Source organism: Amycolatopsis sp. NPDC104587 (assembly GCF_055583645.1).
Window position 1 is genome coordinate 418732 of sequence record NZ_JBVJNO010000005.1, and the last position, 56313, is coordinate 475044.

Sequence of the window (56313 nt, forward strand, 5' to 3'; positions counted from 1 at the left end):
GAGGGTAAAACAACGGACCACCCCCCCCCCCCCCCCCCCCCCCCCCCCCCCCCCCCCCCCCCCCCCCCCCCCCCCCACCCGGGGTCAGCCCTGCGAGATGTAGGCCTCCAGCTGTTCCTGGCTCTTCTCCAGCTCCTCCATCCGGTTCTTCACCACGTCCCCGATGGAGATGATCCCGGCGAGGCGACCGTCCACCAGGACCGGCACGTGGCGGATGCGCCGCTCCGTCATCAGGACCGAGAGCTGGTCCACCGAGTCGTCCGGGCCGCAGCTAGCGACCAGCTTCGTCATGATCTCCGACACCGGTCCGTCGAGCAGGCCGGGGCCGTGCTCGTTGAGGCGGCGGACCACGTCGCGTTCGGAGACGATTCCGGCGATCGAACCGTCCGGTGCGACCACCACCATCGCGCCCACGTTGTTTTCGGCCAAGCCGGCCAGCAGCCTGGTCACCGTCGTCTCCGGGGTGACCGTTGCGACCGCCGACCCCTTCTTGCGCAGCAGATCCGCAATCCGCATGGCGATCCTTCCCGTCGGTGAGCTGGATCACCACAGGTTAAGGGCACCGGGACCTGGGCGAAAGTCCGGCAAACGGGGCGAATTCGTGGTATTGAAAACGATTCAGCCGAGCCGTTCGGCCAACCCGTCCAGTGCCAGGCGGATCCCGGCCGCGTAGTCGTCGTCGCAGAGGGCGTCCAGACGGCGTCGAGCCAGGTCGAGCTGCTCGCGGGCGGCCGGAAGATCACCCAGTTTGCGGTAGTCCTCGCCCAGGTTCAGGTGCAGGGACGGGTAGAACCCGCGCACGGCCAGTGACGAATGATATTCCTGCGCCCGCGAGTCGGTCAGCGAGTCCGCCGCCGCCAGCGCGCGGAGGTCCCACTCGAGCTCCTCCGCCGGGTCGTCGCAGACGTCGGCCATGTGGTGCGCGAGCGCGACGCGGTGCAGCGGGTCGCCGTCCCGTCCGATTGACGCCCACAACGCCGTGAAGGTCGCGTACGCACCCTCCCGGTCGCCGCCGATGTGCTGCCGCAGACCGGCGTCGATCGCCACCATCACCTCGTCGGTCATGCCGCTCCCTCGTCCGCCAGCGCCCGCAGCCGGGCCAGTCCCGGCCCGATCCGCTCGGCCGCGACCGCACCGTAACCGAACACGAGCCCGTGCCGCCGCTCGCCCACGCTGAAGTCGCCGAGTGAATACAGCCGGACGCCGTCGTGCCGGGCGCGGCGGACCAAGCCGGAGAGATCCGACGGCGAAGCGGCGCTCAGGTGCAGGCCCGCGGTCGACGGCAGCGGCGTCAGGAAGTCCGAGAACGACGCAGCGAGCAGTTCCGACAGCAGTTCGTGCCGCTCGCGGTAGACCTTCCGCATCCGCCGGACGTGCCGCGCGAACCCGCCTTCGGCCATGAACGCCGCCAGCGCCGCCTGTTCGACGTTCGGCGCGTGCCAGTCGGTCAGGTACCGGGCCTTCACCAACGCCGACACGAGCGACGGCGGCGCGACGAGGAAGCCGAGCCGCAGCGCCGGCGAGAGCACCTTCGAGAACGAGCCGACGTACACCACCCGGCCCCGGGAATCCAAGCTGTGCAACGGTTCCAGCGGCCGGCCGGTGTAGCGGAACTCGGTGTCGTAGTCGTCCTCGACGAGCACCGCGTCGTTCCGCTCGGCCCAGTCCAGCAGCTCCAGCCGCCGCTCCAGCGACATCGACAGGCCCAGCGGGTACTGGTGCGACGGCGTCACGTACACCAGCCGCGTCCCCGCCGGGATGGCACTGACGACGATCCCGGACGCGTCCACCGGCACCGGCGCGACCCGGATGCCGCGCGCGCTGAGCACCAGCCGCGGCGGCGGGTAACCGGGGTCCTCGACGGCGGCCACATCGCCGTGGCGCAGCAGCACCCGCGCGACCAGGTCGGTCGTCTGCTGAGCCCCGGCGGTGACGACGACCTGTGCCGCGTTCGCGCGCACGTCGCGCGACACCCCGACGTGCCGGGCGATCTCTTCCCGCAGGGACGCGTGCCCCTGCGGGTCGCCGTAGGTCATCAGGTCGGCCTGGCCGGCGCGCAGCCGCTGTGTCACGAGACGGCGCCAGATGTCGAACGGGAACCGCGTGAGGTCGGGGACGCCGGGCCGGAAGTCGAACGCGGGCGCCGGGGCGAACGGCGCGGGCGGCGACGGCACCGCGTCCCACTCCGGCAGCGGCCGCACGCCGGAGACGTGTGACGGCTCGGGCCGCGTCGCCGGCGACGCGGTGACGAACGTGCCCGCGCCGACGCGCCCGGCCAGGAACCCCTCGGCGGTGAGGCGGTCGTAGGCCGCGCTGACCGTCGTCCGGGAGACCGCCAGCCGCTGGGCGAGCTCGCGTGTCGGCGGCAACGCCTCGCCGGGGCGGATCCGGCCGTCGAGGATCGCCGCGCGGAGCTGCCGGTAGATCGCGTCGCGGTGCCCGCGCGTCCCGGCCAGGTCGATGTGCACGTCCACCGCTCCAGATTGGCACACCTGAGGTGGCGCGGATTTGGCACTGTTCGTGGACCGATCCCGCGCCTAGCGTGCGAACCATGGATCTCCGCGAACTCGACCGCCGCGCTCTGCTCGTCCTCGGCAAGATCGTCGCCACCACCACGCCCGCCGACCTCGCGCGGCCCACCCCGTGCGCCGGCTGGACGCTCGCCGACCTGCTCCGCCACCAGGTCAGCGAAAACCACGCCTTCGCGACGGCGGCCCGCGAGGGCTCGGCCCCGGACTGGGACGCCGGTGACCTCGGCGCCGACGCCGTCGCCGCGTACCAGGCGTCCGTCGACGACTTCCTCGACGCGATGACCGACGACGCCGTCCTGGACCGGCAGCTCACCATCAACCACTTCGGCACGTTCCCCGGCACGATCGCCGCGCACATGCACCTCGTCGACACCGTCGCGCACGGCTGGGACCTGGCCCGCACGCTCGGCCTGTCCTACGAGCCGGACGCCGACGCCGTCCACGCCGCTCTCCAACTGGCCGAGCGGATTCCGGACGAAGGCCGCGAAAAGAACAACTCGTTCGCCCACAGCGTCGACGTGCCCGCGGACGCGAGCGAGCTGGACCGGTTCCTCGCCCTGCTCGGCCGCGATCCCGGGTGGACGGTCAGCCGACCTCGGTGACCGGCGCGCTCCACGTGTCGCACGCCTTGGTCGCCTTGCCGTCGTAGCCCGCCTTGGCCCAGGACAGCTGGTGCTCGCGCGAGCCGTGCGTGTCGCTGTTGTTGGCGCGGCCGTAGTCGGCGACGGCGGCGTTCGCCAGCGAGCGGCTGATGGAGCCCGTGCCGGCGACGGCGGCCAGGAACAGCGCGCCGAAGCAGTTCGCCTGCAGCTCGATGCGGCGGACGACCTCTTTGTCGACCGCGCTGTCTTCGTTCGGTGACGTCATCTTGTCCGCCGCCGCGGACAGGATCCCGCTCTCGCGCTGCACGTGGTGGCCGTATTCGTGGGCGATCGTCGCGATGTGCCGGGCCTTGTTCAGGCCCGCGTCCGAGAGCATCCAGTCGGTCGGGGCGTAGATCGTGGTGTCGCCACCGCAGTAGTAGGCGACGGCTTCGTTCTCCGTCGGCGCCTCGCCGCACGCGCTGTGCTCGGGCAGCGTCACCGAAACCGTCGCGGTCAGCGTCGGCTCGTTCGCCTTCTGCAACGCGGGGCGCCACGACTGTTCGAGGCAGTCGGCCAGCGCTTGGTAGTAGGCCTTGAGCTGCTCGGGGGCGCGGCCGAGGTCGGGCAGCGTGCACGTCGCCGGTCCCGGCGTGATGCCCGCGGCGAGCAGCGGGTTGCGGGCCAGCTCCGGGACGGGCTTGGCGTTCGACGTCGAGCCGGTGCCGCCGTACGCCCGGCCGATGTCGGCGCCCTGGGCGGCGAACGCGCGGCCGTCCACGCGGCGCGGGATGGTGGCCGCGATCAGCGAGATGGCCAGCACCACGATCATGACCCCGACCACGGCGCCCCAGAGCCGGCTGCGCGGCGGGGCGATCGGAACGGGAGGCGCGGCGGCCCAGTTGGGCGCCCACGGGCTGGGATCCGGCGTCCAGGCGGGTTCCGGTGACCGGGCCGCCATCGGCGGCGGTGGTGGCGGCCCGGCCGGGCCGTCGGCGTTGTTCACGTTCTCCCCCTGCTCGCTGTGACCAGCATACGGACGACCAGGGAGGGCAGGATCACGAAACGAAAACGCCGCCCGGTGGCCACCAGGTGGGCGGGCGTACGAAACTGTGGTCATGAGTGTCGAGGATCCGTACCTGTGGCTGGAAGACGTGACCGGCGACGACGCGCTCGGCTGGGTGCGCGCCCGCAACGACGAGACGCTGGCGGAGCTGACCCGCGGCGCGCGGTTCGCCGAGCTGCGTGACGAGCTGCGCGAGGTGCTCGACGCCGACGACCGGATCCCGTACGTCCGCCGCCGCGGGGAGCTCCTCTACAACTTCTGGCAGGACGCGGCCCACCCGCGCGGCCTGTGGCGGCGCACGACGCTGGAGTCCTACCGGCAGGCGGAGCCCGAGTGGGAGCTGCTGCTCGACGTCGACGCGCTGGCCGAGGCCGAGGGCGAGAACTGGGTCTGGCAGGGCGCGACCGTGTTGCGGCCGGACTACCGGCGCGGCCTGGTCGAGCTGTCCCGCGGCGGCGCGGACGCGACGGTCGTGCGCGAGTTCGACCTCGACGCGCACGAGTTCGTCGAGGGCGGCTTCACCGTGCCCGAGGCGAAGACGCGGATCGGCTGGATCGACGAAGACCGCGTCTACGTCGGCACCGACTTCGGCCCCGGCACACTGACCAGCTCGGGCTACCCGCGGCTGTCGAAGGAGTGGCGGCGCGGCACGCCCTTGGAAGAGGCCGTCACGGTCTACGAGGGCAAGCCCGACGACGTCTCGATCGGCGCGTCCCACGACCCGACCGAAGGCTTCGAGCGTGACTTCGTCAGCCGCGCCGTCGACTTCTACCGCTCCGAGCTGTACCTGCGGACGCCGGACGCGCTGGTCAAGATCGACGTCCCCGACGACGCGAGCGCGTCCGTGCACCGCGAGTGGCTGCTGGTCCGGCCACGGACGGCGTGGACGGTCGGCGGCGCCGAGCACCCGGCGGGTTCGCTGATCGGCATCCGCTTCGACGACTTCATGGCCGGCGAGCGCGCGTTCACGACGCTCTTCACACCCGACGAGCACACCTCGCTCGACTACTGGGCCTGGACGCGCCACCACCTGCTGCTCGGCACGCTGCGCGACGTCCGCACCGAGCTGCGGACCCTCACGCCCGGTCCGGACGGCTGGGCCGAGGAGCCGCTGTCCGGCGGTCCCGAGTTCGGCAGCGCGGACATCTTCGACACCGATCCCGACGTCAGCGACGAGTACCTGCTCAACTCCAGCGGCTTCCTCCAGCCGTCGACGCTGAGCTACGGCCACGTCGGCGAAGCGGTCGAAGTGCTGAAGCAGGCTCCGGCGTTCTTCGACGCTTCGGGGATGGACGTCGCGCAGTACTTCGCGACGTCGGAGGACGGCACGAAGATCCCGTACTTCGTCGTCCGGCCGTCCGGCGCCGAAGGCGGCCCGACGCTGCTGACCGGCTACGGCGGCTTCGAGGTGTCGCTGACGCCGTCCTACAGCGGCATGATCGGGCGCGGCTGGCTCGCCCGCGGCGGCACGTACGTCGTCGCGAACATCCGCGGCGGTGGCGAGTACGGCCCGAGCTGGCACACGCAGGCGATCAAGGCCGAGCGTCACCGCGTGTACGAGGACTTCGGCGCGGTGGCCGCCGACCTGGCTTCGCGGGGCGTCACGACGCCGGAGAAGCTCGGCATCCAGGGCGGCAGCAACGGCGGCCTGCTGATGGGTGTGATGCTGACGCGCTACCCGGAGCGGTTCGGCGCGATCGTCAGCCAGGTGCCGCTGCTGGACATGCGGCGTTACCACCTGCTGCTGGCCGGCGCGTCGTGGATGGCCGAGTACGGCGACCCCGATGAGGCCGCGGAGTGGGAGTTCATCTCGAAGTACTCGCCGTACCAGAACGTCCACAGTGGACGCTCGTACCCGCCGTCGCTGTTCGTGACCTCGACGCGCGACGACCGGGTGCACCCCGCCCACGCGCGCAAGATGGTGGCGCGGATGCGCGAGCAGGGCCACGACGTCCGGTACCACGAGAACATCGAAGGCGGCCACGGCGCCGCCGCCGACAACGAGCAGCTGGCGTTCAAGTGGGCGCTGGTGTTCGAGTTCCTGTGGGAGCAGCTCACGAAGTGACGCGCGCGAGCAGCACACCGCCGACGATCAGGGCGAGCGCGGCGACCCGGCCGAGGCTCAGCGGGTCTTTGTTCACAACCACGCCGAGCACGATCGCGCCGACGGCGCCGATCCCGGTGAACACCGCGTAGGCGGTGCCCACCGGGACGGTGTCCATCGCCCGCGAAAGCAGGTAGACGGCGGCGGCGCCGAGGACGAAGCACAGCAGCGTCGGCCACGGCTTGGTGAAGCTTTCGGTCGGCTTGATGCTCTGCGACCAGGCGATCTCGACCAGGCCGGCGGCGACCAGCGTGAACCATCCCATCAGGTCCTCCTCCTAGGCGGACACGGCGTCCACTTCGCTCAACTGGACGCCGTGTCCGGTTATTCCTAGGCTGGGCGAATGCCCGAACGCGCCGACGCGGCCCGCAACCGCGCCAAGATCCTCACGGCGGCCGAAGAGCTGTTCAAAGTCCGCGGAGCGGCCGAGGTGACAATGGAGGACATAGCGCAGGCGGCGGGCGTCGGCCGCGGCACGCTGTACCGCCGTTACCCGGACCGCGCGTCGATCGCGGTGGCACTGCTGGACGAGCACGAGCGCCGGTTGCAGGAGTCCCTCTTGCGCGGGGATCCCCCGCTGGGCCCGGGCGCTCCCCCGGCGTCGCGCTTGGCGGCGTTTTACGAAGCGATGGTGGAGCTGCTGACCCGTCATGCGCCGCTGGTTTTGGGCGCCGAGGTGGGTCATTCCCGCTTCACGACGGGCGCATACGGCTTCTGGCGCGCCCATGTCCGCGCTCTGGCGGCGGGCACTCCGGACCCCGATGTGCTGGCGGACGTCCTGCTGGCTCCGCTGGCGCCGGAGCTGTTCCTGCACCAGACCGCGCGTGGCGTCTCCCCCGACCGCATCACCGCGGCTTTGCGGGAGCTGGCGCTTCGGTCGCTCTCTTGAGAAGACAAACACCGGGAGGAACCGATGCCCCATACCGACGGATCGCGCAAGACCATCCGCTCGGACCAGGTCACCGGACTGATCCTCGACTGCATCGAGGAACATGTGACCGATGCGAACGTCAAAGCGGCGGTCAGCGATCTTCGCGAACATCTGAACAGGTCCCGCAACCGAGGCGGCAGGAAGATGCTGGAGCTGGCCGAGTTCGCCCATCGCGAGGCGCTGTCGGCCGGCGACACGGCGACGGCCGAACGCCTGGACGACCTGCTCGGGCACGCAACCGGACGGGTTCTCACCGACGACGTGACCCGCCGCTACCAGCTCTACGACGCACGAGTGAGCAACCTCAATGCTGTCGAGCTCATGACCTCGAACGCACACGCGCTGGGCGCACACCGCGCCAGGGAGTACCTCACCGAGAACCCCGCTGCGACCGCCACCGAATTGGTGAATCACCTCGAAAAGCTCGGCGAGTTGTCGACCAGGGTGGTCGAAGACCGCGAGCGCGGCCACTACCGCGTCCTTCGCCTCCACACCGAGTCACAAGTCTGGCTGGCCGAGGTCCTCGCCCGGAGGACGCACTTCGAACTCGGCCACGGCCCCGAAGACGGTGTCTTGGACCTGTCGGACACCGCGCTGACGAACATGGTCGAGGCGGCACATCTGCAGCTTCGCCGGGAACGGCTCGCCCTGATCCGTGACGTCGTCGAGAACCCGAACAGCGCCGAAGGACACCTCCAAGAAGCACTCCGAGGCTCCTACTGGCTGTTCGGAGGAAGCTACATCGGTGAAGCCGATCGACGCCGCTTCACGACCGGAACCGAGGTCGACCTTCCCCTCCTGCGCCCGGACGGCTCGCTCCATGTGGTCGAGCTCAAACGAGCGAACGTGCCGCTGGTCCGGAGCTACCGCAGGTTCGGCCTGATCGTCCACCGGCACGTGCACGAAGCAACCAGCCAGGTCGCCAACTACCTGACCGCCTTCGACGAAGACCGCAACGAGATACGCCGCAGGCACGGCATCGACACCCGGCGGGCGACCGGCACCGTCGTGATCGGCCACCCGATGTTCCAGCAGGAGTTCAGTGAACAGGAGATCGCGACGACACTCCGGACCTACAACGCCGAGCACGCCCGGATCACCGTGATCACCTACAAGGAGCTCTTGGACAACGCCGAGCGCTCACTCACCATCGACGACGAAGAGAGCTAGACGAGTCCCCGCGGCCTCGTCCGCCTCGGGACGTGCCGCGGTTTCGGCTTCGGCGCTTCACCGCGGATCTGTGCGAGCGCGACCTCGAAGGCGGTGAGCACGTCGGCGACGAACACCAGCCGTCCGACGGCGAGCCGGCGCAGTGCGGGCCCGTGATCAACCGCGACCGTGATCACAACGCCGAGCAGCAGCACCCGCCAGCCCGCGAAAACCGCGGCGCGCAGCGGTTTCCCGAGCCCGCGGAAGCCGATTTCGAGCCGGTGGCAGTGAAAGGGCACGTGCCGCTCCTCGTCGGCGAGGATCCGGGCGGCGACCTGCGTGACGAGCGGATCGCCGGTCCCGTCCCGCAGCGCGCGGTAGTACCGCAGCGCGACGACCTCGGCGATGAGGAGAACCATCAGCTCCAGCCGCAGCCCGAGGGCCCGCCGCAACCACACGAAGACGGTGTCCGACCAGTGGCTCGCAATGGTCGGCACCCCGGCGGCGCGCAGCAGTTCGTCGAGCATCCGGGCATGGTTCTGCTCCTCAGCGACGAAGAGCTTGACGGCGGCGAGATAGCTGCCCCCACCGGCTTTCGCGATGAGGTTGGCACCGTCGCCGGCCTCACCGAGCTGGAACCGCTGGATGCTCCGCGCGACGTCGGGGTGCAACCGGGCTCCGCGCGACCACGGCGGATCTTCGCGCCGCCGCCTGCGTTCGGCCTCGGTTTCGAAGTCTCGGAGCCAGCGTTCGTCCGTCATCGCCTTGATGATGCCGGATCGGTGTGGCGGAACCGCGCCGCTTCCGTGGAGATCCGGTGAAGTGTCTTGTTCCGCTCGAGTAGGCAACGGGAAACACCTTGAGCCGCGCACCAGGACCGGACACGATCAACTGCATGGTGTTCATCAACTTCCGCCGCGGCGACGGTGCCGACAAGGCTGCTTGGCTGGATGCCGAACTGAGCGCCGTCTTCGGCAAGGACAAGATCTTCCGATCGAGCCGGTCGATCGACCTCGGCCACGACTACGAGCCGATCATGTGGGACGCGGTCGACAACTGCCCCGCGATGATCGCCGTGATCGGAGACGGTTGGCTGCCCGAGTTCGGTCCTCGGCTGTTCCAGCCCGACGACGTAGTCAGGCAGGAGATCGCTCGCGCGCTCGCAGCCGGCAAGCCGGTCATCCCGGTCCTCGGGCTCACTACTCCCATGCCCGCGGCCGATGACCTTCCCCCGGACCTCGCTGGGCTGGCCAACTGCCAGTACGTGCGGCTCACCTACCGCGACGCGCACGCCTTCCCCGGTCTGGTCGATCGGCTGATCGACGCCGCACCCGACCTCGGCATCGGTGTCCGGGAAGGGATCAAGGACCTGGCCACGTGGTCTCGGGAGCGCACCGAGCTGACCGGCTCCCGGCTACCTGCGGAGCTCGACCTGCTCGGCCGCGACGAGCAGGCGGCGCAGGTGCGGTCCTGGCTGTCCGGGCCGCCGGGGAACTTGATCATCCGCGGTCAGACCTCCGACGAGGTCGCGGTGTTCGCCGCCGCTGTCCTGGGCAGGCACGACCCGCACCACCGCGCGGTCAGGGTGACTTCGGCGGCGGGCTGGGAGCACGCGGCCAAGATTCCGCCGTCCCTTCCCGTGGTCGTGGTGAGCGACGACGTCCCCGTGGCCGAGGGCCAGACCAGCCGCCACGTCGTCATCGCCCGCGACGGGTTCGAGCAGCGCTCCGGAGTGCTGGTCCTGCCGCGCATCCCGAGGGACAAGGCACGCGACGCGTTCTTGGCGATGGGTGTGCCACTGCACCAGGCCGACGAGCTCGCCGGCCTCGCCCGGCGCAGCACGCAGGCCTTGATCCGGCGGCTGAGCCCGAACGCACCTCGTCCGCCGTGGGGCCGGCCGCCGGATTCGGCCATCGCCGCACCGCTGTCACTCGTCAGCAGGTGGTCTACGACCACCAAGGCCGACCACGAGGTCATCGCCGGGATCACCGGCGAGACGTACGCGCGGGTCGAGCGCTTCGCCACGGCCACCAAGGGTTCCCGGGACCCTTTCCTCCACCGCAGCGGTTCACGCTGGCAGCTCGCCGATCCCTCGGACGCTTGGTCCCAGTTGCTGACCCAGGTCAGCGACACGGACATCCGCCAGTTCAGCGCCGCGGCGATCGACGTCCTGAGTGAGAGCGACCCCGTGCTCTCCTTGCCTGACTCGGAGGTGCCGACCGCAAAGGTCAAGGGCGCGGTCCGGACCTGGTCGGACGACCTGCGGCAAGGAATCGCGCACGGCTTGGCCCGGCTCGGAGATTCCGGATCCGCCGGGATCGCCGGCAGCACCGCCGGTGACATCGCCGCGACGATCGTCCACCAGTTGCTGCGGCAGGCCAACGCCGACCGGACCGGACTGGCCTGGCGTTCGCTCCGTGACGTTCTCCCGCTGCTCGCCGAGGCTGCTCCACGCGTGTTCCTGGACGCCGTGAGTGCCGGGCTTCGAGGACAGGACCCACTGCTGCGGGTCATGTTCGAAGATGTGGAAGGCAGGACGCTCAACCGGCACTCCGCGCACACATGGCTGCTCTGGGCACTCGAAACGGTTGTTTGGGCACCGCAGCACGGTACGGAAGCCACGCTGCTGCTGGCGCGACTCGCCGGCATCGATCCCAGTGGCCGGCTGAGCAACCGGCCAGACCACTCTCTGCTCACGGTGATCGCACCTGCACCGGAAAGCCCGCTACCGCTCGAGCGCCGGACCGCGGTCATCGGCCAGGTTCGCACCAAGTACCCCGAGGTCGGGTGGCGGTTGCTGAGCGACCTCACCGACCGGGATCCCTTCCTGCTGCCCCTGGCTCGCCCCCGGGTCCGGCAGGACTGGCTCGGCCCCGCCACCACACCGTCAGATTCGCTCAAGATCTACTGGGATTCCGTCTTCGACGCCGTGCTGACCGACCTGGGCACCGTCCCGGACCGGTGGGCCACCTGGCTCCCCCGGCTGACCGGCCTCTCGGCCTCCCACCAGGAGTCGCTGCTCACGACCCTCGAAGCCACCGACTTCAGCCAAGCGGAGCCGGAAGCCGTGCGCGCGCTGTGGGACCAAGGCCGCAAACTCGTGAACTTCGAGCGGAAACGATCTTCCTTGCCACAGTTCCTTCCGATCGAAACCATCAACCGTCTGTCGTCCTTCCTCACCACAATCGAACCGACCGACGACCCGACCCGGCACGCATGGCTGTTCACCTGGCACCCGGACATCCCCGATGTTGAGCTGACCGACATCGAAGCCCATGACGCCGCGGTCGAAAGGCTTCGCATCGCAGTGGTGACAGAAGAACTGGGCAAACACGGGACCAGCGGCTTGGCCCGGCTGGCGGACGCGAGTGACCGGGGCCAGACCGTGGGATGGGCGCTCGCCCAGGTGGCCGGCGACACCGTCCGGGACGAAATGATCGCGAGGCTCACCGAACCGCTGGCGGAGGGCTGGATCTGGTACTGGGCCAAGACCGCGGGCGAAAGCTGGGCAACCGACCTGTTCAGCTCTCTTCCCGACGATCCGGCCCGTCGGACGGCGTTCCTGCTCGCTCTGCCGAGTGACTGGGCCGTCGGCCTGGTGGCTCACGAGGAGCCGGACGTCCGCGATCGTTTCTGGTCCTTGACGCCGGCTTTTCCCTTTCCTGCCGGGCAGCCGGAGGCTTACCTCGCCGAGATCCTCGGACAAGGCCGCGCCGTGGACGTCATCGACGCCTTGTCAGTGGCACTGCACGGCAACGACCAAACCTGGCGCCCGACCGCCGAGCTGGTCGAGGCAGCCTTCGACCGCCTGCTGAACACCTCCAGCCAAGTCTCTTCCCACACCGCGTACGCGGTTGGCCGCCTTCTGGACTACCTGCACGTCATCGGCCATAGCCTGCACGCCGTGGCGCACTGGGAAATAGCGTTCGCCGGACTGTTCCACGAGCGTGCACCGCGGGCACTACTGGAACTGATCGCCGCCGACCCGGCTGCTTTCGTCGAACTACACCGGTTTCGCTACCTCCCGACGGAGAAGATCAATCCCAAGGCCTTGCGCTTCTGGTGGACCGGGGAGCGCCTGAGGTGCCTACCCGGGCAGACCGGCGACGTCGTGGACCGATCCCGGCTGCTCGCGTGGGTGCGTCAAGCACGTGAACTCCTCGGTGCGATCGACATGCTCCACACCGGCGACCAGGCCATCGGCACGCTGCTGGCGACGGGCCCGTCAGGGGATGACGACGCCTGGCCCACCGAGGCCGTCCGGGACGTTCTCGAACTGGATGACAGTGGCGACCTCCGAGAAGGATTCGTGAGGGGAATCGGCAACAACATCGGCTTCACGACGCGTGGGTTGTACGACGGCGGCGATCAGGAGCGAACCTCCGCGGAGACCTATCTCGTCTGGGCCGACAAAGTCGAGGCCGGGTGGCCGCTCACAGCCGGAGCACTCCGCGACCATGCCGAATCCTTGCGCCGGCAGGCCAAGCACTGGGACACCGAGGCCGAGGACGACCACGACGAGTAGTCGTGCCGCCCAACGCCGCGCGCAGGCCGCTATGCCGTCGAGAACGCAGCTCAACCGAACTCGGCGACGATTTGTCTACATCGGACCTCGTCGGCACCCGGCTCACGTTGCCCACCGGCCACGGGACCTCAGGCGCGTGGCCGACCGATTCTTGACCCACCGAGCACGGCGGAGCAGGCCGGGTGACGAGACCCGGCCTGCTCCGCCTGAACCGTCAGCTACAACCCGACGTCGCGCCGCAGCCTTCGCAGGCGTAGCACGAGCCTGCCGGGCGCATCTTCGTTCCGCACGTCATGCACAGCGGGGCGTCCGCCGCCTTGCCGAGGCGGAGCTCCATCAGCTCCGTTGTCGTCTGGGCTTCGCGGTGGGGGTGCTCGGTTTCCGCCGTGTGCGGTTCCGGGGACGAGTCCACTGTGGAGCTCAGCATCTCGACGTCGACACCGCCGCCGTAGCCGGCCTCGACCTCTGCCGAGCGCTCGTCCGCCGACAGGATGCCCAGCTGCGAGCGCTTTTCGTGCGGCAGATAATCCAGGGCCAGGCGGCGGAACAGGTAGTCCATCACGCTCGTCGCGATGCGGATGTCCGGGTCGTCGGTCATGCCCGCCGGCTCGAAGCGCAGGTTCGAGAACTTCGAGACGTAGAACTCGAGCGGGATGCCGTGCTGCAGGCCCACCGAGATCGACATCGAGAACGCGTCCATCACGCCGGCCAGGGTCGACCCCTGCTTGCCCAGCTTGACGAAGATCTCGCCGAGGCCGTCGTCCGGGTACGAGCCCGCCGTCAGGTAGCCCTCCGCGCCGCCGACGGTGAACGACACCGTCTGGCTCGGGCGCTTCTTCGGCAGGCGCTTGCGCACCGGCCGGTACTCGACGACCTTTTCCGGCTCTGCGACAGCGGCGACCTTGTCCTTCTTGGCCGTGGACAGCGGCTGGCCGACCTTGCAGTTGTCGCGGTAGATCGCCAAAGCCTTCAGGCCGAGCTTCCAGCCCTGGAAGTAGATGTCCTCGACCTCTTCGACCGTCGCCGACTCCGGCATGTTGACCGTCTTCGAGATCGCGCCGGAGAGGAACGGCTGCACCGCGGCCATCATCCGGACGTGCCCGATCGGCGCGATCGAGCGCTCGCCGACCGCGCAGTCGAACACCTCGTAGTGCTCCGGGCGCAGCCCCGGCGCGTCGACGACGTGGCCGTTCTGCGCCACGAACTCGACGATTGCCTCGACCTGCTCGGTGGGGTAGCCCAGCGACTCCAGCGCGCGCGGCACCGTCTGGTTGACGATCTGCATCGAGCCGCCGCCGACGAGCTTCTTGAACTTCACCAAGGAGAAGTCCGGCTCGATCCCGGTGGTGTCGCAGTCCATCATGAAGCCGATGGTGTTGTGGCTGACGAACCCGTTGGCGACATAGGTGACGTTGTCCGGCACCGACAGGTCGTAAGTCGGCTGAACACCACCGTCAGCGTTGGCCTCGACGGGCTCGAACAGGTACCTGAGCACCCGGCCGAGACGCGGATCACCGGTCTCGGAGTAGATCCGGCGTGCCACCATCCGGGCCACACCGCCGACCTTCCGCAGAGACTGCACGACAGCGTCGCGAGATTCGTGACCGGAGGGCACGAGCTCATCCCACACTTCGCGAGGCAGGTGAACGCGATCTCCCTTGGCCGATCCGGCCGGCTCGAGGCAGACCAGCAGTCGCGCCTTGCGTTCGCCCATGAAGCCGACGACCTCGTCGAACATCATCGCGTGGTCGACGTTGCGCAGCCGGACCTGCAGCATCGGGCGGCCGAAACCACTGATCGTCCGCCGGGTCGTGGTCGCCATGCCGACCGCCAGCAGCAGCGTCCGAAGGTCTTCGGCGAAGAGTTCCGACGATGTGGAAACGCTCGGGACTCCTTCGAGTACCGTCCCGTCCGCCTCGAACACCCCACGCAGGAAGGCCGCGTAGATCTCCGGATCGTTGGTCTCCCGGATGGTCGCCGGGACGCGCGGCGTCCAGCCCTTGCCCGTGTGGTCGGCCCCTGGCAGGTCCTTCGCGAATCCGGCGGCCTGCCACCAGCGGGCCAGCCGGACCGACTGCAGGGTGATCTCTTGATAGCCCTCGCACTGCCGGACCACGGGTTCGAGCCCGAACAGTCCCTTGCTCAGGATCCGGAGGCGTTCGCCGACGTCGAGATCGGTGTCGGCGACGCAGAGCCGGATTCCCTTGGCGTGCAGGCTGCCATCGCCTTCGAAGTAGCCGACGAGCTCCGCGAGATCGGCATCAACCACGTCCGGCACCCGGATGTCGCGGTCACCGGCGTAGTAAGCCTGGTCGAGCACCGGCAACGGCACCCTGCGAGGGCCACCGACCAGGCCACCCAGCTGCATCGGCACCACGTCGCCGGGCCGGATGTCGGCGAGCCGTTTCCAGTCCCACGTCCCGGTATCCGGATCCACCACTTTGACCCGGTGGGCGAGGGTGCCCTGAATCCGGTACCCGCCTTGGGTTTCGATCCGGCGCGTCGGCTCTTCGCCGTTGACGAAGAACTTGGTCGCGGGGCGCGGACCTTCGTCGGTCGCGACCGTGAATTCGACGTCTTGCCAGCGATCGCCGTACAGCTCGCCGAGTTCGGACAGCCGAGCCAGGCCGCGATCGGTGGTGACCAAGGTATCCGCCGTCAGGCATCCGGTGGGCGCGAGGACGGACGCCTGCGCGTTGCGCCAGCCGTGCTTCGTGCCGATCTCGATGCCCTTCGACCACTCCTCCGTCGCGAGCGCGCGCGCCGCGGCGTCGTTCGAGTGGTAGGTGCGGACGAGCTCGTTCGCCGCCGCGTGCTTGCGCATGACGCGCTGGTGCGCCTCCGCGTTGCGCGCGTAACCCTCGTACGCGCCGACCGCCTGGGCCATCTCGGCCGAACGCCGGTACGAGACGCCGGTCATCAGCGACGTGATCGCCGCCGCGAGCGCGCGGCCGCCCTCGGAGTCGTACGCGTGGCCCAGCGCCATCAGCAGCGCGCCGAGGTTCGCGTAACCGATGCCGAGCTGGCGGAACTTCCGCGTGGTGTCGGCGATCGGCTCGGTCGGGAAGTCCGCGAAGCAGATCGAGATGTCCATCGCCGTGATCACGAGCTCGACGGCGCGCGCGAACAGCGGCGCGTCGAACGTGCCCTCGGGGGTGGCGAACTTGAGCAGGTTCAACGACGCGAGATTGCAGCTCGAGTTGTCGAGGTGCATGTACTCGCTGCACGGGTTGGACGCGGTGATCCGGCCCGACTCCGGGCAGGTGTGCCAGTCGTTGATCGTGCCGTCGTACTGGATGCCGGGGTCGGCGCACTCCCACGCCGCCTGGGCCAGGTCGCGGAACAGCGTCTTCGCGTCGGTCCGGTCGATCACCTCGCCGGTGAGCCGGGCGCGCAGGCCGAAGTCGGTGCCGTTCTCGACCGCCTGCATGAACTCGTCGGTCACGCGGACCGAGTTGTTCGCGTTCTGGTACTGCACCGAGGAGATGTCCGAACCGGACAGGTCCATGTCGAACCCGGCGTCGCGGAGGACCTTGATCTTCTCCTCTTCGCGCGCCTTGGTGCGGATGAACTCCCCGATGTCGGGGTGGTCGACGTCGAGCACGACCATCTTCGCCGCGCGCCGGGTGGCGCCGCCGGACTTGATGGTGCCCGCGGACGCGTCGGCGCCGCGCATGAACGAGACCGGGCCGGACGCGGTGCCGCCGGAGGTGAGGAGCTCCTTCGAGGAGCGGATGCGGGAGAGGTTCAGGCCGGCGCCGGAGCCGCCCTTGAAGATCAGGCCCTCCTCGCGGTACCAGTTGAGGATCGACTCCATCGTGTCGTCGACGGCGAGGATGAAGCACGCGCTGACCTGCTGCTTCGACGCCGTGCCGACGTTGAACCAGACCGGGGAGTTGAAGCTGAACACCTGGTGCAGCAGCATCCAGGTGAGCTCGTGCTCGAAGATCTCGAGGTCCTGCGGCGTCGCGAAGTAGCCGTGGTCGCCCGCGGCCTTGACGTAGGTCTTCACGACCCGGTCGATCAGCTGCTTGAGGCTGCGCTCGCGCTGCGGGCTGCCGACGGCGCCGCGGAAGTACTTGCTGGTGACGATGTTGGTGGCGTTCACCGACCAGGACGACGGGAACTCCACGCCGCGCTGCTCGAAGTTGACCGAGCCGTCGCGCCAGTTCGTCATCACGACGTCGCGCTGTTCCCAGGTCACCTGGTCGTACGGGTGCTTCCCCTCGGTGGTGAAGACGCGCTTCACGCTCAGCCCGCCGGCCGCCTTGCTCTTCTTGCCGGCGGCCGCGCCGGCCCCGGTTCCCACGGTTTCGGTCATCGGTCGAACCCTCACTCCCGCAGCGGCGCGGTCAATCGCCGTCGTCGCGCTGCTCGCTCTCCTCGGGCGCAGCAGCACCCGCCATGGCCTCACGGAGGTCCGCGATCTCCTTCTCGAAGTCTTCGACCGAGGAGAAAGAGCGGTAGACACTGGCGAACCGGAGGTAGGCGACCCCGTCGAGCTCACGCAGCGGGCCCAGGATGGCCAGGCCGACCTCGTGGCTCGGGATCTCCGCCAGCCCGGCGGAGCGGATCGACTCCTCCACGCGCTGCGCGAGCTGCTGCAGCGCGTCGTCGTCGACCGGCCTGCCCTGGCAGGCGCGGCGGACGCCGCTCACCACCTTGTCCCGGCTGAACTGTTCGGTGACGCCCGAACGCTTGACGACGGCGAGCACCATCGTCTCCGACGTCGTGAACCGGCGGCCGCACGACGCGCACGAGCGCCGCCTGCGGATCGCCTGGCCTTCATCCACCTCTCGGGAGTCGACGACCCGAGAGTCCGCATGCCGGCAGAACGGGCACCTCATCCGCCGATCACCTTCCCCTCCGCGCCGGCCGCCCCGGTCGACGTCCGCCGGCCACCACGCGTGGCCGTGCCTCGAGCACCGGCACCCCTGCACCTGGTGATCGAACTGTGGACATCCGGTGGGTGAGAGCCGACCAGCTGTGGACAACTGCTGTCCAGTCTACCCCAACCTGTGGACCAACTACAGCGGTGTAACTACTACATATAGCGGCGAAGAGTAGAACTCGAGCGGTGCGCGCGCAAGCGGCGCGGCCGGGCGGATCCCCGCCCGGGTGAGACCGGTTGACGCCCGGCGTGGATCAGGGAGCGGGGACGGCGGCCGGGTCGGCGACCGGGACCGTGAGCGGCAGCCCGGGGACCAAAACGGCCTGGTCCAGGCGGTTCAGCTCTTTGATCCGGGCGACAACCGCGCCAGGCTCGCTCGCTGGCGCGAATCGCGCGGCCAGCGAGGAGAGCGTGTCGCCCTGCCCGACCGACACCGTCGCGGTCGACTCCGGCACCGGGGCGCCGGAAACTCCGCTGTTCAGAAGACCCAAACCGGTGATCACGAGGCAGCTCGCGACGGCGAGCGCGGCGAGCCACGGCCAGCGCACCGGCACCCGGCGCGGTGTCGCGCACGGCTGACCCGCCGGACGGCGCCCCGCCACGACCCGGGCGCGTGTCGGCGGGCGTTGCACCTCGCCGCGCCGCCCGCGCAAGACGCGCACCGGGCGGGGTTGCGCCGGAACCGGGGCCGCCGGGCGAGCCGGACCGCGTTCGGCCAGAATGGACATCCGAACCTCCTCGAAACCCTGGTGTCCGCCCGGATCCCGAACCGGTCGCGGCTCGTGGATCAAGGTCGAACAAGCGTTCTATCGAACGCCCGTGCGAAGGTCTACCACCTACCACCGACAAAATCGAGCGGACACGGCGTGTCGATCGAACAGATGTTTGAAATCGTCGTGCCCGGGGGCTAACGTCGGTGACCAGGGCATCTGCCGGGCAGATGCCGCCGGCGAGGCTGCCCGCACCCGCGGGCGGCGGCCGGCGCGCAGATACGTGCAGCGAACGTCTGGGAGGCGACGCAGTGGCGAAGGAGAACAAGGCCGGCAGGACCAGTGGGTCCCCTGGTGGCTCGGGCAAGGTGCACGCCATGCCCGAGGTGTACGACGTGGACGACGCTCTCACCGTCCGCCAGCAGCAGGTCCTCGACGTCATCCGCTCCTGGGTGAGCCGGTTCGGCTACCCGCCGAGCGTCCGGGAGATCGGCGAAGCGGTCGGCCTGACGTCGACGTCGTCGGTGTCGCACCAGCTGCGTGCGTTGCAGCGCAAGGGGTACCTGCGCCGGGACGCGAACCGCCCGCGCGCGGTCGGCGTGCTGTCGGCGACCGACGACAACCCCATGGGCATCGAGATGGACCAGCAGCCGGTCATGCCGAAGGCGGCGTACGTGCCGCTGGTCGGCCGGATCGCCGCCGGTGGCCCGGTGCTGGCCGAGCAGGCGATCGAGGACGTCTTCCCGCTGCCGCGAGAGATCGTCGGCGAGGGTGAGCTGTTCCTGCTCAAGGTCACCGGCGACTCGATGGTCGACGCGGCCATCACCGACGGCGACTGGGTCGTGGTCCGGCAGCAGCCGGACGCGGACAACGGCGAGATCGTCGCGGCGATGATCGACGGCGAAGCGACGGTCAAGACGTTCAAGCGCAAGGACGGCCACATCTGGCTGATGCCGCACAACGAGGCGTACGAGCCGATCCCCGGCGACGACGCGACGGTGCTCGGCAAGGTGGTGGCGGTCCTGCGACGCCTTTGAGGAGTGCCTTCCGGGCTATCGCACGGCCCGGGAGGTTCACCGGATCGGATGATCTTCGGCCGTGGGGAGCCGAACCTGGTCGCGGTGTGGGGAGTGGACGGGATGCCCGGCCCGTCCGCCTCGCGCCGATCGAGGTTTCCTTCGCGCAGTGCGCAGGATTGCGCGGCCTGAGCCGCCGCGCCCCGCACCGCGCGAAGGACGATCCCGCTCAGCCCCGGCGCCGGCGCAGCCTGCTGAACCCGAACCAGCCGAGCCCCACCACCGCCACCGCGATCCCCGCCGCCGGGAGGAACGGCACGCCGTCACTCCCGGACGAGCCGGCGCCGCTCGCGCTCGAAGCGGGTTTTCCGTCCGTTGACGCCGAAGCCGAAGCGGCCGCCAAGGCCGCCGCGCCCTTCACCGTGCGGAGCGGCTGGCCCACGCCTTCGCTGCCCGACACCAGCGTGCCGTCGGGGTCGAACGCGATCGCCTCGCCCTGCTTCTCCCCCGGCAACGGGATCCGGACCGGCGTGCGCTGCAACGCGGCGAGGACATCGCCGTCCGGGGCCGGGTACACATAGGCGTCGGTGTAGGTCCGCAGCGCCACCACGGTTCCGTCGGCCGAAGACGCGCCGCCGGTCACCAGGACCGAGCCGAACGACCCCACCGGGCCGCCCGGGGTGTCGGTCTCCTTGATCTTCACCGTGCCGACCTTCTCCAGGTTGGTCGGCCCCGGGCTCGCGAGCGGCCCCGACGGCCGGTACACCTTGGCCTCGCCGAGGATGTCCTTGGTGATCAGGTACGGCGTGCCCGCCTTGTCCATGATCAGCGCTTCGGTGTCGTGCTGGCCGTCCGGGTAGGTGAGCCGGTGCAGCGTGACCTTGCCCTGCGGGTCCATCTCCAGGAGCGCGACCGTGAGCCGGCCCTTTTTGTTGTCACCGGTGTCGGACAGCCACAGCCGCCCGTCCGCGGTACGGGCCAGGTCCTCGACGTCGAACGGGTCCGTCTTGTCGGTCAGGACCTTCTGCACCTTGCAGTCCCGGCCGAGGACGAACACCTGGACCTTGGTGCCGCCGTCGTTGATCGCGTAGAACTTCGAGCCGTCGGACACCAGGCCGGACAGCTCGCCGATGCGCGAGTCCTTCATCGTGCACAGCGGCTCCGGAGCGGCCGGAGCCGCCGAAGCCGGAACAGGCCCGCCGAGCACGCCCAAGAAAACCGCCGCACCTGCGACCACCCAGCGCACCCAGCCACCTCCGAAAACATTCCAGTGTGCGATCACGCCGATCGCACACTGGAATGTAGACGTGTCAGGCCCTGGTCGAGTTGGTCTCGAACTCGCGCAAAGCCGCCGCGAGGTCCGGGCGGACCCGCACCAGCAGGCGCGTGCCCTCCTCGGCGTGCTCCTCTTCGAGGACCTCGCCGTCCGCGTGCGCCCGCGCGACCAGCTCGCCGCGCGAGTAGGGCACGAGGACCTCGATGGTGACCTCCGGCCGCGGCAGGCGGTCGGTGATCACCTCGACGAGCTCCGCGATGCCCGCGCCGGTGCGGGCCGAGACCTGCACCGAACCGGACAGCGCGTGCCGCAGCCGGGCGAGGCTGACCTCGTCGGACGCGTCGATCTTGTTGATCACCAGCAGCTCCGGCGGGAGCGGCTCCTTGCGCTTGCGCGTGATCTCGCCGAGCACCTCGCGCACCGCGCTGACCTGCTCCTCCGGCGCCGGGTCGGACCCGTCCACCACGTGCACGAGCAGGTCGGCGTCCGCCGCCTCCTCGAGCGTCGAGCGGAACGCGTCCACCAGCTGGTGCGGCAGGTGCCGCACGAACCCGACGGTGTCGGTCAGCGTGTAGGTGCGCCCGTCCGCGGTCTGCGTGCGCCGCGTGGTCGGGTCGAGGGTGGCGAACAGCGCGTCCTCCACCAGCACCCCGGCCCCGGTCAGCGCGTTGAGCAGGCTCGACTTGCCGGCGTTGGTGTAGCCGACGATCGCCACGCTGGGCACCTCGTTGGCCAGCCGCCGCCCGCGCTTGGTCTCGCGGATGGTGTCCATGGCGGCGATCTCCCGGCGCAGCTTCGCCACGCGCTTGTTGATCCGCCGCCGGTCGGTCTCGAGCTTGGTCTCACCGGGACCGCGCAGGCCCACGCCGCCGTTCGCGCCCCCGGCGCGGCCACCGGCCTGCCGGGACAGCGACGCGCCCCACCCGCGCAGCCGCGGGATCAGGTACTGCAGCTGGGCCAGCTCGACCTGCGCCTTGCCCTCCTTGGACCGGGCGTGCTGGGCGAAGATGTCGAGGATCAGGGCGGTCCGGTCGATGACCTTGACCTTGACCTTCTCCTCGAGCTGCCGCAGCTGGCCCGGCGAGAGCTCGCCGTCGCAGATCACGGTGTCGGCGCCGGTGGACCCGACGATCTCGCGCACCTCCCGCACCTTGCCCGAGCCGATGTAGGTGGCCGGGTCCGGCTTGGTCCGCCGCTGGATGAGCCCTTCGAGGACCTCCGAGCCCGCCGTCTCGGCCAGGCGCGCCAGCTCGGCCAGCGACGCCTCGGACTGCAGGGCAGTGCCCTCGGTCCACACGCCGACCAGCACGACGCGTTCGAGCCGCAGTTGCCGGTACTCGACCTCGGTGACGTCGTCGAGCTCCGTGGACAGTCCCGCGACGCGCCGCAGGGACGCGCGGTCCTCGAGCTCCATCTCGCCTGTCGACGGGTCGTACAGGTCGTCCGAGTCGTCACGGTGGTCTTCGGTGTGTGTCAGTTCTGTCATCGTGCCTCCATGTTCCCACGATTCGCCGCGGGAACCGAACTTTTACGTGCTGGGGTAGGTGGCGAGGTAGATCGCGGTGCGCTCGGCGCCGGGACGGCGTGGGCGCGCGCGGAACTCCTCGAGCAGGGCGTCGAGCCGGGTTTCCAGCTCCGCTCGCTCCTCAGGGGCCACCTGGACGACCAGGCGCGACTGGTGCACGCCCTCGAATCCGGTTTCGGCGATCTCGGCCAGATAGGCCTCGAGCACCGCCTGTTCCACGTCCTTGTCACCGCATGAGTCGAGTGTCCAGGAAAGCCCGGTCGAAAGATACGGAATTTCCCGCGCCCCCCGGGTGCCGCGCCGCGGCGGCTGGGCGGTGAGGAAGCCGGTGTCGACGAGCTTGCGCACGTGGTGCAGGGTCGTCGCGGGGTCCCGGCCCAGGCGTTCGGCGAGCTCCTTGTTCGTCAACGCCTGCGAGAACGTCAACCGGATGATGCGCAGCCGTATTCCGGAGGCCAGCGCGGCAGCCTCGGCTTCGGTCGCGACACGTCGTTTCTCAGCGGACACGCGCCCCAGCCTAGAGCGCACAGTGATTGACACTTTCCAATCACTCGCGGCACACTCGGGCACATGTCCAGGGGGTCATCGCTCTTCTTCCACGCCGACTTCAGGCGGCTTTGGGCCGGCGACACGGCCAGCCAGTTCGGCACGTTCGTCGGCAACACCGCCATCCCGCTGCTCGCCGCGGTGACGCTGGCCGCGACGCCGTTCGAGATGGGCTTGCTGACCGCGGCCGAAACGCTCGCGTTCCTGCTGATCGGGCTGCCCGCCGGGGTGTGGGTCGACCGGATGCGCCGCCGCCGGGTGATGCTCACCGCCGACTTCACCCGCTTCGCGCTGCTGCTCAGCGTGCCGCTCGCCTGGTGGGCCGGGGTGCTGACCCTCGCCCAGCTGCTGGTGGTCGTCTTGCTCGTCGGCGTCGCGACGCTGTTCTTCGACATCGCCTACCAGTCGTACCTGCCCTCGCTCGTCGGCCGGGAGCGCCTGCTGGAGGGCAACGCGAAGCTGCAGGCCGTCCACTCGGTGGCGCAGGTCGCCGGGCCGGGCGCCGCCGGTGTGCTGGTCCAGCTGGTCAGCGCGGCCAGCACCGTGCTCATCACCGGCCTCGGCTACCTGACGTCGGCGCTGTGCCTGCTCCGCATCCGCGCGGCCGAACCCCGTCCGGAGCCCGAGGCCCACGCCCGGCTGCTGCCGCAGATCGCCGAAGGGCTGCGGTTCGTCTTCTCGGACAAGCCGTTGCGCGCGATCGTGGCGTGCACGGCGACGGCCAACCTGTTCAACGCGGCGTTGAACGCGGTGCAGGTGCTGTTCCTGACGCGGACGGTCGGCCTGCCGCCGGCCGCGGTCGGCGTGCTGCTGGCGGCCGGCGGCGCGGGCGGGATCCTCGGCGCGGTGTGCTCCGGCGTGCTGACCCGGCGGATCGGCCAGGCGCGCGCGATCTGGCTGCTCCCGCTGGTCACCATGCCGGCGAGCCTGCTGGTGCCGCTGGCCGCGCCGGGCCTGGCGGTCGTGCTCGCCGGGGTCGGCCTGGTCGTCAGCGGCTTCGGGATCATCGTCTACAACATCGCGCAGGTCTCCTACCGGCAGGCGATCTGCCCGGACCGGCTGCTCGGCCGGATGAACGCGAGCGTGCGCTTCGTCGTCTGGGGCACGATCCCGCTCGGCGGCCTGCTGGGCGGCGGGCTCGGCGAAGGGCTCGGCCTGCGCGGCGCGGTCTGGGTCGCCGTCGCCGGTGAGGCCGCCGCGGTGCTGTGGGTGCTGTGCTCACCGCTGCGGCGCATGCGCGATCTGCCGACCGCGGCGAAAAGCGGTTCTCCCGCCGCCTAGAGTTGGTTCATGAGTACCCCATCCGAGCACCCGCGAGTCCCGGACAAGGTCGGTGTCGACGGTCTGGAGGCGAAGTGGGTACCCGTATGGGAAACCACCGGCGCCTACCGCTTCGACCGCACCAAGAACCGCGCCGACGTCTACTCCATCGACACCCCGCCGCCGACGGTCAGCGGCTCGCTGCACATCGGGCACGTCTTCTCCTACACCCACACCGACGTCGTCGCGCGGTTCAAGCGGATGCGCGGGTTCGAGGTGTTCTACCCGATGGGGTGGGACGACAACGGCCTGCCGACCGAACGCCGCGTGCAGAACCACTTCGGCGTCCGCTGCGACCCGTCGCTCCCCTACGACCCGGACTTCGCGCCGCCGGAGAAGCCGGGACGCGACGCCGTCTCGATCTCTCGGCGCAACTTCATCGAGCTGTGCGAATCCCTGACCGTCACGGACGAAAAGGTCTTCGAGCAGCTCTGGCGGCAGCTCGGGCTGTCGGTCGACTGGACGATGACCTACCAGACGATCGGGCACGACTCGCGGCTGATCTCGCAGCGCGCGTTCCTGCGCAACCTCGAGCGCGGCGAGGCGTACCAAGCCGAAGCGCCGACGCTCTGGGACGTCACCTTCCGCACCGCCGTCGCGCAGGCCGAGCTGGAGGACCGTGAACGCCCAGGCGCGTTCCACGACCTGGCGTTCACGGCCGAGGACGGCTCCGACGTCGTGATCGCGACGACCCGGCCCGAGCTGCTGCCCGCGTGTGTCGCGCTGGTGGCGCACCCGGACGACGAGCGGTTCAAGCCGTTGTTCGGCAAGACCGTGCGGACGCCGGTGTTCGGCGTCGAGGTCCCGGTCGTGGCGCATCATCTGGCGGATCCCGAGAAGGGCCGCGGCATCGCGATGGTGTGCACGTTCGGCGACACGACGGACGTCACGTGGTGGCGTGAGCTGCGGCTCGCGACCCGCGTGGTGCTGGGCCGGGACGGGCGGTTCCTGCCCGACGCGCCGCACGACGTCCCCGCGGACGTCTACGCGCCGCTCGTCGGCAAGACCGTCCACACGGGACGCGAGATCCTGGTCGGCCTGCTGCGACACGCCGGGGCGCTGCGCGGGGAACCGCGGCCGATCACGCACTCGGTGAAGTTCTACGAAAAGGGCGACAAGCCGCTGGAGATCGTCGCGAGCCGGCAGTGGTACCTGCGCAACGGCGGGAACGACCCGTCCTTCCGGGCTCGGATGCTGGACCGCGGCGAAGAGCTGAACTGGGTGCCGAAGCACATGCGCGTCCGGTACTCGTCGTGGGTGGAGAACCTGGCCGGCGACTGGCTGGTCAGCCGTCAGCGGTTCTTCGGCGTGCCGATCCCGCTGTGGTACCGGCTCGACGCCCACGGCGAGCCCGACTACGACGCGCGGTTGCTGCCGGAGTCCCTGCCGGTCGACCCGAGCAGCGACGTCCCGCCCGGCTTCACCGCGGACCAGCGCGGCGTGCCCGGCGGGTTCGCCGCGGACCCCGACGTGATGGACACGTGGGCGACGTCGTCGCTGACACCGCAGATCGTCGGCCGCTGGAGCCTCGACGACGACCTGTTCTCCCGCGTGTTCCCGATGGACCTGCGGCCGCAGGCGCACGAGATCATCCGCACCTGGCTGTTCTCGACGGCGGTGCGCGCGGAGCTGGAACACGGCGTGCTGCCGTGGCGCGAGGCGGCGATCGCGGGCTGGGTGCTCGACCCGGACCGCAAGAAGATGTCGAAGTCCAAGGGCAACGTGACAACGCCGGTGGACATGCTGGAGCGCTTCGGTTCGGACGCGGTCCGCTACTGGGCGGCGAGCGCGCGCCCGGGTGTCGACACGGCGGTGGACGAAGGCCAGATGAAGGTCGGGCGGCGGCTGGCGACCAAGCTGCTCAACGCCAGCCGGTTCGTGCTGGGCCTGGGTGTGCCTTCGTCTTCCGCGGTGGCGGTCGAGCCACTGGACCGGGCGCTGCTGGCGTCGCTTTCGGACGTCGTTTCTTCGGCGACAGCGGCTTTGGAGGCGCTGGACTACGCACGGGCGCTGCAGGTGACCGAGGCGTTCTTCTGGACCTTCTGCGACGACTACGTCGAGCTGGTGAAGGGCCGGGCCTACGGCGACAGCGGTCCTTCCGGAGCTTCGTCGGCCCAAGCCGCGCTGGTGACGGCGTTGTCGGCGGTGCTGCGGCTGTTCGCGCCGTTCCTGCCGTTCGCGACCGAGGAGGTCTGGTCGTGGTGGCAGGAGGGTTCGGTGCACCGGGCGCCGTGGCCTTCGGTGTCGACGGTCGACGGTGACCCGGAGCTGCTGACGCTGGCCGGCGACGTGATCGCCGCGGTCCGCCGCGCGAAGACCGACGCGAAGGTCTCGATGCGCTCGGCGGTGGAAGCGCTGACGGTGACCGGGCCGGCCGAGGTGCTGGCGCGGTTCGCGGCGATCGAGCCGGACATCCGGATCGCCGGCGCCGTCGCCGACGTGACAACCCGCGAAGGCGAATTCGCAGTCGAAGCGACGGTCTGACGCTGGTGGGCCGCCGTCAGGAACCGGCGGCGGCCCACCAGGCTTCGTCGATCTCGCCGCGCGCCACGATCTCCGCCGGGCCGGACAGCGTCGACGCGCCGCGTGACACCGTCACCTCGACGCGGCCGCCCGGGATGTCCACAGTGGACGCGCCCGTGTCGGTGCCCGCCAGGTGGAACGCCGCCGCCACCGCGGCGACCGTGCCCGTGCCGCACGCGCGCGTCTCCCCCACGCCGCGCTCGTGCACGCGCATCCGCAGCGCGCCCTCGCCGAGCCGGTTGACGAACTCGAGGTTGACCCCGTGCGGGAAGACGTCGTGGTCGAAGTCGGGCTGGTCGCGCAGGTCGAGGTCCGCGACGTCGTCGTCGAGCAGCGACACCAGGTGCGGGTTGCCGACGTCGACCGCCACCCCAGAGAACGGCCGGCCGGCCACCACCGTGACCGACGTCCCGGTGATCGTGGCGGGTCCCATCTGGACGGTCACCGAGCGGTCCGGGTGCACCACCAGCGGGCGGTCGCCGGCGCGGGTGCCGATGACGAACTCGCCCTCGGTCTCCAGCCCCGATTCGACGAGGTAACGGGCGAAGACGCGGGTGCCGTTGCCGCACATCTCGGCGATCGAGCCGTCGGCGTTGCGGTAGTCCATGAACCACTCGCCCTCCGACGGCACGTCGAGCGCGGCGGCGCGGACGACGCGCAGCACGCCGTCGGCCCCGAGCCCGCGGTGGCGGTCGCACAGCGCGGCGACCCTCGCCTCGGTCAGCTCGAGGCGGCCCGCCGGATCGGGGAGCAGCACGAAGTCGTTCTGCGTGCCGTGCCCCTTGAGGAACTCGATTCCGCCCATAGGGGCAAGATTACCGGCCCAGGGTATCCAGGACGCGTGCGGCCAGCCCGGTTTCGGCGCCGTCGAACCAGTGGATCCGCTTGTCGCGCCGGAACCAGGACCGTTGCTTCCGGACGAAGCGCCGCGTGGCCTGCGCCGTCGCCGCGGCGGCCGCCTCGAAGTCGCCTTCGCCGTCGAGCTCGGCGAGCACCTGCTGGTAGCCCAGCGCCCGCGACGCCGTCTTCCCGTCGCGCAAGCCGCGCTCCACCAGCCCGCGGACCTCGTCGACGAGCCCGGCGGCGAACATCCGCCGGACGCGCTCGTTCACCCGCTCGTCGAGCTCCTCGGGCGCCCGGTCGACCCCGACGACCACCGTGTCGTAGCGCGCCGGGCCCGGCTTGGGCAGGTTCGCCGAAAACGGCTCCCCGGTGATTTCGATGACCTCGAGAGCACGCACGATCCGCCGGGTGTTGGTCGGCAGGATCGCGGCCGCGGCGACCGGATCGCGTTCACCCAACCGGGTGTAGAGGGTCGGGGTGCCGGCTTCGGCCGCTTCCGCGTCGAGCCGGGCGCGCACCGCCGGGTCCGTACCCGGGAACCTCAGGTCGTCGAGCACGGCCTGGACGTACAGGCCGGACCCGCCGGTCAGCACCGGCACCCGGCCGGCCGCGAGGAGCCGTTCGATCTCGGCGCGCGCGTCGCGCTGGTAGGCCGCGACGGACGCCGTTTCGGTCACTTCCAGCACGTCGAGCAGGTGGTGGGGGACGCCTCGGCGCTCCTCGGACGTGGCCTTGGCGGTGCCGATGTCCATCCCCCGGTACAGCTGCAGCGCGTCGGCGTTGACGACCTCTCCGCCGAGCTGAAGGGCCAGGTCGACGGCCAGTGCGGTCTTGCCGGTGGCCGTCGGCCCGACCACCGCGACCGGGCTGGCTCCGGGCGGGGCGGCGGGGCTGGTCACGACGGCTGACGATACCGGCGGGCCGCCACGGAGCGTCCACCGGAAGTAGGATCACGAGCTTCGAGTGGCTCATCCAGTACCACGGTGCGCGCTGAGCTGCTTGAATGCCGCGTGGGGCCGTAGCATCCGAGCACGGCCCGTGACGACCGCATTACCCGGCCCCGCTTCCGCGGCGGGGCGCCCGCGCGAGCGGGCGTACAGGCGATAAGGAGCCTGCGATGGCCCAGGACAACACTTCCACCGGTACCCCGGCCCCGCACCCGGTGCCGCACGCGCAGCACACCGGGCACGCCGCCCCGCCCGTGCCGCCCGCCGAGCCCACCCCGTCCACCTGGGGCCGCATCGACGATGAGGGCACCGTTTACGTCATCACCGCCGAGGGCGAACGCGCTGTCGGCGTCTGGCAGGCCGGCAGCCCCGACGAGGGCCTGGTGCACTACGCCCGCCGCTTCGACGACGTGCGCACCGAGGTCGAGCTGCTGGAGACGCGCCTGGTTTCCGGCGCGGGCGACCCGAAGCACGCGCTCTCGAGCGCCACCCAGCTGCGGGACGGCCTGGCCGAGTCGTCCCTGGTCGGCGACCTGGCCGCGCTGGGCGCGCGCCTGGAGTACGTCATCGCGCACGCCGAGAAGGCCCTGGCCAGCGCGAAGCAGGAACGCGAGCAGGCCCGCGCCGCCGCCGTCGCCCGTAAGCAGGAGCTGGCCGAAGAAGCCGAGAAGATCGCCGCCGACTCCACCCAGTGGAAGGCGGCCGGCGACCGGCTGCGCGCGATCCTCGACGAGTGGAAGACCGTCAAGGGTGTCGACCGCAAGACCGACGACGAGCTGTGGAAGCGGTTCTCGAAGGCCCGCGAAGGGTTCAACCGGCGGCGCGGGTCGCACTTCGCCGAGCTGGACAAGCAGCGCGCCTCGGCCAAGCAGCGCAAGGAAGAGCTCATCGCCGAGGCCGAGGCCATCAGCGAGTCCGAGGACTGGGGCGAGACCGCGGGCCGCTACAAGGACCTGATGACCGAGTGGAAGGCCGCCGGACGCGCGCCGAAGGACAGCGACGAGGCCCTCTGGCAGCGTTTCCGCGCGACCCAGGACAAGTTCTTCGCCCGCCGGTCCGCGGTGTTCTCCGAGCGCGACGCGGAGTTCTCCCAGAACGCGGCGCGCAAGGAGGAGCTGCTGGTCGAGGCGGAGAAGATCGACGCGGCGGCCAACCTCGAGGCGGCCAAGAACGCGCTGCGCAAGATCCAGGAGCAGTGGGACGAGATCGGCAAGGTCCCGCGCGAGCGCATCCGCGAGCTGGACGGCCGGCTGAAGACGGTCCAGGACTCCGTCAAGTCGGCCGAGGACTCCCGCTGGCGCCGCACCGACCCGGAAGCCCAGGCCCGAGCGGCCCAGTTCCGCGAGCGCGTCGAGCAGTTCGAGTCCCAGGCGGCGAAGGCCCGCGCGGCCGGGGACGAGCGCCGGGCGAAGAAGGCCGACGAGCAGGCGGCGCAGTGGCGTGAGTGGCTGCAGGCGGCGGAGGCCGCGGTCGCCGACCGCTGAGGTCTACCGTTCCCGAAGGCCCCTTCGCTCCGGCGAGGGGGCCTTCGGGCGTCTTGTCCACAGGGCCATCGTGATGTGGACAAGGCGGCTGCTCCGGTGGGTTTCCGGGGCTGTTCGTCCGGGGGTGCCGATAGGCTGGACAAGGGCACGCCCCCCAGGGAGGGCGGGGGCTGCTTTCGGGGCGGGCGAGGGGCTGTCCGGCTGGGCCGGGCTCTGGTTGCCTCGAGAGCCCGCGCTGGCGGCCGCCGGGCCGGCTCCGGCCGTCGTCGACGGGAAGAAGCACAAGGCCAAGCTCGAAGCCAAGGCCGAGAAGAACCGCGTCAAGGTCGGCGAAGAAACGAAGATCAAGGGCTCGTTCGCCGACCTGGGCGGGCAGGAGAGCGTCTCCGGTGGTGAGCCGGTGGTCGTCCAGCAGCTCAAGGCCGGGGTCTGGGTCGACCTGACCACCGGCACCTGCAAGCCGAACGGCGTGTTCAAGTTCAGCGTGAGCTTCAAGATCCGGGCGAACGTCACGCTCCGGGTCTTCCACCCGGAAACCGAGCTCTACGTGGGTGTCGTCTCGGGCCTGATCGGGATCGTGGTGATCTAGTCCCGCGAGAACGCGGTCCGCATCCACGACACCGCGAGGCAGATCATCGCGATCCAGGCGATGATCAGGCCGTAGCCCGGTCCGCCGCCCGCGGCGCCGCTGGCGTGCGACGACTGCTGCGACCAGATCGCGAGCAGCCCGTCCACCGAGGCGAACCAGCCGCCGGCGGCGCAGACCCAGGCCAGCCACCAGCGCCGCGTCACCAGGGCCAGCGCCGAGGCGAGGATGCCGACGGCGGTCGACGTCGCCGCGAACAGCTGCGGGATGCCGCCGCCTTCGCCGGCCAGCACCTGCCAGCCCGCGTGCTCGCCGACCCACGGCAGGATCAGGCAGATCAGCAGCACGAACGAGAACACGGCGATGGTGAACCCGCGCCGGCCCAGCTCCACCGTGCGCGACGCGTGGTGGCCCACCTCGTCGATTTCGGCGGCCAGCTCGGCCAGGTCACCGTTGCTCTTGGGCTCGGTCACAGCGCACACCCACTCACCGGTTCGGGCTGGGCGGCCGGCGCACCGAAGCCCGGCAGTCCCAGCGTGACGCCGCTCGTCTTCGGCCGCAGCCCGGCCTCCGCGTTGTCGCCGGCCCGCGTCCGCCGGTGCGACAGCAGGTCGCCGTCGGCCACCAGGTGGTGCGGCGCGCCGTACGTCACGACCGTCTCGACGACGTCGCCGGGACGCACCGCGCGGTCGACCAGCGGGCCGGCCGGGGTGAAGTGCACCAGACGGCCGTCGCGCGCGCGGCCGCTCATCCGGTGCGTCTCGGCGTCCTTGCGGCCCTCGCCCGCGGCGACGAGCAGCTCGACCCGTCGTCCGACGATCTTCTTGTTCTCTTCCCAGGAGATCGTGTTCTGCAGCTCGGCCAGCCGGTCGTAGCGCTCCTGCACGACCGCCTTGGGTACCTGGTCCGGCATCGTCGCGGCCGGCGTGCCGGGGCGGATCGAGTACTGGAAGGTGAACGCGCTGGCGAAGCGGGCCTGCTCGACGACGTCGAGGGTCGCCTGGAAGTCTTCCTCGGTCTCGCCGGGGAAGCCGACGATGATGTCGGTGGTGATCGCCGCGTCCGGCATCGACGCGCGGACCTCGTCGAGGATCTTCAGGAAGCGCGCGGAGCGGTACGACCGCTTCATCTCCCGCAGGATCCGGTCGGACCCGGACTGCAGCGGCATGTGCAGCTGGTGGCAGACGTTCGGGGTCGCGGCCATGGCGTCGATCACGTCGGAGGTGAAGGCGGCCGGGTGCGGCGAGGTGAAGCGCACCCGCTCGAGGCCGTCGACGCCGCCGGTGGCGCGCAGCAGCTTCCCGAACGCCAGCCGGTCGCCGAACTCGACGCCGTAGGAGTTCACGTTCTGGCCGAGCAGCGTGACCTCGAGCACGCCCTCGGCGACGAGCGCCTCGACCTCGGCGAGGATCTCGCCCGGCCGCCGGTCGCGCTCCTTGCCGCGCAGGGCGGGCACGATGCAGAAGGTGCAGGTGTTGTTGCACCCGACCGAAACGGACACCCAGCTCGCGTAGGACGACTCGCGGCGCGCGGGCAGCGTCGAGGGGAAGGTCTCGAGCGACTCGAGGATCTCGACCTCGGCCTCGGAGTTGTGCCGCGCGCGCTCCAGCAGCGCCGGGAGCGACCCGATGTTGTGCGTCCCGAAGACGACGTCCACCCAGGGAGCGCGCTTGACGATGTCCCCGCGGTCCTTCTGCGCCAGACACCCCCCGACGGCGATCTGCATCCCGGGGTTCGCGACCTTGTCCGGCCGCAGGTGCCCGAGGGTGCCGTAGAGCTTGTTGTCCGCGTTCTCCCGCACGGCGCAGGTGTTGAACACGATGAGGTCGGGCTTCCCGCCCTCGCCGGCGGGCACGTACCCGGCCGCTTCGAGCTGCCCGGCGAGGCGCTCGGAGTCGTGCACGTTCATCTGGCAACCGAAGGTGCGGATCTGGTACGCCCTGGGTGCCTGTGTCTCGGTCATCGCTCTTCAGGGTAGCCCCGCGCCCACCAGCGGCTCCGCGTCCCTCCCGGTCCGGCGCCCGGCGGCGGTGGCAACTCGGCTCCGTCCTCGACCGGGCCTCCTGATCGCCGGTGCAGATGTCACCAATTAGACGGAACCCGAGGCGCCCTTTTCGCCAAGTTCATCCGGCCGGAGATCGCCCCCGTTCCCGACCACCGTGGCCGGAACACCTAGGCGTCCGGGACCCTCGCGACCCTCAACGCGGAGCCCAGCTCAGGCAGCAGTTCACGCACCGCCGGGTGGTTGTGCCACCGGGCCAGTGTCCGCGAGAGCTGGCGGAGGTCGATCCGCACAGTGGCGGAATCCACGTGCGCCGCGTCGGCGAGTACCCCGCGGGTGAGCGAGCAGGCGTGCTCGATTTCGCCGCTGCCGGCGTACGCCAGCACGCGACGTGCCCCGAACCGCGCGCGGGCTCTCCGCGCGTGCGCGGCGACCCTGGGCAACTCCCGGTCGAGGATCTCCGCGGCGTCGGCAGGACGGCCGAGGTCGTAGAGCGACCAGCCTTCGGCCAATGCGACTTCGTCGACGACGCTGGCGGAACCGAGCACCGGTCGCGACACCGTGGGCGTGCCTTCGGTCAACAACGCCCTGGCGCGTTCCAGTGCGCGCAGGCAGTCGTCGGGGGCACCAGCCAATGCGTGACCCTGTGCTTCGCACCGGGCGGCGAGTCCGAGGATCCGGTGCCCCGCCGACGGATCGGCCTGCGCACGCACGGCCAGTTCGACCATGGTGGGGGGATCCTGCCGGTACAAGGCCAGTTCCGCCTGCCGCACCAGTGCGTAGCTGCCCAGGTGGCGATCTCCGCCGGAGGCCGCGAAGTCGACGGCCGTCGCAGTCCACCACGCGGCGGCCAGGTCGTCGCCGGCCTCTTGGCTCATCCAGCCCGCGTACTCCGCGGCCCGCGAAGCGTGGACGAGCAACTCGTCGCGCACTTCCGGCGCCACCGCGCCGCTCGCGAGGGAACGCGCCGTGTGCACATGGGCGACGACCTGCGGAAGCACGATGCCCGGGCGGCTCGTGGTGCCGAGCCTGCGGTACTGGTCGGACGCGGCCTGCAAGCCCGCGATCGTCGTGGGATCGGCCACCGACCGGGCGCCACCCGTCAGCGCGTGTCCCACCGCGATACCGAGTCCGGTCAGGACCTGCCGGCGCGGGAGGCGGTGGAAGCCGGACGCCCCGTCGGGATCCATCACCGGCACCCACACTTCGCCGTCGCCGTCTTCTTCCCCCGTTCCGGCTTCGGATCGGGGTTCCGGCACCTCCGGCTTCGCGGACAAGACCATCGCGGCGAGGGTGCCTCCGGTCTCGAGCACGCTGTCACACCGCTTCGCGATGTCTGCTGTCGGGGCGCTCAAGCCGTTTTCGATCTTGCTCAGGTAGCTCTTGCTGTAGTTGATCTCGAGGGCCAGATTCGCGAGCGAAAACCCGCGGCTCTGGCGCAGCTTCCGCACATTTTCGCCGAACGACCCCACCATGTCCGCCTCCCCCGTTCGACGAGGTTCACCCCTGCGGGCAGTACAGCACCGGCGCAGGGCGAAAGCAACGAACCGGACGTAGTCCTGTTTTCGCAGGAAACTCCCGAAAGAACCGAATCGCCGGCCGTTCCGTCAAGCCAGGTGCCAGTCAGGATTTCCTGCCCTCCGACCAGGAGCCGCCGTCCTGCGGGTGTCCTGACGGGAGGCTCTTCTGTTGCTCGTCCGCCCCCTGTCAGCCGTCGTGTCAGGAGCATGGCCGCTCCATGTCAGCGGGCCCGGCGAATGTGGTCCTCACAGCCCCCACCGAGGGGGCCGGAAACCACAGGAGAGCACGATGCAGAACTTCGCCACCCCCGCCCCGATCACCGCCTTCCTCACCATTCCCGCCGGGCGTGTGCGGCTCGTCGCCGGTGAGCGGGACGACACCAGCGTCGACGTGCGGCCCGCCGATGCCGGGAAGAGCCGGGATGTCAAGGCCGCCGAGCAGACCAGCGTCAGCTTTGCCAACGGTGTCCTGCGGATCGAGGCTCCGGAAGCCAAGCACCAGTACTTCGGTCCGTCCGGGGCCCTCGACGTCACCGTCGAACTGCCCGCCGGTTCGCGGGTCGAGGCCAAGGCCGGCAGCGCCGAGCTCGACGGGACCGGCCCGCTGGGGGACGTCGTCTTCGACGGCGCCTACCGCTGGATCAAGCTGGAGCAGGCCGCGAGCGTCCAGCTCACCGCCACCGACGGGGACGTCGAGGTCGGCCGGCTGGGCGGGTCCGCCCGGATCGGCACCGCCCGGGGCGACATCCGCGTCAGCGAAGCCGGGCCGGGCACCGTCGAGCTGAGCTCGCAGTCCGGGGACATCTCCGTCGGCGCCGCCGCCGGGGTGTCCGCCTCGCTGGACGCCGGCACCTCCTACGGCCGGGTCAGCAACAGCCTGACCAGCACCGGCGCCGCCGAGCTGCGCATCCGCGCCACCACCGCGCGCGGTGACATCGAGGCGCGCAGCCTCACCGCTCGGGTGGCGGGATGACGCGCAGGTCCCACACCGTCCGGAACGCGCTGATCGTCAGCCAGGCGAGCCGGGCGTTGACCGGGAACAGCTGGCGCACCGACGCCAGCGCGTCGAACGACCCGTCGCCGGCCACCCCGCCGCGCTCGATGTGCGCTTCGTCGAGCGCGGGGCCGAACACCTCCAAGACGGTGCCCAGGTAGTAGAGGTACCCGAGCGTCTCGACCTGGAGCCGCCGGAGGGGTTCGTCCCCACGCTCGACCGGCGGGGTGGCCGCCGCTTCGACCAAGGCGGCCGGGTCGGCGGCGGCGTGCGCGTCGACGTGCCGGACCAGGTCGCCGACCAGGACGTCGTCGTAGCCGCCGCGGGCGACGATCGTGCGCAGGCCGGCGCGTTTGTCCGCGAGGTCCTCGGCGACCACGCGGCGGGCGACGCCGGCCAGCGCGCCGCCGCCGGAGATCACCTGGCGGGCGACGCGGATCAGCTCGCGCGGCAGTCCGCCGGACAGGCAGTGGCACAGGCAGACGAACGGGTCGGGCAAGCCGAGGACGCGCCGGGACAGCACCTGCCGCGCGTCGTCGAGCTTCAGGTACTCCACGCGGAAGATGACGTCGAAGGCGCTGTCGAAGGCGTCGCGCACCGGCAGCCCGCGCCGCTCGAACGCGGCGAGCGCGTCCTCCGAAACCGAGACGAGGAACAGGAAACCCGGCACGTCGAGGTTGAACAGCGCCTTGACCTCGTTGACGAAGTCCTGGGCCGCGTCCGGGGCGACGATCTTGTCCAGCTCGTCGAGGATGATCACCACCGACGGCGTCGCGATGCCGTCGAGCGGGGCGACACCGCCGATCGTGGCGCGGAGGAACTCGCCGAAGCCGTGCACGATCTGCGGGTAGCTGCGCGGCTGCCGGGTCACTTCGTGCGTCCTGGTCACGCCGATGTCGGCGCCCGCCGGCACGCCGGCCTTACCGGACCAGCCCGAGGTGTGCTTCTGCTGGAACTCGATGTCGCCGATCGCCCACTCGGCGCGGGCACGCAAGGCTTGCAGGTCCCCCGGTGGCACCGCGGGCGCCGGCTCGACCCGCGTGGGCACCACCGCCGGCCGCCGCCGTGCCGCGACGGCGAGCAGGCCGGCCGCGCCGAGCAGGCAGACCAGCGGCCACCAGATCGCCGCGAACCACGTGGCCGGGTCGAACCGCGCGCCGCGCGTCGCCAGCGAACCGAGCACCCCGGCCGCCACCGCCACGACGACCACGGCGGCGAACGGCCACGACCGCCGCCAGCGGGCCCGGCGCGCGGCCCAGTGGCCGGGCCGCGGGTCCGCGTCGTCGCGCCGCTTCTTGCAGAACTCGATCACCGCCGCGCAGGTGCGGGCGTAGAGGTGCAGAACGAATTCGCGCGCGTCGTACCGGACCGGGACGCTTTCGAGGACGGCGATGTGCGCGCGGCCGGCGGGGCTGAGCCGGCCCGCCCGGTAGGCCTCGAGCAGGGTGGTCTTGCCCGCCCCGCGCGGCCCGGCCATCCCGACGGCGCCGCCGCCTATCCCCGCCATCAGCGCCATCAGCCGATCTGCCGACGCCAGCGACGTCACCACCCGGTCGCCGGCGCGCATCTGCCCGAGCGCCCGGGGGTCGAGGGCGCCGAGCGTCGTGCTGAACGACGGCTGCACCAGCTCGTTGACGTGCAGCGTGACCTGCTGCTCGACCGTCGCCCGCGCGGCGGTTTCCCACTCGGCTTCGGCCGCGGCAACGCTTTTCCGCAGCTCCGCCTGCCGCTGCGTCCACCCCGAACTGCCCCGGCGTTCGGGATCGCCGGACATCGACGCCGGCAACAGCGCGCCGGGGCTGACCAGAACGGGCCCGGTCAGGAGCAGGACGAGCACCGCGAGCACGTCCGCGAGGACGAACACCGCCCACTCCGGCAGCGGCAGGGGGACGGTCATGACCGTGAACGCCACGCCCGCCGCCAGGAGGGCACCGATCAGCGCGCGGTGCCCGGCGACCCGCGGCAGCCTCAGGCCCGGTTCCTCTTCCTTGGCGGCGTCCATGGCCGTCAGGTAGGAGCCCAGGGCGAAGACGAAGGCGACGCACCCCGCGACCACCCACACCACGACGGCCAGGAACGTCCCCATCGCCTCCCGAGCCGACGACCAGTTGCGCCACAGCACCAGCAGGTACGTCGTGGCGAACCCGGTGACGAGCGGCCACGGACCACCACCGAGCGCCGGCTTGCCGCCGAACCGGGTGCCGAGCCGGGCGACCAGCCGGCGGGTCAGCACCAGCGAGAGGGCCGAAGTCACGAAGAGCGCCAGGAGGATCCAGGCCCAGCCGCTCCTGGTCACGGGCAGCCGGCCGAGCTGCCAGAACAGCAGCGGGAAGAGCATGCCCAGCCAGAGGACGAACCCGAGCAGGGCGTGCCCGGCCCGGTCGTCCGGGTTCGGCAACCGGGCCGCGCGCGGCCGCGGCGCGTCGAACCCGGCGAGCTTTTCCTGAGCTTCGCGGAGCCCGGTGATCTGCGGGTTGGTCTCCTGGAGCACGAAGTCGCCGCCGCCCACCACGAGCTTGAGAACGTCTTCGCGCACCGTCTCACGGTCCGGCTCGGGCACCCGCCCCAGGCGTTCGGCCTTGGGGTCGTCGAGCGCGCGCTCGGCCAGCTGCGGAAGCTTTTTGCGCAGCTCGTCGAGCAGGGCGTCCTCCTCGCCGGGCTCGGCGCGGACGTCGGTCGGCGGTTCGGGCGGCGCGGTCACGGACGGGGATCCTATCGGCGACAGCGGGTGGCCGACCCGGTTTCGGCCCCCTCGGCGCGGGGATCTGGCACGATCAGACGATGGTCAGGACCCGGCGGACCCGTGGACTCGTGCTGGCGGCCGCCCTGCTGCTGGTCCTCTCCGCCTGCACCGCCGGCTTCGGGGACCTCCGGCTGCGGATCGCCGCGGGCAACCCCGGCGGGGTCTACGACAAGCTCGCGCAGACGCTGGCCACCACCTGGCAGGCGGGCCTGGACATCGGGCGGCCGCAGGTGCTGCAGACCCAGGGCTCGCCCGACAACGTCGACAAGGTGCTGGCGGGGGCGGCCGAAGTCGCTTTTGTCGCCGCCGACGTCGCCTCCGACCGGTACAAGACCGATCCGCGGCTGGCCGCGCTGGCCCGGATCCACGACGACTACCTGCACATCGTCGTGCGGTCCGACTCCCCCATCCGGACGGTCGAGCAGCTGAGGGGCAAGCGGATCGCGATCGGCTCGCCGTCTTCGGGTGTCGAGTACATCGCCGAACGGCTGTTGCAGGTGACCAGGCTCCAAGGGTCGGTCACCACGTCCCTGCGCGGCCTCCCCGACTCCGTCCGGGCGCTGCTGAACGGCGACGTCGACGCGTTCTTCTGGTCCGGGGGCCTGCCGACGCCGTTCCTGGCCGACTACAACGACTCGAAGTCGCTGCGCCTGCTCGACATCGCCGACGTGATGCCGAAGATGCAGGAGCTCAACCAGGTGTACGGCACGGCGTCCATCCCGGCCAGCACCTACAACCAGGCCGGCCCGGTGACCACGCTGCTGGTGCCGAACGTCCTGGTGGTGCCGAAGTCGATGTCCGACGACGTCGCCGAAGCGCTGGTCCGCGGCCTGTTCGACGCCCGCCAGCAGCTCGCCGCGGCCAACCCGGCGGCGCTGTCGATCGACGTGCACCCCGGCATCGAGACCCAGCCGATCCCGCTGCACCCGGGCGCGCTGCGCTACTACCGCGGGCAGAAGACCTAGGCGGCCGGGAAGGTCATCGTGATCCGCAGGCCGCCGCCCTCGGGCAGGTCGAGTGCCAGCTCGCCGTCCGAATGCGCGGTCAGCTCGCTGACGATCGCCAGGCCCAGCCCCGAACCGGGCACGTTCTGGTGGGCCGGGCTGCGCCAGAAGCGGTCGAGCGCGCGGTCGAGCTCGTCGGGCGGCAGGCCGGGGCCGTGGTCACGGACCGACAGCCGCACCTTCTCCGCTTCGTGCTCGACGGCGATCCGGATCTCGGTGCCGGCCGCGGTGAACTTCAGCGCGTTGTCGAGCAGCGCGTCCAGGATCGTCTCGGCCCCGCGCGGCGGCATCCGGACGCGGGCGCCGTCGCCGGCGGTGTCGACGACCAGCCGCACGTCACGGGCCTCGCCGACCACCGACCAGTCGGCGACGCGCTCGGCGACGGCCTCGTCCAGCACCACCGGGTCCAGCTCGCCGCCGGACGCCTCGGCGCGGGCCATCGAGAGCAGGCCGTCGAGGATCTGGTGCAGCCGCCCGGCGTCGACGCGCGCGGCGTCGAGGTCGGCGGCGGACTGCTCGTCCACGACGTGGCCGTCGAGGTTGCCGAGGCGGATCTTCAACGCGGTCAGCGGGTTGCGCAGCTGGTGGGAGGCGTCGGCGACAAACGCGCGCTGCGCGGCCAGCGCGCCGGACACGCTCTCGGCCATCCGGTCGAAGGAGCGCCCCAGCTGCCGCAGCTCCGGCGGCCCGCCGCTCTCCCCCACCGGCTCGGCCTCCCGCCCGCTGACCACGGACGCCACGAGCGCGCCGGTCGCGTCGTCGAGCCGGTGCACCGGCCGCAGGATCCACCGGACCACCGGGATGGCCACGGCCAGCGCCAGCACGAACGCGAGGATCCCGCCCGCGGCGAGCAGCAGCCACCACCACAGCACGTCGGCGCGTTCGGTGCCGGTGTCCGACACGCTCAGCACGGCCCCGCGCACCTCGCCGTCGGCGAGCACCGGCTCGGCCAGCACCAGCGGCGTCGCGTCCCACGGCATCAGCACGCCGGCGGGCTGCGACCGGCGGCCGGCCAGCGCCTCGTGGACCGGGTCGCTGAACCGCTCCGCCTTGAGGTCGACGGCGTCCGCGCCCGCCGAGCCGGTGACCGGCTTGCCGTCCTGGTCGACGACGATCACCTCGACGCCGTACACCTCGGTGTAGCGGGTCAGGTCGGGTTCGAGCAGCCACGGCTTGTTGTCCAGCAGCGGCCGCTGCGCCAGCGACGCGAACCGGGCGGTGTCGGTCAGCCGGTCGAGGAACAGGTCCTGCTGCGCGCCGGCCGCGATCGAGATGGCCAGCGGGATGCCGAGGCCGAACACCAGCAACGCGACCAGCGTCAGCACGATGCCCTGCAGGCGGACGCGCACGCCGTCAGCTCCGGGCGACCTGGCCGCCGAGCCGGTAGCCGACCCCGCGGACCGTCTCGATCAGCGCCGGGCGGCCCAGCTTCGTCCGCAGGGTCGCGACGTGGACGTCCAGCGAGCGGCTCTCCGCCGGGCCGCGATGGCCCCATACCTCGGTGAGCACGTGTTCGCGCGAGCACACCGCGCCGCGCGCGCCCGCGACGAGCGCGAGCACCTGGAACTCCTTGCGGGACAACGCGACCGCCTGGCCGTCGACGAGCACCTCGTGCCGGGAGAGGTCGACGCTGACGTCGCCCGCCCGGATCACCACCGGCTCGGCCGTGGTGTGCTCGCCGCGGCGGCGGCGCACCGCTTCGACCCGCGCGAGCAACTCCTCGACGTCGTAGGGCTTGACGAGGTAGTCGTCGGCGCCCGCGCGCAGGCCCTGGATCCGGTCGTCGACCTCGCCGCGCGCCGACACGACGATGATCGCGACGTCGCTGACCGCGCGGATCTGGCGGCAGAGCGTGACGCCGTCGATGTCCGGCAGGCCGAGGTCGAGCAGGATGACGTCGACCTCGTGGACCCGGTCGAGCACGCCGGCGCCGGTGGCCAGCCGCGCGATCGCCAGGCCGCGGCGGGTCAGGGCCGGGATCAGCGCGCCCGCGACCCGGTCGTCGTCCTCCACCAGCAGCACCCGCACCGTTCACCCTCCCTGGTGACCTGGTTCACCCCCGGCCGGTATCGACGAACTCTAGGACCTCACCGCGACGGCCGCCGAATCGGACATCGATACTCAGTTGAAACCCTAAGTATTGGTCAAGCCGCCTTGCGAGCCGGTAAAGCAACGGTAGGTTCTCGCCATCGCGGGTGACCCACGCCGCATTCGAACGACCCTGGAGGCCAGATGACCGCGGAGGTGGCGGCGCCGATGATCAAGGCGGCCGCCGTGAACAAGTACTTCGGCGACCTGCACGTGCTCAGGGAGATCACGCTCGAGGTGCCCCGCGGCCAGGTCGTGGTGGTGCTGGGCCCGTCCGGGTCGGGCAAGTCGACCCTCTGCCGCGCGATCAACCGGCTCGAGCCGATCAACTCCGGCGAGATCGCGGTCGACGGCGTCCCGCTGCCCGCCGAGGGCAAGGCCCTCGCGGCCCTGCGCGCCGACGTCGGCATGGTGTTCCAGTCGTTCAACCTGTTCGCGCACAAGACGATCGTCGAGAACGTCATGCTCGCGCCGGTGAAGGTCCGCAAGACCGCGCAGGCCGAGGCCCGCAAGACCGCGATGGAGCTGCTGGAGCGCGTCGGCATCGCCAACCAGGCCGACAAGTACCCCGCGCAGCTCTCGGGCGGCCAGCAGCAGCGCGTCGCCATCGCGCGGGCGCTGGCGATGCGGCCCAAGGTGATGCTGTTCGACGAGCCGACCTCGGCGCTGGACCCGGAGATGGTCCAGGAGGTCCTCGACGTCATGACCGGCCTGGCCAAGGACGGCATGACGATGCTCGTCGTCACGCACGAGATGGGCTTCGCGCGCCGGGCCGCCGATCGGGTGATCTTCATGGCCGACGGCGAGATCGTCGAGGACACGACGCCCGAAGAGTTCTTCACCGCGCCGAAGAGCGAGCGCGCGAAGGACTTCCTCGGCAAGATCTTGACCCACTGAGAAACGTTCCGCGACGCCGTTCGCGTCACGGGTGACGACACACAGGAGAGATTCACATGAGGATCCGCACCCTCGCGGTGGGACTGCTCGTAGGTGGCCTGACGCTGACCACCATGACCGCCTGCGGCAAGGAAGGCACCCCGGCCTCGCCGGGCGCGGGTGACCAGAGCGGCACGAACGCCGCCGCGCTGCCGACCTACCCGGTCGCGACCGGCGTCGACCTGGCCGGCTCCCCGGTGTTCGCGAAGATGAAGTCGGCCGGTGCGCTGACCGTCGGCGCGAAGGACGACCAGCCGGGCCTGGGCCAGAAGGACCCGACGACCGGTAAGTTCGGCGGCTTCGACATCGAGATCGCGAAGCTCGTCTCGGCCGGCCTCGGCTTCGACCCGGAGAAGATCACCTTCCGCACGGTCGACTCGGGCGCCCGTGAGCAGACGATCGCGAACGGCGACGTGAACTACTACGTCGGCACCTACTCGATCACCGACAAGCGCAAGGCGCTCGTCTCCTTCGCCGGGCCGTACTTCGTCGCCGGCCAGGACCTCCTGGTGCGCGCGGACGACAGCTCGATCACCGGCAAGGACACCCTCAAGGGCAAGAAGGTCTGCTCGGTGACCGGCTCGACGCCGATCCAGAAGGTCCGCTCGGAGAACCTGACCGAGCCGGGCAACATCGTCGAGTTCCAGAAGTACTCGCAGTGCGTCGAGAAGCTGCTGTCGAAGGACGTCGACGCCGTCACGACCGACGACGCGATCCTCAAGGGCTACGCGGCCCAGGACAAGGACAACCTGAAGGTCGTCGGCCAGACGTTCTCGACCGAGAAGTACGGCATCGGCCTCAACAAGGACGACAAGGTCCTGCGCGACAAGGTCAACGAGATCCTGCAGAAGGCGCTGGACGACGGCACCTGGCAGAAGATCTACGACGCGACGCTCGGCAAGTCCGGTTCGCCGGCGAAGAAGCCGACCCTCGAGAAGTACTGACGTGACACGAGGCCGGTGGATCGGGTGCGCCCGGTCCACCGGCCTCATCACATCCACCTGACCACGGACGCGGGGAAGGCTCCATGGACGTCCTCTTCAACAACCTGGACCTGTTCGGTCCGTTCTTCCTCCGCACGATCGAACTGTTCGTGCTCTCCGCCGTCGGCAGCCTGATCCTGGGCACCATCCTCGCGATGCTGCGGGTGAGCCCGGTGCCCGTCTTCCGCGCCGTCGGCACGGCCTACGTGACGATCGCCCGGAACACGCCGCTCACGCTGGTCTTCGCGTTCTTCGTGTTCGCGTACCCGCTGCTCGACATCGTCAAGCTCGACTACTTCCCGGCCGCGGTGACGGCGCTGACCGTGTACACCTCGGCGTTCATCTGCGAGGTCGTGCGCTCGGGCATCAACACGGTGCCGGTCGGACAGGCCGAGGCGGGCCGGGCGCTGGGGCTGAACTTCGGCCAGATCCTCGGCCAGGTCGTGCTGCCGCAGGCGCTGCGTTCGGTCGTGCCGCCGCTGATCAGCACCCTGATCGCGCTGCTGAAGAACACCACGATCGCCGCCGGTTTCTCCGTCGCGGAGGCCGGCGCGATCCGCTCTTACCTGTCCGAACGCGGTGAGAACCAGCTGGTCGGCCTGCTGTGGGTGGCCCTCGGCTTCATCATCCTGGTCGCCGTGCTGTCGTTCGTCCAACGCAGCCTGGAGAAGCGCTGGAGCGTGGCCCGATGAGCAACGTCCTGTTCGACGTCCCCGGTCCGAAGGCGCGGCTGCGCTACCGGACCTATGCGGTCGTCGGCGTCATCGTGGTCGTCGCGTTCGTCGGCTACATCGGGTGGCGCTTCTACGACAGCGGCCAGTTCACCGCCCGCAAGTGGGAGTGGCTGCAGTACGCGCAGGTCCAGAGCGACCTGGCCAACGCGGTGCTCGCGACGGTGGAGGCGTTCGCCGCCGCGACGGTGCTGGCGCTGATCTTCGGCGCGGTCTTCGCGGCCGGACGGCTGTCGGACCACGCCTGGATCCGGGGGATCTGCGGGTTCGTCGTGGAGTTCTTCCGCGCCATCCCGGCGCTGATCCTGATGTTCTTCTTCTACTTCGGCCTGCCGACGCTCGGCGTCCCGATCACGCCGTTCCTCGGTGTGGTCTTCGGCCTGACGCTGTACAACGGCTCGGTGCTCGCGGAGGTCTTCCGCGCGGGCATCCAGTCGCTGCCGAAGGGCCAGAGCGAAGCCGCGTACGCGCTGGGCATGCGCAAGACGCAGGTCATGTTCCTGGTGCTGCTGCCGCAGGCGATCCGGGCGATGCTGCCGACGATCATCAGCCAGCTCGTCGTGCTGCTGAAGGACACCGCGCTCGGGTTCATCATCACGTACCAGGAGCTGCTGTACTACGCGCGCTACATCGGCTCGCAGGGCGCGTTCGGCCGGCCGATCGTGCCGTCGACGATCGTGGCCACCGGTATCTACATCGTGATGTGCCTGCTGCTGACGGCGCTGGCGACGTACCTGGAGCGCCGCAACCGGCGCAACAAGAAGGTCGTGGGCACCGCACCCCCGGCGACGGGGGAGGCGGCCCTCGTGGGCGCCGTCTGAGTCACCCGTTCGAGGCCCCCGGGATCCGTCCCGGGGGCCTTGTCCTGTCCCGGGGTCTCCCCTAGCGTCGGGCGCATGGGTGTCGCACTGGTGACCGGAAGCTCACGAGGGCTGGGCCGCACGATCGCCCGGCGGCTGGCCCGCGACGGGTTCGCGGTGGCGGTGAACGCGCTGCACGACGACCCCGACCTCGAGACGGCCGCCCAGCAGGTCCTCGCCGAGGGCGGCAAGGCCGCGGCGTTCGCCGCCGACGTCACCGACCGGCACCAGGTGGGCGAGCTGGTCGACGGGGTGACGGCGCTGCTGGGCCCGATCAGCGTCCTGGTCGTCAACGCGACGGGCCCGCAGCCGGACGTCTTCCTGTCCGAAGTGGACTGGCCGGACCACCTGGGGCACCTGGACTTCTTCGTGCGGTCCCCGGTGCTGCTGGGCCACGCGGTGCTCCCGGGCATGCGCGCCCGCGGCTACGGCCGGATCGTCCACATCGACTCGGAGGTGGCGGACCGCCCGCCGGTCGGCCGCTCGGCCTACGCGACGGCGAAGGCGGCCCAGGTCGGCCTGGCCCGCTCGTGGGCCCGCGAGCTGGCCCCGGACGGCATCACGGTCAACTCGGTGGCCCCGGGGTTCGTCCCGGTGGAGCGCCATGAGGAGGTCCCGGAGGCCGAGCGCGAGGCCTACCGCGCGGGCGTGCCGGTGGGCCGCCTGGGCACCCCGGACGACGTGGCGGCGGCGGTGAGCTTCTTCGTGTCGCAGGAGGCGGGCTTCATCACGGGCCAGCGTCTGCTGGTGGACGGCGGGCGCTCCCTCGGCTGAGCTGCAGCACCACCAGCACGCCGAGGATGAGCACCAAGGCCAGCGTCAACGCCGTCCACATCGCCACGTGCAGCTGGAGCAACCCACCGGCGAAGGCGCCGACCAGCATCGCGCCCACGGCGGCGACCTTCCGCACCGGATGCGCCCCCTGACCACCCGCCGCCTTCGAGTCGGCCGCGAAGCCGGTCAACGTCATCGTCAGCACCGTCGTCGTCAGGTCGGGCGCGCCGATCCGGCGGACCGCGGCGTTCTGCAGGCCCATCGCGACGCCCAGCACGACGATCAGCAGCTCGCTGCCCAGCCGGGTGCCGCTGCCGAGCGTCGCCGACAGCACGACGGCCACCGCCACCAGCGCCGCCTGGACCGCCGTCGCCTGGCGAAGCGTGTCGTACTCGTCTTCGGTGCGGGCCAGGCGACCGCCGGCGAGCGCGCCGGCGAGGAACGCCAGGACCGCCGTCGACGACGCGAGCACCGACAACGTCGTCTCGCCCGCCGCGGCGAACCCGAGGAACACGACGTTGCCGGTCATGTTCGCGACGAACACCCGCCCCAGCCCGAGGAAGCTGACGGCGTCGACCACCCCGGTCACCACGGTCAGCGTCAGCAACAGCGCGGCGAGGTTCCGCGCCTTCGTCTCGGCCATGGACGAAGTCAACCACCCGGCGGGCCGGCTCGCGTCCCGTCTCGCGTCGGTGCTGTCGACCGGCGCGCCATCAGCGGCCGCAGCCGGATCAGGTCCCGGACCAGTCGCGCGGGCGACGACGGCCGCCGTGGGTCCGAGCCGAGCATGCCGCGTTCCGTCTTCGAGCGTCGCGGGTCACCCTTCGCCGGGTGCCCGAGGACGTCTCCGGCACTTCGGCGCGCGGACCTCGGCAGGAACCGGAAGATCGGCGGCTCGGTTCCATTCCGGAGACGAACTTCACCGAACGATTCATTTCCTTACCCGCTACCGCCAACGAAACTCGCCTATCAACCACTCGCTCACGCGCGAAGCGCGCTTCACCATGCGAAGCTGCTTCGCGGCGCTTCGCGAGCGGAATCCGTTGTCACACAGGCGGAACACTGACCTCCTTGCGGTGAATCCCTGCGCGGCACGGGGCGTTTTGTCGGGGGTCCCCTCTAGCGTGCGGGCATGACCGAAAAGAGCACCGTGCGGACCCGGGAAATGGCCGTCGAACTCAAGGGGCAGCGGGAACTGAAGCGGATGAGCCTGCGCGAGGTGGCCCGGCGCGCGGACTGGTCCGCGTCGAAGGTGTCGGCCTGGGAGAACGGCCGGCGCATCTCCCCGGTCGACGCCGCGATCTACCTCGCCCACTGCGGCACGAAGGCCGCCGAGCGCGCGCGGCTCCTCGAACTGACCAAACCCCCGGGTGACCTGTACTGGGTACGGCCGTACTTCGACCCGCTCGTCGACCCGGCGAAGTCCCTGATCGTCCAGGAAAACCTCGCCACCAAGGTGATTTCGAACAGTCCCGCGGCCCTGCCCGGCATGCTCCAGACCGAGGACTACGTCCGCTCGCTCCACGAGCTGTCCGGGCAGTACCCGACCGACCGGCTGAAGCTGCTGGCCCAGGAGAGGATCGACCGCCAACGGCTGCTGCAGCGCCGAAACCCGCCCCAGTGCGTCTACTTCCTCTACGAACACACGTTGAGATCGATCCTGCGCGACCCGGCGCTGATGCACGAACAGCTCCAGTACCTGGTGCTGGCGACCAACCTGCCCCACTGCACGATCCGGGTCGTCCCCGCGTCGGCGCCGCCGTACCACCTGGTCGGCAGCCGCTTCACGATCCTGGAGTTCGCCGAACACCCGTCGGTGGCCTACGAGGAGACCTTCTCCGCCGGGCTGTTCATCGACGAGCGGGCGGCGGTCGAAGCCTTCTACGGGTTCGGCACCCGGCTGGAGCAGGCCGCGCTGTCCGAACGGGAGTCGCGGGAGCTCCTCGTCCGCCTGACCGAGGAGTTCGACCTCATGAAGACGTGACAACCCGGATCCCGTCGTGCCAGACCGCCCGGATCCGGCCGGGCAGGTCCGACACGTCCAGGTCGGTGCCGTCGAGCAGCACGAGGTCCGCGCGCAGGCGCGGCTCGACGCGGCCGCGGTCGTCGTCGAGGCGCAGCAGGCGCGCCGCTTCGGAGGTGGCCGCTTTCAGGGCCGCCGCGTCGCCGAGCACCGCGGCCAGCAGCCGCAGCTCGGTCGTCAAGTCGACATGGGGGCGCGGGGCCAGGTCCGAGCCCGCGGCGATCGGGATCCCCGCCTCCACCGCGAGCCGGAGCGAGCGCTCGTGCGTGCCGGCGAACTCGCAGTCGTGCAGGGGCGACAGTGTCGGCACGTACCAGGCGTCGGCCAGCGCGGCGACGGCTGTGTCGTCGAGGAACGTGCCGTGCTCGACGCTGCGCACCCCGGCGCGAGCGGCCGACACCACCGCCTCCGCCGTGTGCGCGTGCGCCAGCACGTCCCTGCCACGGCGGCGGGCTTCGTCGACCAGCGCCGTGAGCTCGTCGTCGGTCGGGCGGACGTCCACGCCTTCACGGATCGCCCGCATCGCGCCGCTCGCGCCGACCTTGATCCAGTCGGCGCCCGCGCGCACCATCCGGCGAACGGCCGCGCGGGCGGCGTCCGGCCCGTCGAACAGCGGGTCCGGCAGCGACGGGTCGCCGTAGTTGTCGACGGCGCCCGCGGTCACGTCCCAGGTGTCGCCGAGCCCGCCGGTCGGTCCGAGCTGACGCAGGCTGACCAGCAGGTCCGGCCCGGTGATCCAGCCCTCGCGCAGCGCGTGCTTACTGTGCCAATCTTTGCCAATCCGGCCACGGTCACGGCCGAATGGCTTTTGTAGCAATGGTCACCTCTCGTTCGAGGGTCGGCCTACCTTTGGCCGGATTGGCAAAGCAGGCGTCGGCGCCCCAGGCGTCCCGGACGGTGGTGATCCCGCGGGCCAGCAGCCCGCCGGAACAGTCGGCCCGTCCGTCCCCGCTGAGGCCCGGCCCGACCTCGGCGATCCGCGAGCCATCGAAAGCGCCCCGGCGAGCAGCGTCACGCGAGATCCTTGCGGTAGATGAGGAAGTCGCACGGCGTGGCCAGCGACGGCGCGAGGTGCGGGTAGTCCTCGGCGAGGTCGGCGCGGTGGGTCACGCGGTAGCCGAGCCGGTCGTACCACTCGGCGAGGAACTGCTTCGACGGATGGGTCCATTCGCGCGGCACCAGCAGTTCCAGCTGCATCTCACGACAGCCCGCGTCCCGGCTCACCCGCTCGGCGAAGGCCACCAGCTCCCGCCCGAGGCCGAGGCCGCGCCGCGCGGGGTCGGCGGCGAGCATCCCGAACTCCCCGGTGGTGCTGTCGAGCCGCCGGACCCGCACCGACCCGGCGAAGTCACCGTCCACGAAAGCGACGGCGATCTCCCCGGCCCGCACGAACCCGGCCACCTCGTCGACCGAGGTCCGGTCGGTGCTGCCGAGCCAAAGCCCCTTCTCGGACTCGGCGTAGACCTGGTTGACAAGAGCGGTGATCCGCGCGACCAGCGCGGGGCCGGCGGACGGCGGCAGCAGCTCGATCTCCATGCTGCCACCTTGTCACGCGAGCGCGGCGATCTCCGCCGCGAACCCACCCAGCTCCGCTTCCCGGCGCGAGCACGCGTCCACGAGCCGCGCGATGTCGGCCGCCCATTCGCCGGTGGCCCGGTCGGCCGAGCCGATCCGCTCGAAACCCCGGTCGAGCAGCCCCCGCGCATCGTCGAACCGGCCGCGCGCGACGGCCTTCACCGCGCCGAGCGTATTAGCCAACGCACTGGCGGGACGCGACCACTCGCCGTCAGCGGCGACCGGCTGGACCGCGGACAGCACCGCTCGCGAACCGGCGACCGCCGCCTCGAGGGCGGCGAGCACACGGTTCGCGAGCGTCGAACGGGACAGCGTCACTGATCGCGGCGGAAGAGCTTGTTGCCCAGCCACACGATCGGGTCGTACTTGCGGTCGGCGACGCGCTCCTTCATCGGGATGAGCGCGTTGTCGGTGATGTGGATGCCTTCCGGGCAGACCTCGCTGCAGCACTTGGTGATGTTGCAGTACCCGAGGCCGTGCTCCTCCTGCGCGGCGTCACGGCGGTCCGCGACGTCGAGCGGGTGCATCTCCAGCTCGGCGATCCGCATCAGGTACCGCGGGCCGGCGAAGGCTTCCTTGTTCTCCTCGTGGTCACGCACCACGTGGCAGGTGTTCTGGCACAGGAAGCACTCGATGCACTTGCGGAACTCCTGCGACCGCTCGACGTCGACCTGCTGCATCCGGTACTCACCGGGCTTCAGGTCCGCCGGAGGCGTGAACGAAGGGATCTCGCGGGCCTTCGTGTAGTTGAAGGACACGTCCGTGACGAGGTCGCGGATGACCGGGAACGTCCGCATCGGCGTCACCGTGATCACCTCTTCCTCGGTGAACGTCGACATCCGCGTCATGCACAGCAGGCGCGGCTTGCCGTTGATCTCCGCCGAGCACGAGCCGCACTTGCCCGCCTTGCAGTTCCAGCGCACCGCGAGGTCCGACGCCTGGGTGGCCTGCAGCCGGTGGATGATGTCGAGGACGACCTCGCCCTCGTTCACCTCCACCGTGAAGTCCTGCAGCTCGCCGCCCGTGTCGTCGCCGCGCCAGACCCGGAAACTCGCCTTGTAGCTCATTCCTTGCTCCCCGGGTGCGTCTCGAGCTCTCCACCGGTGTAGTACTTCCCGAGCTCGCCGAACTCGAACAGCTCCAGCAGGTCCTGCCGCAGCGGCACCTGCTCCTCGACCACCACGCCGATGTCCGGGACGACCGGGTTGTCACCCTCGGACGCCGAGCACACCAGCAGCTTGTGCCGCCACTCGGCGTCCATGCCCGGGAAGTCGTCGCGGGTGTGCCCGCCGCGGCTCTCGGTCCGCGTCAGGGCCGCCTTCGCGACGCACTCGCTGACCATCAGCATGTTGCGCAGGTCGATCGCGAGGTGCCAGCCCGGGTTGAACTGCCGGTGCCCTTCCACCGTGACGCGCAGGATCCGCTGCCGCAGCTCGCCCAGCTTCTCCAGCGCCTGCTCGATCTCCCCGGCCTTGCGGATGATGCCGACCAGGTCGTTCATCGACTGCTGCAGCTCGGTGTGCAGGGTGTACGGGTTCTCGGCCGTCGTGGCACCGGAAGGCGGGTCGAACGGCGCGAGCGCCATCTTCGCCGCGGCGTCCACATCGGACTGCGCGACCGCGGGCCTGCCCTCGAGCCCCTGTACGTACTCCGCGGCGCCGAGGCCCGCGCGGCGGCCGAACACCAGCAGGTCCGACAGCGAGTTGCCGCCGAGCCGGTTGGAGCCGTGCATGCCGCCCGAGCACTCGCCGGCCGCGAACAGGCCGGGCACGCTCGCCGCCGCCGTGTCCGGGTCGACCTCGATGCCGCCCATGACGTAGTGGCAGGTCGGGCCGACCTCCATCGGCTCCGCGGTGATGTCGACATCCGCCAGCTCCTTGAACTGGTGGTACATCGACGGCAGCCGCTTCTTGATCTCCTCGGTCGGGAGACGGCTGGCGATGTCGAGGAAGACACCGCCGTGCGGGGAACCGCGCCCCTCCTTGACCTCGGAGTTGATCGCGCGGGCCACTTCGTCGCGGGGCAGCAGGTCCGGCGTGCGCCGGTTGTTGTCCGCGTCGGCGTACCAGCGGTCGGCTTCCTCTTCGCTTTCCGCGTACTGGCCCTTGAACACCTCGGGCACGTACTCGAACATGAACCGCTTGCCGTCGGAGTTCTTGAGCACCCCGCCGTCACCGCGGACGCCCTCGGTGACGAGGATGCCCTTGACGCTCGGCGGCCAGACCATGCCGGTCGGGTGGAACTGGACGAACTCCATGTTGATCAGCTTCGCGCCCGCCCGCAGGGCCAGTGCGTGACCGTCCCCGGTGTACTCCCACGAGTTCGACGTCACCTTGAACGACTTGCCGATGCCGCCGGTCGCGAGCACGACCGCGGGCGCGTCGAACAGGATGAACCGGCCGCTCTCACGCCAGTAGCCGAACGCGCCGGCGATCTTCCCGTCGGTGGTGAGCAGCTCGGTGACCGTGCACTCGGCGAAGACCTTGATCTTCGCCTCGTAGTCCCCGGTCTCGGCGAAGTCCTCCTGCTGCAGCGACACGATCTTCTGCTGCATCGTGCGGATCAGCTCGAGGCCGGTGCGGTCACCGACGTGCGCCAGCCGCGGGTAGGTGTGCCCGCCGAAGTTGCGCTGGCTGATCCGGCCGTCCGCGGTGCGGTCGAACAGGGCGCCGTAGGTCTCCAGCTCCCAGACGCGGTCGGGCGCCTCCTTGGCGTGCAGCTCGGCCATCCGCCAGTTGTTGAGGAACTTCCCGCCGCGCATGGTGTCGCGGAAGTGGACCTGCCAGTTGTCGTTCGAGTTCGCGTTGCCCATCGAGGCGGCGCACCCGCCCTCGGCCATCACCGTGTGCGCCTTGCCGAACAGGGACTTGCACACGACGGCCACGCGGAAACCGCGCTCGCGAGCTTCGATCACGGCGCGCAGACCGGCGCCGCCGGCCCCGATCACCACCACGTCGTAGCTGTGGCGTTCGACCTCGGTCATAAAAGAATTCCACCTCGGAACTGGGGACGTCGCTTGTCGGGAGAGGGAAGCGCTAGTTGACGAATCTCAGGTCCGAGATCGCGCCGCTGGCCACGAGCATGACGTAGAAGTCGGTCAGCACCAGCGTGCCGAGCGTCGTCCAGGCCAGCGCCATGTGGCGGGTGTTGAGCTTGGTCACCTGGGTCCAGATCCAGTACCGCACCGGGTGCTTGGAGAAGTGCTTCAGCCTGCCCCCGGTGACGTGCCGGCACGAGTGGCAGGAAAGCGTGTACGCCCAGAGCAGGACGACGTTCGCGAGCAGGATGAGGTTTCCCAGCCCGAAGCCGAAGCCGCCGGTCTTGCCGTGGAACGCGGTGATCGCGTCGTAGGTGTTGACCAGCGAGACGACCAGCGCGACGTAGAAGAAGTAGCGGTGGACGTTCTGGATGATCAGCGGCAGCCGCGTCTCGCCGGTGTACTTCGCCTTCGGTTCGGCGACCGCGCACGCGGGCGGCGAGAACCACACGGCCCGGTAGTAGGCCTTGCGGTAGTAGTAGCAGGTCAGGCGGAACCCGAGCAGGAACGGCAGCACGACGAAGCCGAGCGGGATGAACCCCGGCAGGTCGCCGAACCAGTGTCCGAAGTGGCTCGAGCCCTCGACGCAGGAGGTGGACAGGCACGGGGAGTAGAACGGCGTCAGGTAGTGGTAGTCCGGCACCCAGTAAGCGGTGCGCACGAACGACCGGACCGTCGCGTAGATGATGAAGGCGCCCAGCCCGAGCACGGTGAGCAGGGGCTGGAGCCACCATCGGTCGGTCCGCAGGGTGCGTTCGGCGATCCGGGCCCGCTTCGGGGACCGGACGCCGGTGCCGACGCCGTTGTCAGCCGGAGCGCTCACCGCTGGTCGCGCTTGTAGCCGCCGACGCCTTCGTCGTCCGCGCCGTGCCACAGCGACGGGTCGTAGGGGGTGTCGGGTACCGGGACGCGCTCGGCGGGTTTCGCCTGGGCGGGCACGGCCAGCGGCGTGCCGTCGAGGTCCGCGGTGTCGATGTCGAGGCGCTCCACGTCGTTGGCGAGCCGGCGCACCGCCGACGCGTCGCCGTAACGAGAGCGCAGTGCGCCGACGCACTGCCTGAGCTGGCCGATGGTTCGCCGCAGCTCGGCGATCTCGGAGGTGGACATCATTCCTCCCGGTGGTGGTGGGGCTGGCAGGGAGCCGGCCGGGCGATCGCTCGCCGTAGGGCTTTGCCACGCGTCGTGCAGATGTGACAACTAGCACACTAACGGTTCCCGAGGTGATCGGGGTCACGCGGGTGGATCTTCTGAATCGATTTTGATTCGGCGTTTTCCCGAGGTACTGTGGCCAGTGTCACGACCCAGAGGCGTCAGCGCTGCCGTCCCGCGGACCACCACACACCAGTGATCCGGAGCCGGACATGAGCCCCACCTCCCTGAACGCGACCGTCGCCGAAGTCACCGCCCGCATCGCCGCGCGCAGTGCCGCGACCCGCACCGCCTACCTCGGCCGCACGGCCGAAGCACACGAAGAAGGCCCGGTCCGCCGCGGCCTCGCGTGCAGCAACCTCGCCCACGGTTTCGCCGCCATGGAAGGCGGCGACAAGGCGGCCCTGCGGGCCGCGCGCGCCCCGGGCGTCGCGATCGTCTCCTCCTACAACGACATGCTCTCGGCGCACCAGCCGATGCAGGAGTACCCGGCCTGGCTGAAGAAGTCGGTGCGCTCCGCGGGCGGGGTCGCCCAGTTCGCCGGCGGGGTCCCCGCGATGTGCGACGGCGTCACCCAGGGCCGCGCGGGCATGGAACTGTCCCTCTTCAGCCGCGAGGTCATCGCGATGTCGACGGCGATCGCGCTCTCCCACGACATGTTCGACGCGTCGCTGTTGCTGGGCGTCTGCGACAAGATCGTGCCCGGCCTGCTGATCGGCGCGCTGTCGTTCGGGCACCTGCCGGCCGTGCTGGTTCCCGCCGGGCCGATGAACTCCGGCCTGCCGAACAAGGAGAAGGCACGCGTCCGGCAGCTGTACGCCGAGGGTCTCGCGACGCGCGAAGACCTCCTCGACGCCGAAGCGGCGTCCTACCACTCCGCCGGCACCTGCACCTTCTACGGCACGGCCAACTCCAACCAGATGGTCGTCGAGGTGATGGGCCTGCACCTGCCCGGCGCCAGCTTCGTCCAGCCGGGTTCGGCCCTGCGCCAGGCGCTGACCGAGGAAGCCGGACGGCGGATCGTCGCGCTTTCGCGCGGCGAGGAGTACACGCCGGTCTCGCGGATCCTCGACGAGAAGGCGTTCGTGAACGGCGTCATCGCGCTGCTCGCGACCGGCGGCTCGACCAACCACACGATGCACCTGGTCGCCGTCGCCGCGGCCGCGGGCATCCAGCTGACCTGGGACGACTTCTCCGACCTCTCGGCCGTCGTGCCGCTGCTGGCGCGGGTCTACCCCAACGGCAGCGCCGACATCAACCACTTCCACGCCGCCGGCGGCATCCAGTTCCTGGTCGGCACGCTGCTCGACGCCGGGCTGCTACACGAGGACGTGCACACGGTCGCCGGGTTCGGGCTGCACCGCTACCGCGCCGAGCCGATCCTGTCCGACGGCGAGCTCGTCTGGCGCGACGTCCCCACCCGCAGTCTCGACGAAGAGGTGCTGCGCCCGGCGTGGCGGCCCTTCGCCGCGGACGGCGGGCTGCGGATGGTCGAGGGCAACCTCGGCCGCGCGGTCGTCAAGGTGTCCGCCGTGGCGCCCGAGCACCGGGTCGTCCAGGCGCCGGCGCGGGTGTTCACCTCCCAGGAGGCGTTCAAGACGGCGTTCGAGGCCGGCGAGCTGGACCGCGACGTCGTGGTGGTGCTCCGGCAGCAGGGCCCGCAGGCGAACGGCATGCCGGAGCTGCACGGCCTCACCCCCGCGCTGGGTGTGCTGATGGACCGCGGGCACGCCGTGGCGCTGCTCACCGACGGGCGTATGTCGGGCGCGTCCGGCAAGATCCCGGCCGCGATCCAGGTGACCCCGGAAGCCGCGGCGGGCGGCCCGATCGCCCGCATCGCCGACGGCGACGTCATCCGGCTCGACGCGTCTTCGGGCTCGCTGGACGTCCTGGTCGGTGACGAAGAACTCGCCCGCCGTGAGCTTGTGGACGCACCGCCGTCCGAAGCATCCTGGACCGGCACCGGCCGAGAGCTGTTCGCCGCGTTGCGCCGTGCCGTCGGCCCTGCCGACCAGGGCGCTTCCGTGTTCGGCGGCTTGACGCCGGAGCACTTCGGAACGCCCGCTTTCGTTACCCAGGAGGTCGGTCAGTGACCACCGGTCAGGACCTGCTCGAGCTGTCCCCCGTGATGCCCGTCGTGGTGATCGACGACGCCGCCGACGCGGTGCCGGTCGCCCGGGCGCTGCTCGCCGGCGGGATCGGGGTCATCGAGCTGACCCTGCGCACCCCGGCGGCGTTGTCCGCCATCGAGCGCGTCGCCGCCGAGGTGCCGGACATCGTCCTCGGCGCGGGCACGGTCACCTCGCCGGACCAGGCGAAGCAGGCGGCCGACGCGGGCGCGAAGTTCCTCGTGACGCCCGGCTGCACCGACGCCGTCGTCGACGCGTGCTTCGAGACCGGGCTGCCGTTCCTGCCCGGCGCGAGCACGGTGTCGGAGGCGATGAAGCTGGCCGAACGCGGGCTCACGGCGCTGAAGTTCTTCCCGGCGGAGGCGTCCGGCGGCGTCGCGTACCTGAAGTCGATCGCGGGCCCGTTGCCCGGCTTGAAGTTCTGCCCGACGGGCGGGATCACGGTCGCTTCGGCGCCTTCGTACCTGGCGCTGCCGAACGTCGGCTGCATCGGCGGTTCGTGGCTGACGGCCTCGCTCGATTCCGCGACGATCGAGAAACTGGCCGCGGAAGCCGCGAAGCTGTAGCCGAGATCACCCCGCGGAATTACGGACCCGAACGGCGGAATCGACGTCCGGATTCCGGGAGCACCGTTCTCACGCGCTGGAACGGTGCTCCCAACGGGTGTGGCGGCGGTCATGCGTTCGCCCGTTTGTGCCAGTGAGCGGGCCATTTGCGCCACGGTCGGTGATTCACCCCCTGTTATCGTTCCTCCTCGCTGTTTCGAGCGAGGAGATCCGGTGTCCCTGACCGATGTGGTCGCCCCCAGTCCCGCCCCCGAGAACGTCGCCGCACTCATCGGCGAACGTCTTTCGCTGTCCGCCCTCCACCAGCTGGGCGGCACCCTCGGCGGTTATTCCTTCGTCAAGGTCGTGGTGGACCGCGAAAACGCGGTGATCCACTTCCTGAACGACGCGCGCCATTCCTTTCACGCGATCTATATCGGCGAAGAGATCCTCGGGATCCCCGAAGAACGCGTGCGCGCGGAGATCGACGTGTACAACCAGGCGTTCTACCACGCGCCGGACCGCCGGTTCCTGCTCGGCATCCTCGCCCAGCACCCGCGGATGCTTTCGCTGGAGACCGTCGAGGTCGACACGATGCCGGCCGAGCTGATCCGCGAGTTCCACGCCTTCGTCGCGCGGTACGTCGACCCGGCGCTGCCGCTGCTG

Annotated in this window: 49 protein-coding genes (1 of these 49 only partly in view); 21 read left to right on the forward strand and 28 right to left on the reverse strand. The window is 70.6% G+C overall.

All coding sequences use genetic code 11. The annotated features are described in order from the left end of the window. Positions 1-84 precede the first annotated feature (84 nt). The 3 genes from ACZ61C_RS17455 to pdxR form a co-directional block, all read right to left on the reverse strand. Positions 85-516, reverse strand: coding sequence for a CBS domain-containing protein (locus tag ACZ61C_RS17455; protein WP_465307784.1), 432 nt, complete (start codon positions 514-516; stop codon positions 85-87). A gap of 102 nt (positions 517-618) precedes the next feature. Next, complete coding sequence (locus tag ACZ61C_RS17460) at positions 619-1065, reverse strand: hypothetical protein (RefSeq protein WP_465307786.1); 447 nt, start codon at positions 1063-1065, stop codon at positions 619-621. Beyond that, a complete protein-coding gene (pdxR, locus tag ACZ61C_RS17465; protein ID WP_465307788.1) occupies positions 1062-2474 on the reverse strand; it encodes a MocR-like pyridoxine biosynthesis transcription factor PdxR in 1413 nt (470 codons plus the stop codon). Before pdxR ends, ACZ61C_RS17460 begins: the two co-directional genes overlap by 4 nt. 77 nt (positions 2475-2551) lie before the next feature. Between pdxR and ACZ61C_RS17470 the strand changes: the two genes are divergently transcribed. Further along, entirely contained in the window at positions 2552-3133 is a 582-nt protein-coding gene (locus ACZ61C_RS17470) for a TIGR03086 family metal-binding protein (RefSeq protein ID WP_465307790.1), read from the forward strand. On the opposite strand, the gene ACZ61C_RS17475 is transcribed toward ACZ61C_RS17470, so the two are convergent. Beyond that, positions 3117-4073 (reverse strand): neutral zinc metallopeptidase, encoded by a 957-nt coding sequence (locus ACZ61C_RS17475; protein WP_465308268.1) that lies wholly within the window; start codon positions 4071-4073, stop codon positions 3117-3119. The two genes, ACZ61C_RS17470 and ACZ61C_RS17475, sit on opposite strands and share 17 nt — an antisense overlap. A 157-nt stretch (positions 4074-4230) precedes the next feature. Here ACZ61C_RS17475 and ACZ61C_RS17480 point away from each other — a divergent pair, with 157 nt between their 5' ends. Next, a complete protein-coding gene (locus ACZ61C_RS17480; RefSeq protein WP_465307792.1) occupies positions 4231-6243 on the forward strand; it encodes a prolyl oligopeptidase family serine peptidase in 2013 nt (670 codons plus the stop codon). On the opposite strand, the gene ACZ61C_RS17485 is transcribed toward ACZ61C_RS17480, so the two are convergent. Then, on the reverse strand, positions 6233-6547 hold the full coding sequence (locus ACZ61C_RS17485; RefSeq protein ID WP_465307794.1) for a DMT family transporter: 315 nt from the start codon (positions 6545-6547) through the stop codon (positions 6233-6235). The genes ACZ61C_RS17480 and ACZ61C_RS17485 overlap by 11 nt on opposite strands. A 78-nt stretch (positions 6548-6625) precedes the next feature. On the opposite strand from ACZ61C_RS17485, the gene ACZ61C_RS17490 reads away from it, so the two are divergent. Together ACZ61C_RS17490 and ACZ61C_RS17495 are read left to right on the forward strand one after the other, a co-directional pair. Further along, the gene (locus tag ACZ61C_RS17490; protein WP_465307796.1) at positions 6626-7171 is read left to right on the forward strand and encodes a TetR/AcrR family transcriptional regulator; all 546 of its coding nucleotides are present in this window, start codon (positions 6626-6628) and stop codon (positions 7169-7171) included. 24 nt (positions 7172-7195) lie between these two features. Then, positions 7196-8383, forward strand: a complete 1188-nt coding sequence (locus ACZ61C_RS17495) for a Shedu anti-phage system protein SduA domain-containing protein (RefSeq protein WP_465307798.1) — start codon at positions 7196-7198, stop codon at positions 8381-8383. Here the strand turns inward: ACZ61C_RS17495 and ACZ61C_RS17500 are convergent. Further along, positions 8380-9123, reverse strand: coding sequence for a ferritin-like domain-containing protein (locus ACZ61C_RS17500; RefSeq protein ID WP_465307800.1), 744 nt, complete (start codon positions 9121-9123; stop codon positions 8380-8382). The two genes, ACZ61C_RS17495 and ACZ61C_RS17500, sit on opposite strands and share 4 nt — an antisense overlap. A 134-nt stretch (positions 9124-9257) precedes the next feature. Between ACZ61C_RS17500 and ACZ61C_RS17505 the strand changes: the two genes are divergently transcribed. Beyond that, positions 9258-12887, forward strand: a complete 3630-nt coding sequence (locus ACZ61C_RS17505) for a hypothetical protein (protein ID WP_465307801.1) — start codon at positions 9258-9260, stop codon at positions 12885-12887. Positions 12888-13101: 214 nt separating this feature from the next. On the opposite strand, the gene ACZ61C_RS17510 is transcribed toward ACZ61C_RS17505, so the two are convergent. The 3 genes from ACZ61C_RS17510 to ACZ61C_RS17520 all read right to left on the reverse strand — a co-directional run bounded on the left by ACZ61C_RS17510 (position 13102) and on the right by ACZ61C_RS17520 (position 18506). After that, positions 13102-17208 carry a vitamin B12-dependent ribonucleotide reductase gene (locus ACZ61C_RS17510; protein WP_465307803.1) on the reverse strand — a complete coding sequence of 1369 codons (4107 nt, stop codon included), beginning with the start codon at positions 17206-17208 and terminating at the stop codon, positions 13102-13104. Positions 17209-17239: 31 nt separating this feature from the next. After that, complete coding sequence (gene nrdR, locus ACZ61C_RS17515; protein WP_465307805.1) at positions 17240-17734, reverse strand: transcriptional regulator NrdR; 495 nt, start codon at positions 17732-17734, stop codon at positions 17240-17242. Positions 17735-18032: 298 nt separating this feature from the next. Then, a complete protein-coding gene (locus ACZ61C_RS17520; RefSeq protein ID WP_465307807.1) occupies positions 18033-18506 on the reverse strand; it encodes a LysM peptidoglycan-binding domain-containing protein in 474 nt (157 codons plus the stop codon). 359 nt (positions 18507-18865) lie between these two features. Between ACZ61C_RS17520 and lexA the strand changes: the two genes are divergently transcribed. Next, positions 18866-19525 (forward strand): transcriptional repressor LexA, encoded by a 660-nt coding sequence (gene lexA, locus ACZ61C_RS17525; RefSeq protein WP_395924527.1) that lies wholly within the window; start codon positions 18866-18868, stop codon positions 19523-19525. 208 nt (positions 19526-19733) lie between these two features. Here the strand turns inward: lexA and ACZ61C_RS17530 are convergent, their stop codons facing one another. The 3 genes from ACZ61C_RS17530 to ACZ61C_RS17540 all read right to left on the reverse strand — a co-directional run bounded on the left by ACZ61C_RS17530 (position 19734) and on the right by ACZ61C_RS17540 (position 22812). Continuing rightward, complete coding sequence (locus ACZ61C_RS17530; protein ID WP_465307809.1) at positions 19734-20750, reverse strand: esterase-like activity of phytase family protein; 1017 nt, start codon at positions 20748-20750, stop codon at positions 19734-19736. A 64-nt stretch (positions 20751-20814) separates the two neighbouring features. After that, the gene (gene hflX, locus ACZ61C_RS17535; RefSeq protein ID WP_465307811.1) at positions 20815-22266 is read right to left on the reverse strand and encodes a GTPase HflX; all 1452 of its coding nucleotides are present in this window, start codon (positions 22264-22266) and stop codon (positions 20815-20817) included. Between the two features lie 42 nt (positions 22267-22308). Next, positions 22309-22812 (reverse strand): ArsR/SmtB family transcription factor, encoded by a 504-nt coding sequence (locus ACZ61C_RS17540; RefSeq protein ID WP_465307813.1) that lies wholly within the window; start codon positions 22810-22812, stop codon positions 22309-22311. A gap of 63 nt (positions 22813-22875) precedes the next feature. Here ACZ61C_RS17540 and ACZ61C_RS17545 point away from each other — a divergent pair, with 63 nt between their 5' ends. Both ACZ61C_RS17545 and valS read left to right on the forward strand, forming a co-directional pair. After that, complete coding sequence (locus ACZ61C_RS17545) at positions 22876-24132, forward strand: MFS transporter (protein ID WP_465307815.1); 1257 nt, start codon at positions 22876-22878, stop codon at positions 24130-24132. A 9-nt stretch (positions 24133-24141) separates the two neighbouring features. Continuing rightward, a complete protein-coding gene (gene valS, locus ACZ61C_RS17550) occupies positions 24142-26655 on the forward strand; it encodes a valine--tRNA ligase (protein ID WP_465307817.1) in 2514 nt (837 codons plus the stop codon). 16 nt (positions 26656-26671) lie between these two features. Here valS and dapF read toward each other — a convergent pair whose 3' ends face one another. Both dapF and miaA read right to left on the reverse strand, forming a co-directional pair. Then, on the reverse strand, positions 26672-27499 hold the full coding sequence (dapF, locus tag ACZ61C_RS17555; RefSeq protein WP_465307819.1) for a diaminopimelate epimerase: 828 nt from the start codon (positions 27497-27499) through the stop codon (positions 26672-26674). Positions 27500-27509: 10 nt separating this feature from the next. Further along, positions 27510-28436: a tRNA (adenosine(37)-N6)-dimethylallyltransferase MiaA gene (gene miaA / locus ACZ61C_RS17560; RefSeq protein WP_465307821.1), complete on the reverse strand. Its 927-nt coding sequence runs from the start codon at positions 28434-28436 to the stop codon at positions 27510-27512. 218 nt (positions 28437-28654) lie between these two features. Here miaA and ACZ61C_RS17565 point away from each other — a divergent pair, with 218 nt between their 5' ends. Continuing rightward, positions 28655-29968: a DUF349 domain-containing protein gene (locus ACZ61C_RS17565; protein WP_465307823.1), complete on the forward strand. Its 1314-nt coding sequence runs from the start codon at positions 28655-28657 to the stop codon at positions 29966-29968. A gap of 217 nt (positions 29969-30185) precedes the next feature. Further along, positions 30186-30557 (forward strand): hypothetical protein, encoded by a 372-nt coding sequence (locus ACZ61C_RS17570; RefSeq protein ID WP_465307825.1) that lies wholly within the window; start codon positions 30186-30188, stop codon positions 30555-30557. Here the strand turns inward: ACZ61C_RS17570 and ACZ61C_RS17575 are convergent. From ACZ61C_RS17575 to ACZ61C_RS17585, 3 genes are all read right to left on the reverse strand, one after another. Next, positions 30554-31027 carry an Rv2732c family membrane protein gene (locus ACZ61C_RS17575; protein ID WP_465307827.1) on the reverse strand — a complete coding sequence of 158 codons (474 nt, stop codon included), beginning with the start codon at positions 31025-31027 and terminating at the stop codon, positions 30554-30556. The two genes, ACZ61C_RS17570 and ACZ61C_RS17575, sit on opposite strands and share 4 nt — an antisense overlap. Then, the gene (miaB, locus tag ACZ61C_RS17580; protein WP_465307829.1) at positions 31024-32517 is read right to left on the reverse strand and encodes a tRNA (N6-isopentenyl adenosine(37)-C2)-methylthiotransferase MiaB; all 1494 of its coding nucleotides are present in this window, start codon (positions 32515-32517) and stop codon (positions 31024-31026) included. The genes ACZ61C_RS17575 and miaB overlap by 4 nt, the downstream gene beginning before the upstream one ends. Before the next feature lie 209 nt (positions 32518-32726). Next, positions 32727-34031, reverse strand: a complete 1305-nt coding sequence (locus ACZ61C_RS17585) for a helix-turn-helix domain-containing protein (protein ID WP_465307831.1) — start codon at positions 34029-34031, stop codon at positions 32727-32729. A gap of 334 nt (positions 34032-34365) precedes the next feature. Between ACZ61C_RS17585 and ACZ61C_RS17590 the strand changes: the two genes are divergently transcribed. After that, a complete protein-coding gene (locus ACZ61C_RS17590; RefSeq protein ID WP_465307833.1) occupies positions 34366-35049 on the forward strand; it encodes a DUF4097 family beta strand repeat-containing protein in 684 nt (227 codons plus the stop codon). Here the strand turns inward: ACZ61C_RS17590 and ACZ61C_RS17595 are convergent. Then, entirely contained in the window at positions 35027-37771 is a 2745-nt protein-coding gene (locus ACZ61C_RS17595; RefSeq protein WP_465307835.1) for a transcriptional regulator, read from the reverse strand. The two genes, ACZ61C_RS17590 and ACZ61C_RS17595, sit on opposite strands and share 23 nt — an antisense overlap. Positions 37772-37851: 80 nt before the next feature. Between ACZ61C_RS17595 and ACZ61C_RS17600 the strand changes: the two genes are divergently transcribed. Beyond that, positions 37852-38778, forward strand: a complete 927-nt coding sequence (locus ACZ61C_RS17600; protein WP_465307837.1) for a TAXI family TRAP transporter solute-binding subunit — start codon at positions 37852-37854, stop codon at positions 38776-38778. Here the strand turns inward: ACZ61C_RS17600 and ACZ61C_RS17605 are convergent. Both ACZ61C_RS17605 and ACZ61C_RS17610 read right to left on the reverse strand, forming a co-directional pair. Continuing rightward, a complete protein-coding gene (locus tag ACZ61C_RS17605) occupies positions 38775-40166 on the reverse strand; it encodes a sensor histidine kinase (RefSeq protein WP_465307839.1) in 1392 nt (463 codons plus the stop codon). The two genes, ACZ61C_RS17600 and ACZ61C_RS17605, sit on opposite strands and share 4 nt — an antisense overlap. A 4-nt stretch (positions 40167-40170) precedes the next feature. After that, on the reverse strand, positions 40171-40845 hold the full coding sequence (locus ACZ61C_RS17610; protein ID WP_465307841.1) for a response regulator transcription factor: 675 nt from the start codon (positions 40843-40845) through the stop codon (positions 40171-40173). Positions 40846-41073: 228 nt separating this feature from the next. Here ACZ61C_RS17610 and ACZ61C_RS17615 point away from each other — a divergent pair, with 228 nt between their 5' ends. The 5 genes from ACZ61C_RS17615 (at position 41074) to ACZ61C_RS17635 (ending at position 45189) form a co-directional block, all read left to right on the forward strand. After that, a complete protein-coding gene (locus ACZ61C_RS17615; protein ID WP_465308270.1) occupies positions 41074-41802 on the forward strand; it encodes an amino acid ABC transporter ATP-binding protein in 729 nt (242 codons plus the stop codon). Positions 41803-41858: 56 nt separating this feature from the next. Then, entirely contained in the window at positions 41859-42785 is a 927-nt protein-coding gene (locus ACZ61C_RS17620) for a glutamate ABC transporter substrate-binding protein (RefSeq protein ID WP_465307843.1), read from the forward strand. An 83-nt stretch (positions 42786-42868) separates the two neighbouring features. Then, positions 42869-43516, forward strand: a complete 648-nt coding sequence (locus ACZ61C_RS17625; protein WP_465307845.1) for an amino acid ABC transporter permease — start codon at positions 42869-42871, stop codon at positions 43514-43516. After that, positions 43513-44376, forward strand: coding sequence for an amino acid ABC transporter permease (locus tag ACZ61C_RS17630; RefSeq protein ID WP_465307847.1), 864 nt, complete (start codon positions 43513-43515; stop codon positions 44374-44376). Before ACZ61C_RS17625 ends, ACZ61C_RS17630 begins: the two co-directional genes overlap by 4 nt. A 75-nt stretch (positions 44377-44451) precedes the next feature. Continuing rightward, on the forward strand, positions 44452-45189 hold the full coding sequence (locus tag ACZ61C_RS17635) for an SDR family NAD(P)-dependent oxidoreductase (RefSeq protein WP_465307849.1): 738 nt from the start codon (positions 44452-44454) through the stop codon (positions 45187-45189). Here ACZ61C_RS17635 and ACZ61C_RS17640 read toward each other — a convergent pair. Next, positions 45143-45832: a YoaK family protein gene (locus tag ACZ61C_RS17640; RefSeq protein ID WP_465307851.1), complete on the reverse strand. Its 690-nt coding sequence runs from the start codon at positions 45830-45832 to the stop codon at positions 45143-45145. The genes ACZ61C_RS17635 and ACZ61C_RS17640 overlap by 47 nt on opposite strands. Before the next feature lie 489 nt (positions 45833-46321). Here ACZ61C_RS17640 and ACZ61C_RS17645 point away from each other — a divergent pair, with 489 nt between their 5' ends. Continuing rightward, a complete protein-coding gene (locus tag ACZ61C_RS17645) occupies positions 46322-47173 on the forward strand; it encodes a helix-turn-helix domain-containing protein (protein WP_465307853.1) in 852 nt (283 codons plus the stop codon). Here the strand turns inward: ACZ61C_RS17645 and ACZ61C_RS17650 are convergent. The 7 genes from ACZ61C_RS17650 to ACZ61C_RS17680 form a co-directional block, all read right to left on the reverse strand. After that, complete coding sequence (locus tag ACZ61C_RS17650; RefSeq protein WP_465307855.1) at positions 47160-48029, reverse strand: amidohydrolase family protein; 870 nt, start codon at positions 48027-48029, stop codon at positions 47160-47162. The genes ACZ61C_RS17645 and ACZ61C_RS17650 overlap by 14 nt on opposite strands. A 194-nt stretch (positions 48030-48223) precedes the next feature. After that, complete coding sequence (locus ACZ61C_RS17655; protein ID WP_465307857.1) at positions 48224-48748, reverse strand: GNAT family N-acetyltransferase; 525 nt, start codon at positions 48746-48748, stop codon at positions 48224-48226. Between the two features lie 12 nt (positions 48749-48760). Next, complete coding sequence (locus ACZ61C_RS17660) at positions 48761-49105, reverse strand: hypothetical protein (protein WP_465307859.1); 345 nt, start codon at positions 49103-49105, stop codon at positions 48761-48763. Next, on the reverse strand, positions 49102-49854 hold the full coding sequence (locus ACZ61C_RS17665; RefSeq protein ID WP_465307861.1) for a succinate dehydrogenase/fumarate reductase iron-sulfur subunit: 753 nt from the start codon (positions 49852-49854) through the stop codon (positions 49102-49104). The genes ACZ61C_RS17660 and ACZ61C_RS17665 overlap by 4 nt, the downstream gene beginning before the upstream one ends. Then, entirely contained in the window at positions 49851-51770 is a 1920-nt protein-coding gene (locus tag ACZ61C_RS17670) for a fumarate reductase/succinate dehydrogenase flavoprotein subunit (RefSeq protein ID WP_465307863.1), read from the reverse strand. The genes ACZ61C_RS17665 and ACZ61C_RS17670 overlap by 4 nt, the downstream gene beginning before the upstream one ends. A 52-nt stretch (positions 51771-51822) precedes the next feature. Continuing rightward, positions 51823-52647: a hypothetical protein gene (locus ACZ61C_RS17675; RefSeq protein ID WP_465307865.1), complete on the reverse strand. Its 825-nt coding sequence runs from the start codon at positions 52645-52647 to the stop codon at positions 51823-51825. Continuing rightward, positions 52644-52931, reverse strand: a complete 288-nt coding sequence (locus ACZ61C_RS17680) for a hypothetical protein (RefSeq protein ID WP_465307867.1) — start codon at positions 52929-52931, stop codon at positions 52644-52646. The genes ACZ61C_RS17675 and ACZ61C_RS17680 overlap by 4 nt, the downstream gene beginning before the upstream one ends. A 254-nt stretch (positions 52932-53185) precedes the next feature. Here ACZ61C_RS17680 and edd point away from each other — a divergent pair, with 254 nt between their 5' ends. The 3 genes from edd to ACZ61C_RS17695 all read left to right on the forward strand — a co-directional run. Beyond that, the gene (edd, locus tag ACZ61C_RS17685) at positions 53186-55066 is read left to right on the forward strand and encodes a phosphogluconate dehydratase (protein ID WP_465307869.1); all 1881 of its coding nucleotides are present in this window, start codon (positions 53186-53188) and stop codon (positions 55064-55066) included. After that, positions 55063-55668 carry a bifunctional 4-hydroxy-2-oxoglutarate aldolase/2-dehydro-3-deoxy-phosphogluconate aldolase gene (gene eda / locus ACZ61C_RS17690; protein WP_465307871.1) on the forward strand — a complete coding sequence of 202 codons (606 nt, stop codon included), beginning with the start codon at positions 55063-55065 and terminating at the stop codon, positions 55666-55668. The genes edd and eda overlap by 4 nt, the downstream gene beginning before the upstream one ends. A gap of 213 nt (positions 55669-55881) precedes the next feature. Beyond that, a protein-coding gene (locus ACZ61C_RS17695) for a PEP/pyruvate-binding domain-containing protein (RefSeq protein ID WP_465307873.1) crosses the window boundary here: on the forward strand, positions 55882-56313 show its 5' portion. The gene runs 1551 nt beyond the window's last position; 432 of the gene's 1983 nt are visible here — the first part of the coding sequence; its start codon is at positions 55882-55884; its stop codon lies beyond the right edge, outside the window.

Excerpts from the sequence above, each read along its gene's own strand:
- ACZ61C_RS17470 (WP_465307790.1), top strand. The coding sequence starts at position 2,552 with ATGGATCTCCGCGAACTCGACCGCCGCGCTCTGCTCGTCCTCGGCAAG.
- ACZ61C_RS17520 (WP_465307807.1), bottom strand. The coding sequence starts at position 18,506 with ATGTCCATTCTGGCCGAACGCGGTCCGGCTCGCCCGGCGGCCCCGGTT.
- lexA (WP_395924527.1), top strand. The coding sequence starts at position 18,866 with ATGCCCGAGGTGTACGACGTGGACGACGCTCTCACCGTCCGCCAGCAG.
- ACZ61C_RS17455 (WP_465307784.1), bottom strand. The coding sequence starts at position 516 with ATGCGGATTGCGGATCTGCTGCGCAAGAAGGGGTCGGCGGTCGCAACG.
- ACZ61C_RS17545 (WP_465307815.1), top strand. The coding sequence starts at position 22,876 with ATGTCCAGGGGGTCATCGCTCTTCTTCCACGCCGACTTCAGGCGGCTT.
- ACZ61C_RS17665 (WP_465307861.1), bottom strand. The coding sequence starts at position 49,854 with ATGAGCTACAAGGCGAGTTTCCGGGTCTGGCGCGGCGACGACACGGGC.
- ACZ61C_RS17480 (WP_465307792.1), top strand. The coding sequence starts at position 4,231 with ATGAGTGTCGAGGATCCGTACCTGTGGCTGGAAGACGTGACCGGCGAC.
- nrdR (WP_465307805.1), bottom strand. The coding sequence starts at position 17,734 with ATGAGGTGCCCGTTCTGCCGGCATGCGGACTCTCGGGTCGTCGACTCC.
- ACZ61C_RS17600 (WP_465307837.1), top strand. The coding sequence starts at position 37,852 with ATGGTCAGGACCCGGCGGACCCGTGGACTCGTGCTGGCGGCCGCCCTG.
- ACZ61C_RS17485 (WP_465307794.1), bottom strand. The coding sequence starts at position 6,547 with ATGGGATGGTTCACGCTGGTCGCCGCCGGCCTGGTCGAGATCGCCTGG.
- ACZ61C_RS17490 (WP_465307796.1), top strand. The coding sequence starts at position 6,626 with ATGCCCGAACGCGCCGACGCGGCCCGCAACCGCGCCAAGATCCTCACG.
- ACZ61C_RS17510 (WP_465307803.1), bottom strand. The coding sequence starts at position 17,208 with ATGACCGAAACCGTGGGAACCGGGGCCGGCGCGGCCGCCGGCAAGAAG.
- hflX (WP_465307811.1), bottom strand. The coding sequence starts at position 22,266 with ATGACAGAACTGACACACACCGAAGACCACCGTGACGACTCGGACGAC.
- miaB (WP_465307829.1), bottom strand. The coding sequence starts at position 32,517 with ATGACCGAGACACAGGCACCCAGGGCGTACCAGATCCGCACCTTCGGT.
- ACZ61C_RS17645 (WP_465307853.1), top strand. The coding sequence starts at position 46,322 with ATGACCGAAAAGAGCACCGTGCGGACCCGGGAAATGGCCGTCGAACTC.
- ACZ61C_RS17590 (WP_465307833.1), top strand. The coding sequence starts at position 34,366 with ATGCAGAACTTCGCCACCCCCGCCCCGATCACCGCCTTCCTCACCATT.
- ACZ61C_RS17620 (WP_465307843.1), top strand. The coding sequence starts at position 41,859 with ATGAGGATCCGCACCCTCGCGGTGGGACTGCTCGTAGGTGGCCTGACG.
- ACZ61C_RS17565 (WP_465307823.1), top strand. The coding sequence starts at position 28,655 with ATGGCCCAGGACAACACTTCCACCGGTACCCCGGCCCCGCACCCGGTG.
- ACZ61C_RS17460 (WP_465307786.1), bottom strand. The coding sequence starts at position 1,065 with ATGACCGACGAGGTGATGGTGGCGATCGACGCCGGTCTGCGGCAGCAC.
- ACZ61C_RS17500 (WP_465307800.1), bottom strand. The coding sequence starts at position 9,123 with ATGACGGACGAACGCTGGCTCCGAGACTTCGAAACCGAGGCCGAACGC.
- dapF (WP_465307819.1), bottom strand. The coding sequence starts at position 27,499 with ATGGGCGGAATCGAGTTCCTCAAGGGGCACGGCACGCAGAACGACTTC.
- ACZ61C_RS17630 (WP_465307847.1), top strand. The coding sequence starts at position 43,513 with ATGAGCAACGTCCTGTTCGACGTCCCCGGTCCGAAGGCGCGGCTGCGC.
- valS (WP_465307817.1), top strand. The coding sequence starts at position 24,142 with ATGAGTACCCCATCCGAGCACCCGCGAGTCCCGGACAAGGTCGGTGTC.
- ACZ61C_RS17475 (WP_465308268.1), bottom strand. The coding sequence starts at position 4,073 with ATGGCGGCCCGGTCACCGGAACCCGCCTGGACGCCGGATCCCAGCCCG.
- ACZ61C_RS17585 (WP_465307831.1), bottom strand. The coding sequence starts at position 34,031 with ATGGTGGGGTCGTTCGGCGAAAATGTGCGGAAGCTGCGCCAGAGCCGC.
- ACZ61C_RS17505 (WP_465307801.1), top strand. The coding sequence starts at position 9,258 with ATGGTGTTCATCAACTTCCGCCGCGGCGACGGTGCCGACAAGGCTGCT.
- ACZ61C_RS17640 (WP_465307851.1), bottom strand. The coding sequence starts at position 45,832 with ATGGCCGAGACGAAGGCGCGGAACCTCGCCGCGCTGTTGCTGACGCTG.
- ACZ61C_RS17625 (WP_465307845.1), top strand. The coding sequence starts at position 42,869 with ATGGACGTCCTCTTCAACAACCTGGACCTGTTCGGTCCGTTCTTCCTC.
- ACZ61C_RS17680 (WP_465307867.1), bottom strand. The coding sequence starts at position 52,931 with ATGTCCACCTCCGAGATCGCCGAGCTGCGGCGAACCATCGGCCAGCTC.
- ACZ61C_RS17655 (WP_465307857.1), bottom strand. The coding sequence starts at position 48,748 with ATGGAGATCGAGCTGCTGCCGCCGTCCGCCGGCCCCGCGCTGGTCGCG.
- ACZ61C_RS17670 (WP_465307863.1), bottom strand. The coding sequence starts at position 51,770 with ATGACCGAGGTCGAACGCCACAGCTACGACGTGGTGGTGATCGGGGCC.
- ACZ61C_RS17495 (WP_465307798.1), top strand. The coding sequence starts at position 7,196 with ATGCCCCATACCGACGGATCGCGCAAGACCATCCGCTCGGACCAGGTC.
- edd (WP_465307869.1), top strand. The coding sequence starts at position 53,186 with ATGAGCCCCACCTCCCTGAACGCGACCGTCGCCGAAGTCACCGCCCGC.
- ACZ61C_RS17635 (WP_465307849.1), top strand. The coding sequence starts at position 44,452 with ATGGGTGTCGCACTGGTGACCGGAAGCTCACGAGGGCTGGGCCGCACG.
- ACZ61C_RS17615 (WP_465308270.1), top strand. The coding sequence starts at position 41,074 with ATGATCAAGGCGGCCGCCGTGAACAAGTACTTCGGCGACCTGCACGTG.